The organism is Rhizobium chutanense (genome assembly GCF_002531935.1).
Taxonomy (GTDB): Bacteria; Pseudomonadota; Alphaproteobacteria; order Rhizobiales; family Rhizobiaceae; genus Rhizobium; species Rhizobium chutanense.
The window spans coordinates 1-55474 of record NZ_NWSV01000016.1 but is presented as its reverse complement, the minus strand read 5'-3'; the positions used below and the strand labels follow the sequence as shown (position 1 = coordinate 55474).

The following is a 55474-nucleotide window of genomic DNA, read 5'->3' as shown; positions in this document are numbered from 1 at the left end:
CGGTGCTCATTTTCCGGACTGGCTTGAATTTCGTCTTTTACGCACCCTCTGCCTGACAGGACGGCCAATGACATCGGCAATCGTCTTGGGTGGCCGAGGCGGAAACAAATGCTCGAATTCTGCTTCGGCTTCCAGGACAAAGGCGATCTTCACAAGAGCTTCGAGCGAAATCTTTCCTGTCTCCTCAAACAATCTCAGAGATCCATAGGAAACGCCGGCCCTCGCTGCCAGTTCCCTCTGGGTAAGGCTGGCATCGATGCGTCGACGCTTCATTCTCTCCGAAAGGCCACCGATCACCTCGGCAGGAGATGTCAGATTAAATGCGAACATAATGGCATTTACCTCAGATCCGCGAGATAATTGCTACTATATTGGCATTTATCTTTAATTTCAAATGACGCGATCCGATGCCGTAACCCCCGGCTCGCATGAGGGCGACGGAGTGGGGAACCTAGCCGGCCGCTACCGAGATCGGCAGGCACCACCCTCCCTCATTCCTGTGCTCGTCACAGGAATCCAGCCACGGCGCGTCGGCGCCGTGAATGAATCAACGAACATAAGGGAGTCTTCCGCGCCCAAGGACTTGGGCGCACTGGATTCCTGTGACAAGCACAGGAATGAGGAGGAGAGACTGTCGCGTGAAGTGCTTCAGAGCAAGCCTTCCGAGGCCACAAGCGCGGCGACGACAACAGCAAATGCCTGTCGCAGGTCAATAGCCTCAGAGAACGCCTTCCCAGGCCGCCAGTACGGCAACGACGCCCGGGAGGTCGTTCATGCGGGAGATTGCCGTTTCGGCGCCGGCATCGGTCAGCTTGTCGGCATGGGCGGGATAGCTGTGCGAGGCGCCGGTGAAGCCGATGACGCGCATGCCGGCGGCGCGGGCCGCATGCACGCCGTGCACGGAATCCTCGACCACGACAACCCTGTCGGGCGACACGCCCATCTGGCTTGCGCCATGCAGGAAGATGTCGGGCTTCGGCTTGGCGCGGTCGGGGCCGAGATCCTTGGCGGAGAAAATATTCGGCGCAAACAGCGGTTTCAGCCCCACCTTGGCGAGCATCATGTCGAGCCGCTTGCTGCTCGAATTCGAGCAGATGCAGCGCTTCATCGGCAGTCTGGAGACGGCGAATTCGACGCCGGCGATGGCCTGGACGTCCTGCGCCAGCCTGAGGTCGAGCATCTTCTCCGACTTATCGAGCAGCGAGGCCGACAGCGGGATGCTCGCCTCGCGCTCGATCTGCAGCAGGATGTTGCGCCATGTCATGCCGGCGAAACGCTCGCCCATTTCCTCGACGCTGATCGGATAGCCGGCCTCCGTCAGCAGCGCGGATTCGACTTCCGCGGCGATGATTTCGGAATCGACCAGAACGCCGTCGCAGTCGAAGATGATGAGGTCGAAGCCGTCCATATGTTCACGCCTTGCTGAAAATCTGGGCCGAAAGCCTGGGTCTTGTCCGGAAATGCTGCGGCTTTACACGATGCCCGGCCAAAGCTCAACCTGATCCCAAGCATGGCTGCGATGCGGCAGGCGAGCGGCTCCATGAACCCATGTGCACCCGGACGGCCGCTGGGCGCGTTCAGGCCGCGCCGAGCTGACCCGCCACCTCGTAGCGCGCCCGGCTCAGGCTGACCAGGCTTGCTATGGCAGCGCAGCCCCCTGCAATGACGACCGCAAAGGTGAGTGCCGTCGACAACGGCAAGGTTGCAAAAATGACCGACATCGAGATCCCGCCGAGCGTCTGGCCGAGCAGCCGTGCGGTGCCTTGCATGGCGCCCGCGGCACCACTTCTGGCTTTCGGTGCCGAGAGAAGGAGAATGCGATTGTTCGGCGTCTGGAACAGCCCGAAACCGAGGCCGGCGAGCACCGTGCCGACGAGAAATGCGATGCCTTTCGGGTCGGGTGGCGTCAGGCCGGCCACCAGAAGGCCGAGCGCCAGCAGCGCCCCGCCGATGGCGCAAAGCCATGCCGTCTTGACGCGGTTTGCCAGGCGCCCCGAGATCGGCGCGATGATCGCGGTCGCGGCCGGCCAGGCCATCATGTAGAGCCCGGCCTGAACCGGCGTCATGTGCAGCCTGTGTTGCAGGTAGAAGGGGAGCGCGATGGTGCCGAGCATCTGGCCGCAGAAGCAGGCGATCGAGGCGATCACCGCTACGCGGAATGCCGGTGTCGCCAGGAGATCGGTCGGGACGAGCGGGACGTCACTCTTCCGTTCGAGGCGCAGCAGGATGAAAAGGCAGGCGAGCGACGCCGCGATGAGGGCGGCACCGCCGACCGGCGCGGTGGCGATCCGGTCGGCGCCTGAGAAGAACAGGATGAACATCGCCGTATTGGCGAGCAGCGCCTTCACCTTCAGCTTGCGCTTTGCGCCCTCGACGTGCCCCAGCAGGCCGCCGCCGACGAGAACGACGATGCCGAGCGGTATATTGACCGCAAACAGCCAGGGCCAGCTCGTGACGGAAAGGATGGCGCCGGCAATGCCGGGGCCGGCCGCCGCAGAAATGGCGATGACCATGGCATTGATGCCGATGATCGGGCCCAGCATATGCTGCGGCAGCGCCTGGCGCAGGTTCATCATGCCCAATGCCATGATCGCGCCGGCGCCGAGCCCTTGCGCGAAACGCGCAAGGATCAGCAAGGGCAGGTCGCCCGCCAGAGCGCAGGCCGCCGACGCCGCGGTGAACAGCGCGACACCGATCAGGAAGACCCGCCGCGCGCCGTAGATTTCGCCGAGCGCCCCACATGGGAGAATGGCGACGAGCACGGCCAGCTGATAGGCCGAGACGACCCAGACGGTGCTGTCGGCTTGCGCCTGCAGCGAAAGCGCGATCGAGGGCAAGGCGACGTTGGCGATCGCGCCGTCGAGAACGACGAGAACGATGGTCAGAAGCAAGAGGGCAACGGCCAGATACCGTCGGGGCGAGGCCAGGCCGTCTTGGGCGATCGGTGCGGTGCAGGTGAGGGACATCAGAACTCCTCGGTGCTGGTGAGATGGCCGATTCATTAGCCCGCGTCGATCTCCTGCGCCAGACGCAACGGAAGCAATTGACCGTTGCGTATGGCGCCATGCCTGATTAGACTTGCGCCATGTCCGATCTCGATTTCAATCTCCTGGTGGCGCTCGATGTGTTGCTGCGCGAGCAGAGCGTATCGGCCGCCGCGCGCCGGCTCGGCCTCAGCACATCGGCCATGAGCCGGACATTGTCCCGCCTGAGGGCGGCGCTCGGCGATCCGATCCTCGTGCCGGCCGGGCGCGGTATGGTTGCCACGCCCCATGCCCTGGCGATTGCCGAAGAGGTGCAGGTGTTGAGAGACGCCGTGAAGGCGGTGCTGAGCCCGCCATCGACGGTGGAGATCCGGGAGGTGCGGCGCCACTTCACGATCCGTGCCAACGAGGCCTTCGTGCTTCTCTACGCCGCCGATCTCAGCGCCGCCGTGACCGACGCTGCGCCGGGGATCAGGCTTCGCTTTGCGCCGAGATCGGACAAGGACCTTCAGGCTCTGCGGGAGGCGGCGGTCGATCTCGATATCGGCGTCCTGCCGCGCGATGGCGGCGAGCTGCGCTGCCAGACCCTGTTCGAGGATCGGTTTGTCGGTGTCGCGAGGGCAGGCCATCCGATCTTCGATGCAGGGATAACGGCTGAACATTATGCCGCATTGGGCCATGTCGTCTTCTCGCCGCAGGCGGACTATGTCGGGCCCGTCGACAGGGCGCTCGCCGAACTCGGCCATGAGCGTGATGTCAGGCTGATCGTGCCGAGCTTTCCGGCGGTGATCGCCGTTGCGGCGGCATCCGATCTGATCGGCTCGGTGCCAAAATCCTATTGCAAGTCGGCGGCGATCAGGGAAATCAGGACCTTCGACCTGCCGGTCGCCGTGCCGGGTTTCAACATCGTCCAGGCCTGGCACCCCCGCATGGATGCAGATCCCGCGCATCGCTGGCTGAGGGCGCTGATTTTCGAGACGTTCCACTCAGTAAGTTGAGTGAGGCCAGCCAAAGCAAGCGCTGCGCCCGGTTTCGCTGGAATGAGCGATCCTGTCAGGGCGCAGCGCGTTTTTGAACGAAGCGGTCAGGCGGCCCACTGCGCGCGCGGCCGGCCGGCTGCCGATTGCGCCGAAGCCGTCGCCCGGAGCTTGAACCGGGACACGAGTTCCCGCAGCTTGGCGGCCTCCTGGGCAAGCTGGCTGGATGCGGCAGTCGATTGCTCGACCATCGCCGCGTTCTGCTGGGTCACCTGATCCATGGAATTGACGGCGGTATTGACTTCGGCAAGGCCGGTCGACTGCTCCCTCGCCGAGACGGCGATGGCATCCATGTGCTGGTTGATGCGGGCAATCTGTTCGCTGATCGCGCTCAGAACCTGGCTGGTGTCGAGAACCAGCTTGACGCCGCTTTCCACTTCCTCCGACGATTTTTCGATGTGGCCCTTGATTTCCTTCGCTGCTTTCGCCGATCGCTGGGCGAGTTCGCGGACTTCCTGGGCGACGACCGCAAAGCCCTTGCCGGCCTCGCCGGCGCGTGCCGCTTCGACGCCGGCGTTCAGCGCCAGCAGATTGGTCTGGAAGGCGATCTCGTCGATCACGCCGATAATGCTGGAGATCTGCTGCGACGACGCCTCGATGCGGCGCATCGCCTCTTCGGCATGCGACACGACCTCGGAGGACTTGGCGGCATTGCGGTTTGCATCGGTCGCCTCCGTGCGCGCCTCGTCGGTGCGCTTGCTCGAATTCGAGACATTGGCGGTGATCTGATCGAGCGCCGCGGCGGTTTCTTCGAGCGAGGCCGCCTGCTGTTCGGTCCGCTTCGACAGGTCGCCGGCCCCGGATGCGATTTCCCTTGTGCCTTCGTCGATTGCCGCAATGGCAGCCGCGATCGCGCCAAGCGTCTGGTCGAGCTGCCGGATCGACATGTTGAAATCATGCCGGAGGCTCTCGAAATCAGGGGCGAAGGGCTCTTCGATCTGGAAGGCGAGATCGCCTGCGGCAAGCCGCTTCAGGCCGGCGGCAAGGCCCGAAGTCGCCGCCCGCAGCCGTTCGGCGGCATCCTCGTCGGCCTGTTTGCGGGCCGTGACCCGCTCGGTTTCGCCCTGCAGGCGCGCTGCTTCGGCGTCCTTTTCGAGTTGCTTGTTGGCGATCGCCGCCTGGCGGAAAACTTCGACAGCCGATGCCATCGCGCCGATTTCATCGCTGCGGCCGATCGCGCTGCTTGATATGGCCGTGTCGCCGGCGGCGAGCTTCTGCATATCGTTGGAAAGGGCGAGAATGGGTTTGGTGACGCTCTTGCGGGTCAGGAAATAAAGGCCGATGGCGAAGAGTGCGGCCAAGGCCAGAAGTGCCTTCAGAACCATGCCCACCGAGGCCTTGACCTCAGCGCTGCGCTTCGAAATTTCGTCGGAGGTCGCGGTGATCTGGTCGCCGGTCTCTTCCATTCCCGTTTCCAGCGCGGAAAACTGCGCCATGAATTCGGGCAGGGCCTTCAATGCCGCCGCCGGATCCTGGCCGGCAAGATCGATGATCTTCGTGGCGCTGTCGACATAGGCAATGAGGGCAGGTTCGATGCCGGCAAGGATCGCTTTTGTCTTTTCGTCGGTGGCGAGCGCCCTGTTGGCGTCGATCATCTCCCGGAACGATGTCTTGTGCTCCGCCAGATCGGCCTTCACCGCGCCGGCGTCGATGCCGGCTGCCGGGTTGGACGCCAGCAGGGCCGCCAGCACGTCGGCGCGCAGCGCGTCATGCATCATGTCAGCCTGCATGTGGTTGCGCAGAATTTGTGCCGACTGGGCGACATCGGCGCTGTTTGCAGAAAGGGTGGAAGCAGACCAGATGCCAACGCTCGTGGCGCCGCCGGCCAAAGCGAAAATCGCGATGCTTGCAATGATGATCTTATGCTGGATCGACGCCATGATGGGGCTCTCACGTTAATGTAGAACCTGAGAGTATCGAAACATGCTTAATGATTTCTCAGCGAGGCGTCGCGAAGCCGCGTAAAAACAATAGGTTGCAGAGTTCGGCTCATTCGATGAGCGGTTGATTGCGCAGCGGGATCGGCCGGGAGAAGGAAGGGCCGGCTGCAATCGCGCCAAAACAGGGCTCACCTCTGTTTCGAGGCGAGCCCGTCAACTTATTGTTCCGGCAGGATGATCTTCTGCCTGGTGGTATTTTTGACCGGCTTCTCGCCAGGCACATGCGACATGGTGCGGGTCGTGCTTTCCAGGGCGCTGCCGTCGGTGCTGGTCTTGGTGCGGGACTTGCTGAATGTTCCCTGGTCGACGGCCTGGGCCTTGGTCTGGGCCTTGAGCTTGTCGCCATTATCGTTGATGTGCGTCTTGCTTTGCGCCTTTCCGTCGATGGTGGCCGCGCTTCCGCCCGATCCGATCGAGGATGTCGTGCCGCCATCGGTCCGGCAGGTGCCCGCCGTTCCCACGGAGCTTGCCGATGTGCCGCCGGCAGAAGCGCTCCCGCCCGTGCCGACAGTTCCTGCCGCGTTGCATTCCTCCGCAAGCACGGCCGAGCTCGACGCGAGCAGCGTGATGGCAGCGGCTGCGATAAGGTGGAGATGTTTCATCGTCTTCTCCTATTTCGTCGGTTTCGCTATCGAGCAGGTTCCGTCGGACCGTTTGGTAATGACGGTGCCGTCAGGCTTTGTGATGCTCGCCGTGGAAAAACTGTCGACGCTTCCCGATCCGGCCGAGGAGCCGGCGGTGGCGGATGAGGAGGAACCGGCCGAGCCGCTGCCGGTCGTGGTCGACGACGAAACATGGCCGTTGCCGGCCGTGACCGTGGTGGATGTATCGCCGGCCTGGGACTGGACGATGGTGCATGTCGTTCCGTCGTCGAGCTTGATTTCCTCGGCCATGACATGCCCGGCGGCCAGGACCAGCGACGTGGTTAGTGCGATTGTGGAAAGTTGGGTCATTGTCTTATCTCCAAGGGTTTGGCCGACGCCGCAACGGCGCCGGCCGACAGCGTCAGCAACCCTTGGTGCCGGCGGCGTCCTTCTTGACCTGGCCGGGTGCGCAGCCCTTCTTGCCCTTGCTGTCGTGCGAAGTTCCGGCTGCACTGCCTCCGGTGCCGACTGTGCTGCCCGTCTTGTCTCCGTCCGCAGACGAAGCGCCGGTTCCGACGCTCGAGGCCGCGTTGGCGTCGCCCGAACCTGCGGCAGAGCCACCGGTGCCGACGCTGCTGCTCGACGTGCCGCCGCCGGCCGACGAGCCGCCGGTGCCGAGCGTCGAAGCCGAGCCCGAGCCGGACCCCGAGCCCGCGGCAGAGCCGCCGGTGCCGACACTGCTGCTCGAAGTGCCGCCGCCAGCCGACGAGCCGCCGGTGCCGAGCGTCGAGGACGAGCCGGAATTGCAGTTGGTTGCGCCGGCAGGGCAAGTGCCTCCGGCAGAGCTGCCACCAGTACCGACCGTGCTGCTCGCAGTTCCGCCGCCAGCCGACGAACCGCCGGTGCCGACCGTGCTTGACGATTGAGCGAAGCCGGTCACCGCAGTGCCGGCGAGAAAGGCCGCTGCCAATGCCAGATGTGTTACCTTCATCATGGGGTATTCCTCCGTTTGTTTTCGTTCGCCGTCGCATCCTCTGTGGATGGACAGCTGCCTGACAAACTTCGGTTAAACCGCACTGTTCCTCTCCTAAGCCCTCAGTCGGATAGACGCCCGACTTTGGTCTGATCCCCCGTCGCGAGCGATGGGAAAGCCGGGATCTGGACCTTCAAACCGGGGTATGGATCGGCCGGCGGCGAGGAGATTTGCGCTCTTCTGCGACGGCGCGACACATTGCGGGTTCGCGGGCTCGATCGTAACATGGCCGGCAAGAGGAGAGGGGCCATGAGGCAGTCAGCTCTTGTTTCATCGGCGGCAGCCGCAGCGCTGCTATTTGCCTTCACATCCACCGACGTCATCGCAAAGGGCGGCAAGAACCACAGAAGCTGTGCGGAGCTGCAGGCGATGCTGGATCATGGTTTGACTGGCGGAAAACATGCCGGAGATGGGCCCGAAAAGAGGGCAAAGATCGAAAAGAAGATGAGGAAGAAGGGCTGCTCAGCGTGAGATGATCTCGTAGCCTCCTCTATATGATCGACCGAGGCCTGATTTGCTCACGCATCGACCGGAAACAGCCTCAAAAACTGCCGGTCGCCTTCCTGAGAAAACATGATCGAGCGGCTTTCCGCCGTGCGCCGCGCCCAGCCCTTGTCGAGGAAGCTTGAGAGAAGCGCCTTGCCGAGGCTGCCGGCGAGGTGCGCCCGCCTTTCGCTCCAGTCGAGGCAGGAGCGGCAGAGCGGCCGGCGCGACGATCTGAGATCGCCGACATCGATACCGATGCCTTTGAGATCGTTTTCGCCCTTTTGCGTCAGCGCCAGGCCGTCTCCGATCGCGTCGATCGCGCCTGAGGCAATCAGGCTGTCGAGCATGCGCACGCCGTAATCGCCGGCCAGATGATCGTAGCAGATGCGCGCCTTGCGCAGCGCCGGCTCCTTCGGCCCTGGCCGGTGGCGCAGATGCCCGCGCCCCGCGGCAAAACCCATCATGCTTTCGATCAGCCGGGCGGCGGCCTCGTCGGCGAGCGTGAAATAACGGTGGCGCCCCTGCTTGCGCTGGGCGAGCAGCCCGCCGGCTTCGAGCTTGGCGAGATGGGTGCTGGCCGTCTGGACGGTGATGCCGCCGACGCCGGCAAGCTCGGTCGCCGTCAGTGCCCGCCCGCCGGTCAGCGCCGCCAGCATGTTGGCCCGCGCCGGATCGCCGATCAGCGCACCGATCTGCGCAATATCTGGACCTTCCTTCATAGTTCGATCGTAACCGAAGCATCGCCGTCAGGCAATGTGCGAAAACAGGCGAGCATAAAGGAGAGACCGATGATCACCTGCTTCATCCGCTACGAAATCGACGCCTTCAAGAAAGACGCCTTCGCCGAATATGCCCGCAACTGGGGCCAGGCAATTCCGAAAAACGGCGCCGAGCTGATCGGCTATTTCGCCCCGCACGAGGGATCGGCAACGACGGCTTACGGCGTCTACAATATCGAGAGCCTCGCCGCCTACGAAGCCTATCGCGCCCGGCTGGCCGCCGACCCGCTCGGCCGCGACAATTACGAATTTTCCAGGCGCGAACGCTTCATCCTGAAGGAAGACCGCATCTTCCTGAAAAATGTCTCCGCCCCTCACGCCAAGCTGGTGCTGCCATGATCGCCGTCATTTTCGAAGTCGTGCCCTATATGGGCGAACGCCACAAATATCTCGATCTCGCCGGCGAATTGCGCTCGGAACTCGAAAAGATCGACGGTTTCCTCTCGATCGAGCGGTTCGAGAGCCTGACGAACCGCGGCAAGCTTTTGTCGCTTTCCTTCTTCCGCGACGAGGCGGCGGTGAAGGAATGGCGCAATCTCGAGGCGCACCGGGCCGCGCAGCAGGCCGGACGCGGCGGCATCTTCGCCGATTACCGCCTGCGGATCGCCAGTGTGGTGCGCGATTACGGCATGTTCGAACGCGACGAGGCGCCTGATGACAGCCGTAGGGTTCACGATGCGGCCTGATCCGAGTGGCGACAGCCGACGAACTCTTAATGGCATACGATTGTGCCGCCTCCCGAATTAACCTTCGCCCGAGATGCTGGGTGTTATTGACAAGGTGCCTTTCCGTGAAGGTATCTGCGCATCCGCGTAACGGATAGGGGGATGAAGGTTGGAGGAACCGGAGGATTTTTGGGCGCAGCTATCGAATGAAGGAACAGGATACTCAGTCATCATCGAAGATGACGGTGCGAAGGCCTATGCCTATCTCTTGGATTCCGCTGGGGTGATGGTCAGCGATGTGTGGTTGTACAATCGCGGTCCCGGTCCTGAGACGGTGGATTGGAACGACCCTTCAAAACTGCCTTTTTCAAATCCGGCAGAATTCGTAAGCAATCTCGATTTCAAACCGATAGCGAGCGCCTCCGAACTGAGTGTTCGGTGGAAGCAAACTGCCGATCGGCCGGTCGAGGCGCAGCTATGGGTGCGAGGACAACTATTCGCGATACTGCAACATGGGATCGCGCCCGGGAGGTCACGGCTCGCCGCCAAGGACGGCCCCTTGGCGAAGGTGTTGGAACTCTAGCTGGACGTCCGGGCACGCGCTAGCGAGAACGGAAATAAACTCATTCCACGGCCTGGCAGGTAGCCATGCGGCCCGCTGGCGCCCTGAAAGTTGCTTGTCTATGGCATCTTGGCAGTCACGCAGCTGACGCGCGCGTGACAGCAATTTATATCCATCGGTCGATGAAGAAAATGCTATCTACGGTCTTCATCTGAAACCTGACCGGAAACCGAACTGTGTGGACTTCAAGGATCATTAAATTTACTTGGACGGCTATATTTTCATTTATCTTCATTGTCTTGGCATTTTACATCTTTTCGACGATTGTCATGTTTATCCAAAATCCTGATCGTATTGGAGTTACATTCCCGGAGCGAGCAATCGCAGATGCTGCTGACTTAACCCACCGCAATCCAGGTGAAATAGACGGAGAATGCAGCGAAAAGGGTAGTTATTTTGAGAAGAAAGTTAGTTGTGAGATGAGGAGAATTAAAGATAATAAAATAACGGATACTATATCATTGGAATATGAGCTGATGTTTGACTCGATACTGAGCTTTTCTTATGTGAGGGAAAATCTGGAATAAAACATCACAGATGCCCTCGGTCCGATGGGCTACGGCGGCTACGCCGCAGCCCCATCGGCAAGATTATCATGATCGGGGCCGTTGAGGTTAAGGCGGGGAAGTACCCTGCGCGATGCCGCCTGCAGCGGATCGTCAACATCAGCCCCGAGAGCCTTCATGCTTTCATCCGGGACAACACCGCCGTCGGCAGCCCGCTCGTCACCGACGGCAACGCGGCCTACCGGCGCTTGGAGGATCGTGGGCACCAGACCCCACGGCGAAGTCTTTCGCACGGCAGAGGCTGTCGGGCTGCCCTTGACGAAGCGAGACGGAGCGAGAAGAGGTCGGAATATCGGCGGAGGACTCCGCGACGCTCTGCGTTGCCGCCGAGGCGGCCAAGTGAGGAGGGCAACATGAGGCGATACGTTCATCCACCGAGTCTGGCCCCGGAAGACATCGTTAGAGGCTACCTCCGCCATGTTCCTATCGGCTCGAAGCTGACGGGGGCTCGACGAAGGCTATCCAAACTGAGCTAGCGATGCGCCTAATCCTCCCAACTGTGGGATGTCCAGCATGCATTGCGGGCTGGCAAATTTTCGTCAAGTCTGCATTTTGCCGCTAAATGAATCGGTAGATAGTTCCAGAGGAAGCACTCCAGGGTTGTTATGATCAGAAACGGTTTCCGTATAGTCACAGCAGTGCTCGCCGTTGTCGGGTTTGGCACCGTTCTCTTGCTTCTTCTAGGTTTCGCGCTGGACGGGGGCAGTATGGGCGAAGCCGACGGCGCTACGTTCGTGACTTCTCCAAACGGAAGCTTCAAGGCAGTGTTAACGACATGGACAAGCGGCGGCGCAATCTCTCCATATTGCTACGATCGCCTTACGGTGGTTCCCGTTGGAGTGCCCACGGATAAGACGAGTGCGAGCGATATGGCCGTGTTTGAAGCCGAATGCGCCACCTTCGCGCTGCGAGATGGCATGATCGAGAATTCCCCCTCTATCACTTGGGAAGGCGATGAGAAGCTCAAAGTGAAATTCTCAATATCTGGCTCCGCCTTAGAACCCGCCACAGTGAAGCTACGCAAGCAGGATGCTTCAGGACGAATCGCGGTAGGGTTTGAAGTACAGCCATGAATGGTTGCACGGGTTGCTCATGATCTCCGACACAGAAGACGATATCCTACGGGCGTCTCTCTGGCTCGATAGTTTCAATGGGCCTTTGGCGAGGGCGGGCTGTCCACAAAACATCGTTGGACTAATCAACCATAGCTGCGGCCTCACGTGAAATAGCTTGCCGGATCTGACCTTGCTTCAAAGCTGTTGAGCTATCGTCCTTCCTGCGCGGGAAACTGTTTTTCGAGGGAATGGATACCGCTCCGTCCTCACAATACCATTAGAAGTAGATGCCTGTGCGAAGGGGATAAGCCATTAATTTTATGAAGAATCGCTCTTCTGACGGCAGAGTATGTCTCGCGGGGATTGAAGGACGTTCGGGCAATAGTGACCAACCGTTTTAGCGAGAGCGGGGAAGGCAAACCGCTTCAACCGCATGGCACGGCCATTCCCTAGCGGCCCGACTGCCGCCACAATAAATTCCCGAAATCGGCCACTGCTTCAGGCTTTGGTAACTAAGTTGGGTAACCATAACGGCGAGTTAAGCGTAGAGCGTATGAGTGAGTATCAGAATGGCATCAGTTTTTCCGCTTGCCGACCTCAAGGCTTCCGTCAAGGCGGATTCCCGGCCGCAGTCTTGGGTTGACACGATCATCAAGGGCGATTGCGTCAGCGCCCTCGAGGCTTTGCCCACCCACTCCGTCGATGTCATCTTTGCCGATCCGCCGTATAATCTGCAGCTCGGCGGATCGCTGCACCGTCCCGACCAGTCGCTGGTCGATGCCGTCGATGACGAATGGGATCAGTTCGCTTCCTTCGAGGCCTATGACGCCTTCACCCGCGCCTGGCTGCTCGCCTGCCGCCGCGTGCTGAAGCCCACGGGCTCGATCTGGGTGATCGGCTCCTACCACAATATCTTCCGCGTCGGCGCCACGCTGCAGGATCTGAATTTCTGGATCCTCAACGACATCATCTGGCGCAAGACCAATCCGATGCCGAATTTCAAGGGCCGCCGTTTCCAGAACGCCCATGAGACCATGATCTGGGCAAGCCCGAACGCCAAGGCCAAGGGCTATACCTTCAATTACGATGCGATGAAGGCGGCCAATGACGACGTGCAGATGCGCTCCGACTGGCTGTTCCCGATCTGCAATGGCGGCGAGCGGCTGAAGGGCGAGGACGGCAAGAAAGTGCATCCGACCCAGAAACCGGAAGCGTTGCTCGCCCGCGTCATCATGGCCTCGACCAAACCAGGCGATATCGTGCTCGATCCCTTCTTCGGCTCGGGAACGACGGGCGCCGTCGCCAAGCGCCTCGGCCGCCATTTCGTCGGCATCGAACGCGAGCAGGATTATATCGATGCGGCATCGGCCCGCATCGCCGCCGTCGAGCCGCTGGGGAAGGCGGAACTGACCGTCATGACCGGCAAGAAGGCCGAAGTGCGCGTCGCCTTCAACGTGCTCGTCGAAAGCGGCCTGATCAAGCCCGGCCAGGTGCTGACCGACGCCAGGCGCCGCTACAGCGCCATCGTGCGCGCCGACGGCACGGTCGCCTCCGGTGGCGAGGCCGGCTCCATTCATCGTCTCGGCGCCAAGGTGCAGGGTCTCGATGCATGCAACGGATGGACCTTCTGGCACTTCGAAGACGGGCAGTCCCTGCGCCCGATCGACGATCTCAGGTCCGTCATCCGCAGTGATCTGGCAAAGGTGGAGTGAGCACCATCTAAACCAGAGAGTTGGAGCATGATGTCGTCCGAAAACCGCTTACACTTTTCGGCATCATGCTCTGGCGGATCGAAAAACCTTCTTCCGGTTTCCTCCAGTTGCGGAAGAAGACCAAGGCGCCCGGGGCTTCAACCTCGGGCGTCTTCTATTTCCGAGGGGTTGTTTCAGAAATCCTTGTAGTCGGTGACCTCGACGCGCGTAATGCGGCCGTCTTCATTGAAGGTGATCGTCTCCTCACCCTCGCGCACCAGCGGCTCGCCGGTGCGGCTGTGGGTGGCGCGGAGCGACCAGACGGCGCGGCCGGAAAGCGGCGTCAGGCTTTCCACCAGCGAATTTTCCGCCGTCTGATCGGGATAATCGTCGAAATAGCGCCGGAAGGCGGCCATGATCTCAGGCCGGCCGGAAAGGCTGCCGACGCCGTTCGAGACATAGGTGGCGTCCTCGGCGAAATAGCCCTCGATCGTCGCAAAATCGAGAGCGTTGATGGCGGCGTGAAAACGTTCGATTTCCTCTGCCGGGTCGAAAGCCATGGGTCTCAGACCTTCACGCCGTAGGCGGCGAGATCGCTGCGCAGTTTCTCCGCGCCGGAAAACAGCACCGCATTCCAGCCGGCGGCCTTGGCGCCTTCGACATTGGCCGGCGCGTCGTCGATGAAGATCGTTGCCTTGGGGTCGAGGCCGAAGCTCTTCGTATGGGTTTCGTAGATGGCAAGATCCGGCTTGATCAGGCCGACATCGCCGGACACGGTGACGCCGCGCGGTTTCGTCAGGAACGGGAAACGTTGCTGCGCTTCGCGAAACGTGTCGGAGGCGAAATTGGTGAGCATGGTCACGTCGCGTCCCTCGGCGATCAGCCCTTCCATGATGGCGACGCTGTCCGCATAGGCGTGCGGCACCATCTCGTGCCAGTATTTGCGGAAGGCACGGATATGTTCTTCGCGGGCCGGGTGCTCAGCGATCAGCAGCGCTTCGGCCTCCGCCCATGTGCGGCCGCGGTCCTGCTCGATGTTCCAGTCATGGGTGCAGATATTGGCGAAGAACCAGTTGCGCTCGGTCTCATCGGGGATGAGGCGGCTGAAGGGAAGATGAGGATCGTAATGAATGAGGACTTTGCCGATGTCGAAAACAATATGCTTTATGTCGGTGGTCATGGTCATCCCTTGGATGTTTTGAACGTGAGAGGAATAGCCGCCGCGATCGCCTTTTTCATGATGGTCGGCAGGGCCTGGGCTTCAAGATTTGTAACCGGCTCCCACCATCCGTCATCCCGGGCGACCTGGCCGGCGATCGCCGCGCGCCAGATCGAAAGCCTGAGCTCGAAATGGGTGAAGACGTGGATGACGGTGCCGCAGGCCTGCCATGCCGCCTCGAAGGGGGCGGCCGAGACGGATGTTTCGCCGTCGAGGCGCGCCGTCCAGGCGGACGTCGGCACCTCGGTCATGCCGCCGAGCAGGCCGCTGTCCGCGCGCCGCCGGAGCAGGATCTCGCCCTCACCGGTCACCGCGATAAAGGCCGCGCCGTAGCGCACCGGTTTTTCCTTCTTCGCCGCCTTGACCGGAAAGAGCTCGGGATCGGAAAGCTTCAGCGCCTGACAAGCATCCCGGAACGGACAGAGCGAACAGGCCGGCCGCTTCGGCGTGCAGATCGTCGCCCCGAGATCCATCATCGCCTGGGCGAAATCGCCGGGGCGGGCGGCGGGTGTCAGCTGCGCCACTTTTTCCTTCATCAGCGGCTTGGCGGCCGGAAGCGGCGCGTCGATCGCATAGAGCCTGGAGATCACCCGCTCGACATTGCCGTCCATCACGGCCGCCGGCCGGTTGAAGGCGATGGCCGCGACGGCGGCGGCCGTATAATCGCCGATGCCGGGCAGCGACTTCAGCCCTTCTTCGGTATCGGGAAAGACTCCGCCATGTTCTGTCGCCACCGCTTCGGCGCATTTCTTCAGGTTGCGGGCGCGCGCATAATAGCCGAGCCCGGCCCATGCGGCCATCACAGCCTCGGTTTCGGCCGCGGCAAGATCGGTCACATCAGGCCAGCGCTGCAGAAACTTCTCGAAATAGGGTTTGACCGCCTGCACCGTCGTCTGCTGCAGCATCACCTCGGAAAGCCAGACGTGATAGGGATCGGGTTGGACGCCGCGGGCCGCCATGCCGGGCGAGATACGCCAGGGCAGGTCGCGGTGATGGCGGTCGTACCAGTCGAGCAGGGGCTTGGCGGATGGCGTGTCGAGTGTCTTGATCGTCATGATTTGCCGGGATCGGGGGAAGTGCCTATACTTGGCGAAGCAATGCCGCGCGATCAAGTCGCTCCCGCCAATTCCCGGTGCGATTGGCCGGCGCCCCCAAGGTTTTCGATGAGTTATCCACGCAAAGGTGCAAAGCAGATTTCCGAGCTGGCGAACGGGCTGATCGATCCCGTCCTTGCGCGCCGCGCCGGCATCAACACGGCGCTGCTCGGCTCCTGGAGCGAAATCGCCGGCGAGGATTTCGCCGATTGCACCCGGCCGGAAAAGATCGCCTGGGCCCGCGGCGGCGGCGATGACGGCGGCTTCCGCCCCGGTGTGCTGACGATTGCTTGCGAAGGTGCGCGCGCCCTGTTTCTCACCCATGCCCAGGGCGAACTCATCCAGCGCATCAACAGCTTCTTCGGCTTCGCCGCCGTCCACCAGATCCGCATCGTCCAGAAACCGGTCTCCCAGGCCATACGCCGCTCCCGCACCCCGCCGCCGCTGAAAGGCGAAGCCGCCCGCAAGCTCGAAGGCATGATGGAGGGCATCGAGAACGACAAGCTGCGCCAGGCGATCCAGCGGTTAGGGACGGCGGTGATGGGCAGGCCGGGAAAGCGACGCTGATACCAAGGACCGCCGCTAAACGACGCCCTTCTTCAAGATGAAATTGCCATAGGGCCGTATTTCCCCCGTCTGAACCACAGCAAAGCAGGATTCAGCCAGTGGATAATAGGCGAAGCGCTCGATGGGCCTGCTCGTGATGCTGCGCTTTTCCGCCGTCGAGCAGAGCAATTCGACATCCGCATGAACGGGCAGCATGATGCCGGTCTGCTCCGGATCCTCCATATGCATGAGCGGCTGTTCGACGAAGTGATCGAGCGGCATGACCGCCAGGATCGCCGCTATGGCGTCTGGGGCGCTGGCCGCGTTCATCGAGACGAGTTTGCCGCTGACGGTCTTTTTCGACACGCGGCACGCCGAGAAATTCTTGTCGACGATGGCGATCTCGTCGCCATGACCCATCGCGCTCAATATCCACAAAAGATCCGGGCAAAGAATCCCGGGAATGTTTTTCAGTGCCATGTTCGTTCCTCCATTTTCCCCATATATCATCATAAAACATCGAAGAAAACGCTTGCGCAAACGTTTCGATGGTCATATAGCGGTTTTCACCATTTCATTGGAGGATGAAATAGGCCGGTGACTGCCGAGGCTGGGGAGGCTTGTTCGGGGTCGTTTTAATCTTTCGATTTTGTTCGGGGCGCGCGTTGAAGCGGCGGCAGTCTGAGGCTGCGTGTCAGGCGTGATGGGGAGGTCTGCAATCATGGCGACAATCACTGACGTTGCACGCGCCGCGGGCGTCTCGGTTTCGACCGTGTCGCACGTCGTCAACGGCACCCGGCATGTGAACGAAGCGACGGCGGCGCTCGTCAGGGACGCGATCGAGCGTCTTGGATTCGTGCCGAACGCTGTAGCCCGGTCTCTTGTGCGATCCTCGACCGACGCGGTGGGTATCGCGATCTCGATCAGCACCAACTATTATTTCAACGATATCGTATCCTCCATCGAGCGAGCCTGCGCCGCCATCGGCCAGCTCGTTTTTCTCTGCGACACGCAGAACGATCCGGAAACTGAACTGCGGCTAGTCCGCGAACTCGTCCAGCGGCGGGTGGACGGGGTGATTCTGGCTCCGTCCTGCGATCCGGAAAACCGCGCTATCGACTATCTCAAATCGGCTCGCATGCCCTTCGTGCTCGTCGACCGCCTGACGGTCGAGGATGCGGATGGGGTTTGCCTGGACAACGAGGCAGCGATGGAGACGCTGATCGACCATCTGGTGGGCCACGGCCACCGCCGCATCGGCCTCATCGCCGGCGAGCCGGGGCTGCTTTCCACGATCGAACGTGTGCGTGGATATGTCGGCGCCATGCGCAAGCATGGGCTGGAGATCGATCGCAGTTTGATGAGCGAAGGCAATGCGAACAGTGCGGATGCCTGCCAATCGGCGCTTGAGATCTTGGGTCGGGCGGACCGACCGACGGCGATCGCCTCCGGCAACAATCTGGCCACCATCGGCGTCATGCGCGCGGTGCGCGACCTTGGATTGCGCATCGCAGAGGATCTGGCGCTGATCGGCTTCGACGATTTCGATTGGGCCGATTGCTTCGAGCCGCGGCTGACCGTCATGGCGCAGCCGAGCGAAACGATCGGCATGCAGGCTGCGGAAATGCTGGCCAGGCGGATCAAATCGAGCACCGAAAGCGTGCGGCAGGTCCGCCTGCCGGCAAAACTGGTAATTCGCCGCTCCTGCGGCTGCGGAGGGCACTGAAATGACGTCGGCACTGGCTCTTGCTGGGATCACCAAATCCTTTCCGGGCGTGCGCGCCTTGAAGGGCGTGTCGTTTTCCCTGGAGCCCGGGGAAATCAGGGCGTTGGTGGGTGAGAACGGCGCCGGAAAATCAACGTTGATGAAGATCCTCTCCGGCGCCTATTCGGCCGACGAGGGGCGCATCGAGCTTTTTGGCGAAGCGGTGCTCGATCCGACGCCGGCCGGGATGATCGCGCGCGGCGTTGCGGTCATCTATCAGGAATTGGCGCAGGCGCCGCACCTGACCGTCGCCGAAAACGTTCTGATGGGGCGGCTGCCGTGCAAGGGCGCCCTGATCGATTGGGGCGAGGCGAAACGCCGGACGATGGAGGTCGTTGACCGGCTCGGTTTCGATGTCGATCCGACCGCTCGGATCGGAACACTCTCCGTTGCCAAGCGCCAGATGGTGGAGATTGCCAAGGCGCTGGCGCGCGATGCGAAGATCATCGTTCTCGACGAGCCGTCGGCGGTGCTGGCGCAGGCGGAGATCGACCAGCTGTTCCGGGTTGTCCGGCAACTGGCTCGTGAGAGCGGCGTTGCCTTCGTCTATATCTCGCATCGCCTGCGCGAGGTGTTCGAACTGAGCGACACGGTGACTATTCTGCGCGACGGCACCGTCATCCACAACGGACCCTCCAACGGCCTGACGACGGACGATCTCATTCGCAGCATGGTCGGCCGGGAGGTGGGCGACGTCTTTCCAAAGCGCACGCCCAGGATCGGCGAGGAAGCGCTGTCCGCCAAGGGCATCTCGACGCCGGCGTTGCTCAAAAACGTCAGCATTCATGTTCGAAAGGGCGAAATCGTCGGTCTCTTCGGGCTGGCGGGCGCTGGCCGCACCGAGCTTCTGCGCGCCATCTACGGCGCCGACCCGCGTGGTGCCGGCGAGGTCAGCATCAACGGCGCGATGGCGAGCATCGGTTCGCCGCGCGCCGGCATCACCAAGGGGCTGGGTCTCGTGCCGGAAGACCGCAAGACCGAGGGCCTCTTCCTGATACAGAGTGTCGGCTTCAACATCATGTCGGCCAGCCTCGCGCAGATCGTCCGTTTCGGGCTTCTGTCGCTTGGCCGCGAGCGCAAGATCGTCAACGGTCTGATCGAGCGGCTGCGGATCAGGACGCCGAACGCCGCAGCGGCGACGCAGAACCTTTCGGGCGGCAATCAGCAGAAATGCGTGCTGGCGCGGCTCGTCAGCGCCGGATGCGAGATCCTGCTGGCCGATGAGCCGACCCGCGGCGTCGATGTCGGGGCCAAGCGCGAGATCTACGACCTGCTGGTCGAACTGGCGGAAGCCCGCGGACTGGCAATCGTCATCGCCTCTTCCGAACTGCCGGAAATCCTCGGCCTGTGCGACCGGCTCTACGTTCTGAGAGAGGGCGAAGTGACGGCTGAGCTCGACGCGCGCACCGCAACTGAAGAAGACGTCATGCACTTCGCGGCACTACATTAATGAGGGGACTACCATGAAAAATCTTCCGCGCGGAACGGGTCTTGCCGGTGCACTGATCGTACTGATCATCGCCGCCTCGCTGATCTCTCCTCATTTTCTCAATCCCATCAATATCCTGAACGTCTTGAGGCAGGTCGCGCTCTATGGGATCCTCGGCATCGGCATGACATTCGTGATCCTGACCAAAGGGATCGATCTTTCGGTGGGCTCGATTGTCGCGCTGGTCGGCGTCACCGGCGCGGTCCTGATGGAACAGGGCATGTCCATCCCGCTGATGGTGCTGATCTGTCTCTCCATTGGCGCGCTCGTCGGTTGCGTCAACGGCTTCGGCGTTTCCTATTTCCGTATTCCGGCCTTCATCATGACGCTCGGCTGCATGGTGATGGTGCGCGGATTCGCACTGATGATCGCCGATGGCGGCACCGTCAATCCCGGCAAGCTCGCCGAAAGCTTCTTCGTGCTCGGCGGCGGCTACATGCTGGGCGTGCCGACACCGATCTACGTCTTCGCGATCGTCTGCATCGTCGCGGCCGTCGTGCTCAGCTTCACGCCGTTCGGCCGCGCCATCTATGCGGTCGGCAGCAATGAGGAGGCGGCGAGGCTCTCCGGCATCAATGTGCCGCTCGTCATCTTCAGCGTCTACATCATCTGCGGCGTGCTGGCAGCACTCTCCGGCCTGATTTTCCTGTCCCGCCTTTCCGTCGGCGACCCGAATTCCGGCCTCGGCCTCGAACTGGAAGCGATCACCATTGCGGTGATCGGCGGCACCTCGCTGTTCGGCGGCGAGGGCACGGTTCTCGGCACGATGGGGGGCGCCATGGTGCTGGCCATCATCGCAAACATTCTCAATCTCGCAGGTGTTTCACCATTCTCACAACAGGTGGTGAAGGGCGCGATCATCGTTCTTGCCGTGCTGCTCGAAGCCGGAAGAAAGCCACGCAAGTAGCGTGTTCACTAAAAGGGAGGACTTGAAATGCTCAGTATCACCAGACGTATGCTCATTATCTCCGCCGGGCTCGCCACCGTCCTGACGGCGGCGCCCGCCTTCAGTGCGGACAAGATCGTCATCGGCTTCTCGCAGGCGAGTTCGAACTCGGCGCATCGCAACACGATGACCAAACGCAACCAAGCCTATGCCGCGGAGCACTTCAAGGATGTCGATCTGATCGTCACCAACGCGGAAGGCAAGTCAGCAAAGCAGATTTCGGATGTCGAAAGCCTGATGGTACAAGGCATGAAGGTTCTGATGATCTCGGCTCAGGATGGCGCCGCGATCGCTCCGACCATCAAGCAGGTGCTGGCCGCCGGCATTCCGGTCATCACCCTCGAGCGCAGCCTCGATATTCCGGTTACGCTGCATGTCGGCCCGCACAACAAGCCCATCGGCACGCTGGCCGGCAAGTACATTGCTGAAGCGCTGAAGGGCAAGGGCAATGTCGTCGAGATCAAGGGCGACCCGGCTGTCGCTCCCGCGGTCGAGCGCCATGAAGGTTTTGCCGAAGCCATCGCCGGCACCGATATCAAGGTGATCGCCGAAACCCACGCCGACTGGGATCAGGAAAAAGCGTTGAAGTTCATGGAAGACACGCTTCAGCGTTTCCCGGCCGGGCAGATCCAGGCCGTCTACGCCCATAACGACAATATGGCGTTTGGTGCGCTGCGGGCGATCCAGGCTGCCGGCCGTGACAAGGAAGGCATCCTCATCATCGGCATCGATGGCGAGAATGCCGCCATTCGCGCCGTTGCCAAGGGCGATCTGACCGCGACCTTCACCTATTCCACCGTCGCGCCTGAAGGCGTCATTGCCGCACATGCGCTTGCCACCAACGACACGGCAGCGCTGGAAAAGCTCGGAACCTTGACGAAGAAGGACGACGGCTCGATGGAAATCGAGATCGCGTCGAAGATGATCACCAAGGAAAATGCCGCCGAGTTCTTCTGCAAGGGCTTCGGCGACGATCCCGAATGCAAATGATCCGGTAGACTGCGAAGTCCGGCGCGACAACAGACGCGCCGGACTTTGGTTCGAGATTCGAGGATCAAGCCGCCCGGTCGGCGGCGGGTCGCGCAGCCGGACGTCGCCGATGTTGTCTTCGAGCGGCTCGACCGTCTGCATGTCGAGCGGATGAAGGCTGAGGGCGGTAGCGCTTAGCCCTGTCGACAAATCAAGATTATGATTTCCGATATTCCCCGGCAATTGGCGGGCTTCCCCACGGGCCGATATCTTCCCCTGTATCCAGAATATCGAGTTGCCGCTGTACGACCTGTTCGAGCTCATATTGCAAAGCCTGGCGCCTCGAAGAGCTTCGTCGGAGCGAGAGCGATACGGTGCCGCTGGGCGAATTGATGGCGCGCTATAGCGCGGAAGATTGAGTTTCATGTCGAGCAGCCGAACGCCAGCTTGAAAAGCTTGGGTGAAGTCTGACTTGAACTCTGACACCGCTGTATTACACTGTAATCACTTGATAGGAGTGAACAGGAATGCGCAGCAGCAAACCTATTACGGTTACGCTCGGCAGTCAGCAGAAAAGCCTGGAAGGACGGCTGCAATCGGGCGCCTATAGTTCGGCGAGCGAGGTCATTCGCGCCGCGTTGCGTGCGCTCGACCGAGAAGAGGATGCGATCAACGAAATCATGCGTCTGAAAATCCGCGAGGCGATCGATGATCCGGGTTCGGATATCGATGCCGATATGGTCTTCGAGCGGCTCGAACGTCTGCATGCCGAGCGGATGAAGGCTGAGGATGGTGGCGCTTAAGGTCGTATTTCGTCCGAGAGCGGAGAAGGACCTGCTCGATATCTACGCATTCATCGCTGCGGAGAATTCTCTGGCGGCGATGGAATTCATCCGCCGGCTGAGGCAAGTCTGTCATGGTCTGGACGATATGCCGGAAAGGGGAGCGCCGCGCGAGGATTTTGCCCCGGGTGTTCGAATTCTGGTTTTCGAGCGGCGTGTGACGATCGCTTATCGGGTCGTGAAGGATCGGGTGCAGGTATTGAGGTTGTTCTATGCCGGCCGAAATACGCCTTTGGCCTTCCGCGAAAACTGAGAACCGCCGATTTTGGACGCAACGTGCGCTTTTGGTCCCATCACGGTCACAATTCTTTGAAGGAAGTTGGTGAACCGTGGCTTGTGGGCGGCTGTCAGCCGTTATATCGCACAGTCATGCCGTCAATCTCATTAGTTATGGGGAACCCATGCAGATGTCCGAAATGCAACTGACGAAACGCCGCCTTCTGGGTGGGATCGCCATCGCCGCAGCTGCCGCAGCGCTTGCCGCCTGCAACGACAGCAAGGACGCTGCCGATGCTTCGTCCTCCGGTAAGACCATGGCCGACGGCACCAATGTCGATACCATGCAGACGGCAGCCACTTCGGCGACCGAAATGCCGCAGTCCGACGGCGATGTCGACATGGCCGAAGTGCTGAAGCCCGGCGTGCTGCCGGAGATGGCGCTTGGCAAGGCCGACGCCCCGGTCAAGATCGTCGAATATATGTCGATGACCTGCCCGCATTGCGCCCATTTCCACAACACCACCTTCGATGCCATCAAGCAGAAATATGTCGACAGCGGCAAGGTGCAGTTCATCATCCGCGAATTCCCCTTCGACCCGCGCGCTGCCGCCGCCTTCATGCTCGCCCGCTGCAGCGCCTCCAATCCGGAGCAGCTGAGCACGCCGGAACAGTATTTCCCGATGGTCTCGATGCTGTTCAAGCAGCAGCAGGTCTGGGCCGCCGCCGATGATGGCCGCGCCGCGCTGCTGCAGATGTCGAAGCTCGCCGGATTTACTGAGGATAGCTTCACGAAATGCTTGACGAACCAGAAGCTTCTGGATGAAGTGAACGCCACGCGGGAAAGAGGTTCCAAGGATTTTGGCGTCAACGCCACGCCGACTTTCCTTATCAATGGCAAGCGCTACTCTGGAGACATGCCGGTTGACACCCTGTCGGCGCTCATCGACAGCCTGCTCTGAACCGGATCGTTTCGAAACGACGGGCGCCGGTGAAAGCCGTGCGCCCGTTTTTCGTTTTCAGCGCGGTTTGCGGATGAGGGGGCTTCCTGGCGTGGATATTTCCGCATGAAGTTCAATAAGCTGCGCCTGGTCGGCTTCAAATCCTTCGTCGAGCCGACGGAATTCATCATCGAGCGGGGGCTGACCGGCGTCGTCGGGCCGAACGGCTGCGGCAAGTCGAACCTCGTCGAGGCGCTGCGCTGGGTGATGGGCGAGAATTCCTACAAGAACATGCGCGCCTCCGGCATGGACGACGTAATCTTTTCCGGTTCCGGCAACCGCCCGGCGCGCAACACCGCCGAAGTGGCGCTCTATCTCGACAATGGCGAGCGCACCGCGCCTGCCGCCTTCAACGACAGCGACGAGATCCAGGTCACCCGCCGCATCGAGCGTGAGCAGGGTTCGCTCTATCGCATCAACGGCAAGGAAAGCCGCGCCAAGGACGTGCAGCTGCTGTTTGCCGACGCCTCCACCGGCGCCCGCTCGCCGTCGATGGTCGGCCAGGGCCGCATCGGCGAGCTGATCCAGGCCAAGCCGCAGGCCCGCCGCCAGCTCTTGGAAGAGGCGGCCGGCATTTCGGGCCTGCATTCGCGCCGCCATGAGGCCGAACTGCGGCTGCGCGCCGCCGAAGGCAATCTCGAACGTCTCGACGACGTCACCTCGCAGCTCGAAAGCCAGATCGAGAGCCTGAAGCGCCAGGCCCGCCAGGCCAACCGCTTCAAGACGCTGTCGGCCGATATCCGCGCCCGCGAGGCGATGCTGCTGCATATCCGCTGGGTGCAGGCCAAGGAGGCCGAGGCCGAGGCCGACAGCGCCCTCAACCAGGCGACATCGGTCGTCGCCGAGAAGGCGCAGAACCAGATGGAGGCGGCCAAGCACCAGGCCGTTGCCAGCCTGAAGCTGCCGGAATTGCGCGAGGGCGAGGCCCGCGCCGCCGCCGCCCTGCAGCGCCTGCAGATCGCCAGAAGCCAGCTGGAGGAGGATGCCGGCCGCATCCTGCGCCGTCGCGACGAACTGACCCGCCGCCTGACCCAGCTGGCCGAGGATATCCGCCGCGAGGAGCGGCTGGTCGCCGACAATGCCGTCATTCTGGCGCGGCTCGATGCCGAAGAGGCCGAGATTGCAGAGGTGCTGGCCGATTCCGGCCGTTACGCCGAGGAAACCCGCGAAGCCTTCGAGGGCGCGGCGGCAAAACTGGCCGACAGCGAGCGCATCTTCACCCAGCTGACCGCCGAGCGCGCCGAGGCGGCTGCCGGCCGCAACCAGCTGGAACGCGCCATCCGCGATCTTGCCGATCGCCGCATGCGCCTCGAACGCCAGATGGACGAGGCAAACCACGAATTGTCGGCGATCGGCGAGAAGATATCGGGCCTGCCCGATCCGGACGAAAAACGCGCCATCGTCGAGGCTGGCGAGATCGCCCTTGCCGATGCCGAAGCCGCCGTTCAGGTGGTCGAACAGGCGCTGGCCTCGGCCCGCCAGACAGAGGCGCTGTCGCGCGCCCCGGTCGATCAGGCCCGCTCGGCGCTGAATGCGCTGGAAACCGAGGCCCGCACCATTTCCCGCATGCTCGCCGCCGGTGCCGCCGCCGGCAAATTTCCGCCGGTGGCCGAGGAGCTGAAGGTCGATCGCGGTTTCGAGACGGCGCTCGGTGCGGCGCTGGGCGACGATCTGGAATCGCCGCTCGATGCCGAGGCGCCGGCCCATTGGTCGGAGAATGGCGATGGCGCCGCCGACCCGGGGCTTCCCTCCGGCGTCACGCCGCTGCTGGCCCATATCAGCGCGCCCGCCGCCCTGACCCGCCGTCTGCGCCAGATCGGCCTTGTCGCGGAAGGGGAGGCGCAGTCGTTGATGACGGCGCTGAAGCCCGGCCAGCGGCTGGTGACCAAAGACGGCGCCGTCTATCGCTGGGACGGCCATGTCACCGGCGCCGACGCCCCGAGTGCCGCGGCGCTGCGCCTTGCCCAGAAGAACCGGCTGGCCGAACTCGAAGGTGAGGCGGCGCTTGCCCGCGACGTGCTTGCCGAAGCCGAGGAACGGCAGGCCGAAGCTGCCGAGGCGATCCGCGGGCAGGAGGCGAGGCTTGCCGAGGCGCGCGACATGAGCCGCCTGTCGGCCCGCCATCTCACGGAAGCCCGCGAGGCGCTGGCTGCCGCCGAGCGTGCCTCCGGTGACCTGATCCGCCGCCGCGATGTCGTCAGCGAGGCTGTCAGCCAGCTGCAGTCGCAGCTGGAGGAAATTGCCGTCCAGGAAGAAAATGCCCGCATCGAGCTGGAGGATGCGCCGGATCTGACTGCGATCGACGAACGGCTGCGCTTCCAGCAGGCGGAAGTGGCGACCGATCGCGGCGCGCTTGCCGAAAGCCGCGCCCGCCACGAAAGCCTGGCGCGGGAAAACGAGGCCCGCCAGCGCCGCATCATGGCGATCGGCCAGGAGCGCGAAACCTGGCGCCAGCGGGCGGCAAGCGGCGAAGACCATGTCGCCACGCTGCGCGAGCGCGAGGAAGAGGCGCGCGAGGAGGCCGCCGAGCTCGAACTGGCGCCGGATGAATTCGACGACAAGCGCCGCGCCCTGCTCACCGAATTGCAGAAGGCCGAGGAGGCGCGCCGCAATGCCGGCGACCTGCTGGCCGAGGCCGAACGCATCCAGCGCGAAGCCGACCACAAGGCGACGACGGCGCTGTCGGAGCTTGCCGAATGCCGTGAACGCCGCGGCCGCGCCGAGGAGCGCCTGGTCTCGGCCCGCGAAAAGCGGCAGGAAAGCGAAGGCCGCATCCGCGAGACCTTGAACGTCGCCCCGCACGAGGCGCTGCAGCTGACCGGCCGCCCGACCATGCAGGCGCTTCCCGATCCGCGCGAAGTCGAGCGCGAGCTCGAGCGGCTCAGGATCGAGCGCGAGCGGCTCGGCGCCGTCAACCTGCGCGCCGACGAGGAGCAGAAGGAACTGAGCGAAAAGCTCGAAGCGCTGATCAAGGAGCGCGACGATGTCATCGATGCGATCCGCAAGCTGCGCGGCGCCATCCAGAGCCTCAACCGCGAGGGTCGCGAACGGCTGATCGCCGCCTTCGACATCGTCAACGCCCAGTTCCAGCGGCTGTTCACCCATCTGTTCGGCGGCGGCACGGCCGAGCTGCAGCTGATCGAATCCGACGATCCGCTCGAAGCCGGCCTGGAAATCCTGGCGCGGCCGCCCGGCAAGAAGCCGCAGACCATGACGCTGCTCTCAGGCGGCGAACAGGCGCTGACGGCGATGGCGCTGATCTTCGCCGTCTTCCTCACCAACCCGGCGCCGATCTGCGTGCTCGACGAGGTGGACGCGCCGCTCGACGACCACAATGTCGAGCGCTACTGCAACCTGATGGACGAAATGGCGGCCTCCACCGAAACCCGCTTCGTCATCATCACCCACAATCCGATCACCATGGCCCGCATGAACCGCCTCTTCGGCGTCACCATGGCCGAACAGGGCGTCTCGACCCTCGTCTCCGTCGACCTGCAGACGGCCGAGCGTTTGCGCGAGATTGCCTGAGCACATCTCGATCTAGGCGTTGGCGAGACCAGCCCCTCGTCCGCCGTCACCGTCCTTCGGCCTCCCGCTTACGGGGCAAAGACCCCGCCCCAAACCCCTCCCCACAAGGGGGAGGGGCTTAACCTGCCGCACCGCATCTCCTAAAACTCCAGATCGGCAGGCGACGAGATGATCGCGGGCAAAGCGGTGATGCTGGGTTAGTCCCTCCCCCTTGTGGGGAGGGGTTGGGGAGGGGGCTTGAAGCGCAAATCGCACAGCAGTGAGCTTGACCCGAGACACCAAGCCCGGACGCAATTTCAGCAAATGTCCGAGCGGTTTTGCGCCCGGAAATTGCGTAAAATCAAACGCCAAGCATTAAACACCAAAAAAGGTCGGCTCTCCGGCGGTTCGTACCCCATTTGGGTGATGCTCTTTTCGCTGACTTGCATTAGAAGTTGTTTCAACGCAACCTGACTGCCTTGCTTGAAAGCAGGGGATCAAGACGCGGGATTTTCGAATTGCGTGCGGTTTTCCGGGCAGAGGGCAAGAGCCGGAAAGCTGAGGCAGTTTCAGCAGGGTGCCGGCGATTTTCCTTTCGAAACGCGTGCGGCAGCTCTTGCCGGAATTGCACGAAAACAATGCGATAGGGTGTTTCCCCAAAGAGATGAAGGTGGGAAATGCGCTGGGTTGAGGGACCCCCCGTCCGGTTTTCCTGGCCGGACGGAAACAAGGCTTTGCGGGACATGTTGCAGTCCCGCAAAGCTTTTTTTATGCCTTCTCTTCTGCCGGACAATGTTTCAATCGTTTCATCAGCCGCGCCACCCAAGAATTATTGTGCGGCGCAACATTTTGCCGCATTTGTCGATTTTCATTTCAACACCAACGGATTAAGCTGATTACTCAGGCGTTGACGCTGCTGGCCGTATTCTCTTTGGTCATTCGAGGAGAGCAAGCCATGTCGACAAGCTGGGGGATCAAGCTGATCCTTTCGTGGTGTTGGGGGGAAGATGACCAAGTGGGTCTATACGTTCGGCGACGGGCAGGCTGAGGGCCGGGCGCGCGATCAGGAGATTCTGGGCGGCAAGGGCGCCAATCTCGCGGAAATGTGCGCGCTCGGGCTGCCCGTTCCGCCGGGACTGACGATTATCGGCGAAGCCTGCAACACCTATTACAAGAACGGCCGCCATATCGAGGATGGGCTGAAGGCGCAGGTGCGCGCCGGCATAGCGGGGATCGAGGCGATCACCGGCCGCCATTTCGGCGCCGGCAGCCAGCCGCTGCTGCTGTCGGTGCGCTCCGGTGCCCGCGTCTCGATGCCCGGCATGATGGACACCGTGCTCAATCTCGGCCTCAACGACGAGACGGTGCAGGCGCTCGGCCATGATGCCGGCGACGCGCGTTTTGCCTGGGACAGCTACCGCCGCTTCATCCAGATGTATGCCGATGTCGTCATGGGCCTCGGCAACGACGCCTTCGAGGAAATCCTGGAAGACGAGAAGGCGAGGCTCGGCCATGAATTCGATACCGAGCTCAGCGCCACCGAATGGCAGCACATTGTTTCGCTCTACAAGCGGCTGATCGAGGAGGAACTGGCGAAGGAGTTTCCGCAGGATCCCGAAGTCCAGCTCTGGGGCGCGGTCGGTGCGGTCTTTTCCAGCTGGATGAGCGCGCGCGCCGTCACCTACCGCCATCTTCACAATATTCCGGAAGGATGGGGCACGGCGGTCAACATCCAGGCGATGGTCTTCGGCAATCACGGCAATGCGTCGGCGACAGGCGTCGCCTTCACCCGCAATCCCTCGACCGGCGAAAAGGCGCTTTACGGCGAATTCCTCGTCAATGCCCAGGGCGAGGATGTCGTGGCCGGCATCCGCACGCCGCAAAGCATCACCGAGGAGGGGCGGCTTTCCTCCGGCTCCGACAAGCCCTCGATGGAAAAGCTGATGCCGGAGGCCTTCCGCGAACTTTCCCGCATCTGCACCGAACTCGAGATCCATTACCGCGACATGCAGGATATCGAATTCACCATCGAGCGCGGCAAGCTGTGGATGCTGCAGACCCGTTCGGGCAAACGCTCGACCCGGGCGGCGATGAAGATCGCTGTCGACATGGTCGATGAGAAGGTGATCACCGAGGAGGAGGCGGTGCTGCGCATCGAACCCTCCAGCCTCGACCAGCTGCTGCACCCGACGATCGATCCGCGTGTTTCCCGCCAGGTGATCGGCACCGGGCTGCCGGCCTCGCCGGGGGCTGCGACCGGGGCCATCGTCTTCACCGCCGAAGAGGCGGTCGAGGCGGAAGCCGAGGGCCGCAAGGTCATCCTGCTCCGGGTCGAGACCAGCCCTGAGGATATTCACGGCATGCATGCCGCCGAGGGCATCCTGACGACGCGCGGCGGCATGACCAGCCATGCGGCGGTGGTTGCCCGCGGCATGGGCATCCCCTGCGTCGTCGGCGCCGGCACCATGCGCATCGATCAACGCAACGAGCGGCTGCTCGGCATCGGCGTGACGCTGAAGAAGGGCGATATCATCACCATCGACGGCTCGGCCGGCCAGGTGCTGAAGGGCGAGGTGCCGATGATCCAGCCGGAGCTTTCGGGCGATTTCGGCCGCATCATGGGCTGGGCCGATCGCGCCCGGCGCATGACGGTGCGCACCAATGCCGACACCCCGGCCGATGCGCGCGCCGCCCGCTCCTTCGGCGCCGAAGGCATCGGCCTTTGCCGCACCGAGCATATGTTCTTCGAGGGCGAGCGCATCCATGTGATGCGCGAGATGATTCTCGCCGAAAACGAGACGGGCAGGCGGCTGGCGCTCGATAAGCTGTTGCCGATGCAGCGGCTGGATTTCACCGGCCTCTTCACCGTCATGCACGGACTGCCGGTGACGATCCGCCTGCTCGATCCGCCGCTGCACGAATTCCTGCCGAAGACCGACGACGAGGTCGCCGAGGTCGCTTTTGCCATGGGCATGGAGCCCTTAGCGCTGCGCCAGCGCGTCGATGCGCTGCACGAGTTCAACCCGATGCTCGGCCATCGCGGCTGCCGGCTGGCGATCTCCTATCCCGAGATCGTCGAGATGCAGGCCCGCGCCATCTTCGAGGCGGCGGTGGCCGCAGCCCAGGAGACCGGCGCGGCGGTCGTGCCGGAGATCATGGTGCCGCTGGTCGGCCTGCGCTCCGAACTCGATTACGTCAAGGCCTGCATCGACGCCATCGCCGGCAATGTCATGCGCGAAGCCGGCATGAAGATCGATTATCTCGTCGGCACGATGATCGAGCTGCCGCGCGCAGCGCTTCGCGCCCATGTGATCGCCGAAGCCGCGGAATTCTTCTCCTTCGGCACCAACGACCTGACGCAGACCACCTTCGGCATCTCGCGCGACGACGCCTCGGCCTTCATCCCCACCTATCAGCGCAAGGGCATCATCGAGCACGATCCCTTCATCTCGCTCGATTTCGACGGGGTGGGCGAATTGATCAGCATCGCCGCCGAACGCGGCCGGCGCACCCGCAACGACATGAAGCTCGGCATTTGCGGCGAACATGGCGGCGACCCGGCCTCGATCCGCTTCTGCGAGACGATCGGCCTCGACTATGTCTCCTGCTCGCCGTTCCGCGTGCCGATCGCCAGATTGGCGGCGGCCCAGGCGGTGATTTCAGCGAAGTAACCGGGCAGCCCTGCGGGCGCCCGGGTCGTTAGTGATGATACCGCCAGCGATCGCGGTAGATATAGGGCCCGTTCAGATCCCAGGCCATGCTCTGCATCATCTCCGCACTCTGCGCCCGCGACTCGGCGCGCCGGTCGAGATCGATGCGCTGCAGGCAGGTGGCGAAAGCATCGGTGCCGCGGCGGAAACCATAGCTCAGGCACCGCTGCTCATCCGCCGCCCGCCGCTCCTCCGGCGTCATCGTCTGGCAGGCGGAGAGGCCAGCCGTCACGGCAAGCAGGGTGATGAGAAGGGGGAGGCGCATTGGTGTGTTCCTTGCTTTTCGCTGAGGAAATGCCATTCGGGTGAGGTCGTCAAGCGAGGAGATGGTGAGGCCGGCCCCTCATCCGCCTGCCGGCACCGACCGGGGTCGAGCCACGGGTCTCGACCCGTCCTTCGGACCCCCGCTAACGGGGCGAAGGGACCATGCCGCGGCCTCTCGGTTCCCCGTCCAAGAAAGACCCCTCCCCAACCCCTCCCCACAAGGGGGAGGGACTAACCCGGAGCGCTCGCCTCGTTCCACTCGAAACGTCGCAGATAGGGAAAACGCGTGCGGCAGGTTAAGCCCCTCCCCCTTGTGGGGAGGGGTTGGGGAGGGGTCTTAACCACGGCACCCCCTCGCTCTCATCAGACTTCAAGCCGCCCCGGCCGGATCGCCGATCGGCAGCAGCGCCGGATCGAGCGGCGGGTCTTGCGGGTTTTTCGTATCGGCCGGGTCCTGCGCCGGCGTCAGCGGTGGGTTTTCCCGAGTGCGGTCGGGGACGCCGGGGCTCGGCGTCGGGCCGCGCGGGGTATCGGCATTCGGTATCGGCTCTCTGTTCGGCATGATCGCCTCCTTTTGAAAAAAGGAACGGCAGCCCCGGCCGATGGTTCCACTTTCGCCGGCCACCTTCCTATGCACACGGGCGATTCCTCTGTATGAGGAGGCTTGCAAATATTGGAACGAGCATGGCCATTCGCGACCGATTTTCGAAGAAACTGAACTGCCCGCAATGCGGCAATGAGGGCTTTGCCGAGGCCTCCGAGATCGACGATGCCAAGCGCAAGCACCCGGATTTCCAGGTCGATCAGCTGCCGCGCGGTTTTGGCGTGCAGCGGCCTTCCAATTACCAGGAATCTTTCATGATCAAGTGCGAATGCGGCCGCAAGTTTCCCTTCCGCAGCCTGACGGAAGCAGCGGCCGAACGGCGCTGAGATCAAGCCCCGGGCTCAGATCCGCTCCAGCACTTCGACGAAGGCTTCGGCAAAACGCATCAGATGCGCGGTGTCCTCATCCGGCGCCTGCATGCGGATTTCCGTGCCGCTGTGATCGAGCAGCGCCAGCACGACGCGCATCTCGCTGCCATCGGGAATGCGCAGCACCGCGATGCGTCGGCAATCCTCGATAAGGCCTCCGGCCGGCAGGTCGAACAGCAGCTCGCCGCCCGAACGGTTCGCCGCCCGGCGCACCGCCTCGCAGAAGCCGGCATCGCCGCCGGCATAACCTTCGAGCGAAAGTTCGAGTTCGAGCAGTTCCATCGGCAGCACCGGCTCGGTGTGGTCGATCCCGCCAAGCGCAGACGCCTGCGGCCTTGCTGCCGTCTCGGTTGAAATCATCCCGTCTCTCCTTGCCTTTAAAAATCGGAGATGAAACCGCGGCAGAATGACGCTTTTTTGCCATATCAGCAAGGGCTCATGAAGGAGGCGCGCCGTCGTCCGCGAATTCCATCGGATATTCCGAGACAACAGTTTCAATTCAGCCGAATCTTGCCCAGATCCGGATGATTTTAGGCCGGGCTGGCCTAAAATCTGAATCCGGATCTAAATCAAAGAAATAGAGCATGATGTCGTCCGAAAACCGCTTCACACTTTTCGGCATCATGCTCTAAACAGGGTAATGGCGATTTGCGTGGTTGAGTGCGCGGCGCTGACGAGCAACCGGTAAGTTTGATGGCCATCCGTTTCGACCGTCCCGTTTCCAGCGCCGCCCGCTTTTCGCGGCTGCTCGGGGCGTTTTCGCTGGTTCTGGCGCTGGCGGTGCTGATCGCCCATCGCTTCGGCGGTCTCGCCACCCCCTATCTCGTGCTGCTGTTGATCGCCGCCGCCGGCTGTGGGCTGCTGGCCGCCATGCTGGCCGCGCTTGGTCTGCGCAGCCTTTGGGTCTCCGGCGCCGAAGGCGGGCTGGCGGCGCTCGCCGCCCTGATCTATGCCGCCTTTCCGCTTGGCCTCGGCGCCCTTGCCACCGAGCGTTATATGACGCTGCCGGATATTTACGACGTCTCCACCGATCCGGCCGCCGCGCCCGACTGGCTGTCGCCGCCGCACGCCGATCAGATCTGGCTGAAGCGCAATCCGGTGACGCCGGAGGATCGCGAACAGCAGATGGCGGCCTATCCCGAGCTGACCGGCCGGCGCTACGAGGGTGCGCTCGACCGCGTGCTGGAAGCGGTGCGCAAGGTCGCCAAGCAGAGCGGCTTCACCATCGTCAAAACGTCAGGCACCAGCGAGCCGGACCGCGAGCCCGAGGACGAGCCGGCAAAGCCGGGAGCGGGCGACGACGCCGTTGCCGATGCGCCCGGCATCATTCCGGTGCCGACGCCGCGCCCCTATGACGACGATGTCGCCAAGCTGATCCGCGGCGCCAACGGCGTGACGCTGCAGGCCACCAACCGCACGCTGATCCTCGGCCTGCGCTTCGATATCCTGATCCGTCTGCGCGAAGAGGCCGAAACCACCTTCGTCGACATCCGCGTCGCCTCCCGCTACGGCCAACACGACCTCGGCTTCAGCGCCGCCATCGCCGGCGATTATCTGAAGGCGCTCGACGCCGAACTCTTGGGAATTGCGGGTGGGTGAGCCGCGGTGGCGCCGGAGGCGGCAGCAATCGATCCAGTGAATCGATTGCAGCGGCGAACGCCCTGAGCCCAAGCGAAGGGCCGGGATAGGGTGCGGCGGGCTCGACACGCTCACACAACACACCACCGAAAATATGAGCGAAGGCCGCCACCCCAACCTCCCTCATTCCTGTGGCCTCAGGGCCTTGCCCCGAGGGATGTCACAGGAATCCAGTGCGCCCAGGTCCCTGGGCGCGGGAGACTCTTTGACGTTGCATGAGTCATTCACCGCGCAGAAGCGCGGTGGCTGGATTCCTGTGACGAGCACAGGAATGAGGGAGGAGAGGTGGGGCGAACGCCCTTCGCACCACCCCCTCACTCCACCACCAACCACCCCGTATACCGCACCACCAGCCCCGTCAGCCGCCCGCCGATCTCGACGTGAAAGTGAAACCGCCCGTCGCGCTCCTCCTCATAGGTGTCGCCGCCGGGTGCCAGGAACAGCGGCAGGGGAATGCCGCAAAAGCGCCAGCCGCGAACGATGAGGCTGAGCTTCTGCCCCTCCGGCACCAGCGCCAGCAGCACCCGGAACGGCCCGAACACCTCGGCGAGCAGGGGCTGGCCGCCGCCCTTATCCGCGGCCTGCCAGCTGCGGAACGTCTTAGCCCCAAAACTGCGCGTCCAGATCTCCCTGTCGCCCTCGGCGACAAAGCGCACCGCGACAGGCAAATCCTCGCCGGCGGCGGGAAAGCCGATGATGCCGGCGATCAGCCGGGCGAGCAGCCCGCCGCCGCGCTCGATCCGCGCCCGGCCGGAGGCAAGCCGGGTGCCGCCGCCATGGATTGCGGCCAGCGCCGGCGGCAGGCCCTGCCAGGCGTCGCCGAGAATGCGCCGGTAGAGCGGCTGGGCTTCATCCTCATAGTCCAGCCGGATGCCCGAGGTGATCGAAAACCGCCGGAAGGCCGCTTCGAAATCGGCGAGCCGCAATTCGCCTGCCGCCGGCCGGGCGCCGCTTTGCGGCCGCCGGCCTTCGAGCAGCCGGCGCACCAGCGCCTCGACGCCGAGAACCGGGATGAACGGTCCGTCATCGCCTTCGGCAATCAGCGACCAGTCGGCGGTCAGCCGCCGCCCGTCGCGATCGCGCCCGCCGGCCCGCACGAACATGCCGCCGCGATGGGCGCCGAGCGCGAAGCGGTGGCTGGCCGCCTGCAGCAGTCGGGAGAACGGCTGGAGCGAGGGCAGCAGCCGCAGATGCACCAGCCGGGCGGCAAGGCTGAGCAGCCGCTGCAGCGCCTGCGGCTCGGTGCCGACGCCGGTGAAGGTGGATTGCAGGCCGCCAAGGTGGCGCGGCAGCAGCGCCAGGTCGGGCGCATCGACCAGCAGGAAGGTGCGGCTGGCGAGCGGCGCCACGCCGGGCGGCGCGATCGTCACCCGCATCCGGTCGATCAGCCCGCGCCCCTCGGCCGGCTGCCCCGCGCGCAGCACCGCCACCGGCTTGCCGGCATAACTGGCGATGGCTTTGACGACATTGAGGCCGATCTTGACATGCGCCGACGGGGCAATGCCGGCCGCCACATTTTCGATGCGGGAAAACTGCGGCGCCATCGCCTGCAGCGCCGCAAAGGAGAGGGCGGGCAGGCTGCTGAGCCCCGATAAAGCGAAGGTGCCCTTGGCCTTGGCTGCCGCATCGAGCCCACTGACGCCGGCCACGAAGCCGGTGCTGTCGGCGAGATCGGCATAATCGATGCCGAGCTCGATGCAGGCCTGCACCACCTTATAAGCATGGTCGGTGAAGCTCTGGAACGGCCCGGAGGCATCGACGACGAGATCGGGCCTGAGCCGCCGCAGCTGTTCCTGGAGATCGCCATTGCGATCGAAGGCCACCGCCTGCAGCCACGCCCCGAGATCGTTGCTGCCCAGCCGTCCGGCGCCGCCTTTCGACGAGCGGAGATCGGCAACGAAATCATCGGCCTTTTTGAGCGAGCGCCCGCCAATCAGCAGCCGGATGCGCGGTTCCTCGCCGAGCAGTCGGGCGAGCCGGCCGCCGAAGGTGCCGTAACCGCCGATGATCAGCAGGGAAAGGCGCTCGGGGCTCATGCGATGAAGCGGCCGCGCTGCTCCGGCGTCGGCACCATGCAGCTCTGCCGGCCGGCAATCTTCAGCCGGTTGCGGGCGATGAATTCATAGAGCGTATCGGCCACCCGCCGCGGCAGCAGCCGGAAGATCCTGACCAGCGAATAGGGAAAGCCGAGCCCGGCCACCATGCGGATCGAGCCGTCGGACTTGAAGAAGGCGCGGCCGCCTTCGATGAGGATATTGGTTTCGTAATCGCGGCAATCGAGCCCGTAATGGGTATAGAGCGCTTGCCCGAGCGGCGACTGCGCCGCCAGGAACCGGTAGCGTTGCCGCCTGTCGTGCTTCAGCGCGAATTTCACCCAGCCGGAGCAGAACACGCATTCGCCATCGAAGACGATCAGCGGCCGGTCGTCGGCAAAGGCGGGCACAGTGGGATCGGTGCGATAGCTGTAATCGGCGCGGCCCATGCAGATCTCCCCTCCGCCTTTCATTACCCCGGCCGGTAGCGCGCGGCAAGCGAAGGCGGCCCATCCGCCGCAACCTCGCCGCGCTCCACCAGATCTTCGATATGGGCGAGCACGGAAAGGGCGGCCGCTCCATAGAGCTTCGGATCGGTATCGTGATAGATCGCCTTCACCATCTCGGCAATGCTGCTGTCGCCGGCCGCGACCCGCGCCAGCACCGCCCGCTCGCGCCCGAGCCGATGCGCCTTCAGCGCCGGCAGGAACGTCTTCGGCTCGCGCACCGGCCCGCCATGGCCGGGCAGCAGCAGGGCATCCTCGCGCGTGATCAGCTTGTCGAGCGAAGCCATATAATTCGCCATCGAACCATCCGGGGGTGCGACGATCGAGGTCGACCAGGCCATGACATGATCGCCTGACAATAGTATCTCGCGGCCTTCGAGCGCGAAGGCGGCATGATTGGCCGTATGCCCCGGCGTCAGCACCGCTCTGAGCGACCAGCCATCCCCCGCAATCCTCTCGCCATCGCCGAGCGCCAGATCCGGCACGAAATCCACATCCGAGCTTTCGGCAAAGGGATTGACCTCGCCGTCGCGCAGCCGCCGCGCCGGCCGGTGCGGCCCTTGCCCCGCCGTCACCGCCCCCGTTGCCGCCTGCAGCCGGCGGGCGAGCGGCGAGTGATCGCGATGGGTATGGCTGACGAAGATATGCGTCACATCACGCCCGCCGATCGCCGCCATCAGCGCCTGATAATGCGCCTCATCCTCCGGCCCGGGGTCGATGATCGCAAGCGAGGAAGTGCCGACGAGATAGCTGTTGGTGCCGAAAAAGGTGAAAGGCCCGGGATTTTCCGCCGTGACCCGCGCGATACCGGAAACAACCGGCACGGCCCGCCCATAGGCCGGCTCGAAAGCAAGGTCGAAAACGGGACTTTCCATGCGGAACGATGATCTCGAGGGCGACAATAACACCTCATGCTAGCACGCCGCCCGCCACTTCGCGCGCATAAATCTGCCTGAGGTTTAAACTTAGTCATTGTGACAGGCAAAGAGCTTTGCTAATCAGGCGCGATCCGAGCAGCGGTTCGCCGCTCAAGCTCTGGTGGGGCGTAGCCAAGCGGTAAGGCAGCGGTTTTTGGTACCGCCATCCCCTGGTTCGAATCCAGGCGCCCCAGCCACGCTAATTCCCACGCTTTTATTCCTGATCTTTGCGCCCTCGCTAAGCGACACCGGCGTCTCCTATGCCGTTATAAAGATAACTATAGGATCGTATCGATATCTTTACAAAGGTATAGATACGATTATGATGATAAAGATATCTATATGATGGGGCCACTATGGCGCGACCAAACCCAGAAAGCGCTTTGCGCTTCCCGCTTTCAACAATTTTTGGGAACGAAGCCAATGTGCGGGTGATGCGGGAATTATCGCTTCACGGCGGTCAATTGAGTGTTGGCAATCTCGTCAACAGAACCAAGATATCCCGCCCTCCCATACTTGCCGCGTTGGCAACCCTCACAAGTCTTCGAATCGTTACGGAAATTGGAACCGGCTATGCCCGGCTTTTCAGTCTCAACCGAGGCTCGCCGTTCGCTACCCCGGTGCAAGCCCTGTTCGAGACGGAGGAAAGGCGCTTTGCCGATATCCTTGCCGCCGTGAAAGAATGCGCCTCCCTCTTCGGGGACAAAGTTGTGGCGGCATGGATATTCGGCAGCGTCGCGAGGGGAGAAGACAACGCCACAAGCGATCTGGACGTGGCGCTCATCGCTGATGCGCCGGACATCGAAACGATACAAAACGAAAGCATCGATTTTCTCACAGCCAAAGGAGAAGAGCTATCCTTTTCGCCGTCGATCAGCACCCTGTCGATCGCCGACCTGAAACGATTGCGCCAAAGCGACGATCCCTTATGGCAAGCGTTTCTCAACGAAGGATTGGTAGTGTTTGGGCTTCGCCCGGAATCAATAACGATGTGAAAGAGATAGCGTTGACCAGAAGTGGCCCTTCGAAACCCTCCGACGCTCGCCATGGTGCAAATCGCCTGATCATCGCCAGAGGATTTCTGGAATCGGCGAAACTGCAAATCAGCAGTGCTCAGGCGGGAACACTCGGAAATCCGATTGCGGCGACTGTGGTCAACGCGGCAATCGCCTATACGGACGCACTCACGGCAACCTTCGCGAACAAGATCAATCAAAACGATCACGCAGCGGTCATCAAGACTTTGCGAGACGCATTGGAAATCGACTGCCAAAATCTCAAGAGACCAGGCTAACTCGCATTCTGGGGAATAAAGACTTAGCCCAATATGGCGGCCGTTTCATGCTGCTATCCGACGCGGAATCTCTGTTCGAGCAGTTGAAGGAATATGCGGAGTGGGTGGAAAGCGAGATGGCCCGCCGCTGACCTGGACTGTAGGGCAGTTGTTGCGTCCGCCTTTCTGCGTGGCCTAGCCAACCGGTAAAGCAGCGGTTCTTGGGGCCGCCATCCCCTGGTTCGAATCCAGGCGCCCCAGCCACTGTTTCATTTACTCGTACCTCTCAGATTCGCCGCTCGCCGCCGAATAGGCTATTTATTGATGAGCATCAGAACACACTTCGCATAGCCCTTAATCATGTTGTCACTGCGAATTTGTGCGCCGTCCGCGGCTGTGTTGACTACATCAAGCTCGACGGGAAGCTGAATATCAGTGCCACTGTTGTTCTGATTGAATGCGAACATGAGTCTTTTTGTCTTTAGCGCGTCAAGCACAATGCTAATGGTCGGCTCTGCTTTAAAGATGGAAAATAACCCACCAGGCTGGTCTGATGCACTTGCCGCTACAAGGCTGTCGAGTGTTGTCGCATAGTTCGCACCTATTAGATACGCGCGGGATGGCGGCGACGGGATCGGCCTGCCAGAAGGATCGAGTGCTGTTACGACGAGTTTCACCGTTGTTCCGATCGTTTGCTGGGTGATCATCAATCCCACGCCCCCCGAAACTGCTATGAAAGCTCCTTGCCTATATGTGTAGTCTCGAATGACGGCATCAAAGGTGAGCTGGCATCCCGTAAGTTTGCCATCGGTCATTACGGGCGTATTGGCAACGTAAAGAGTTCCACCGTTGGGGTCTAAGTTTTGCGCAGCGGCAGTCTCAAAAATGCTTAGCGCTGCGGCAAACACCAAGCTGCACACCATTTTCGGCATCAGACACATGTAAGTCCTCCCCAGACTTGCCCACCGTCGGTTTGCTCACCCCGCTGCGGTCTCGTTCAATCCTCTGATCACTTCGACGAGCTTCTTGGTCTTCTCGAAGTCGAAGACTTGCTGCGGTCCTTCCGGCGCAACGTCGATGAACGGGCTCTCGTAGAGAAGGGCTGGGTCCATGACGCCCCTTTCAGTCAGGTGTTCGATGACCATCTCGATGAATTCGATCTGGTCCGCCGTTGCGCCGCTGTCTGAGATGAAATCGGAGAAGGCCTCAGCGACCGACGCGCGGTCGAGGCCGACCAGCGAGCGAACGAAGGCCCCGAAACCGTGCGCCACCTCTGTTGCTTTCTCCAGGTGCTTGGCGTCGCCGATGCCGGCCGAAAGCAGCATAGACTGTAGTTCCTCGACGTCGGTCGGCGTCAGCGGTCTGCCATGCCGCAGCTTGGCGATGGCGATATGGTCTTCGTGCTCGCGCAGGAAGTGCCGGGCTTTCCGCTTGAAGCGGGCAAAATCCACTTCGCCGACCTCCGGCAGATCGATATCGGCACCAAGGCCCAATTCGTCCTGGAAATTGGTGTAGACGATCTTGCGCTTGCCCTTCTCGATGTGCTGCACAAGGCCGCGAAGCCTGAGCCGCACCAGTTCGAGCTGCGGCACGGTGATCCCTTCCCACCAGGGATCGGATAGAATTTCGAGGATCAGCGGATGCTGGGCGGCAATGATCGGGATGGCAGTCTGCTCCTCGAGCGCCGAGGCGATCTCGATCAGCTGTTTCTTCAGCCGGTCGAAGCTTTTCGACCCCTTGAGCAGTGCCAGCTCCAGGCCGAAGATCAGCAGGTCGAAGCGTTTCGCCTCTTCCGGCTCGCCCTTCACTTCGCTCGGCAGCGGCGCGACCTCGTCGAGCAGCTCCTCGCGCACGGCATCGGTGAGCTCGTTCCAGGCGTCGGCGGCTTTGTATTTTTCGACAGCGCGTCGTTTTCCGCGCACGATGAAGTTGTCGAGATTCATGCCGGCCACGTAGGTCCGCAGCGCATCGAGAGCATCATTGCGGATCGTCACCTCGTCGACCGGCTTGCCGACGCCGGCATCGTAACCCTCCTGTCGGGGTTCGGCCACGCCAGGGACATCGAGCCTGTGCTTCTCGTCGAGCGCACGGACGATGTCGAAGCGGGCGGCAAACAGACGCTCGTTCAGGCTCTTGCCGTTGCGGCCGTCGTCCGGCTGCGGGTTCTGGCGGAAGAATTCGAGGTTCTGGCAATAATCGAAGACACGGAAGAACTCCTTGTCATCGCCGGGGCCGAAGAGATCCGGGCAAAGACGCGTGCCGCGCCCGATGATCTGCCAGAACTTGGTCTTCGAGCGGATCAGCTTGAACAGCACCAAGTTGACCACTTCAGGCACGTCGATGCCGGTGTCGAGCATGTCCACGGAGATGGCGATATGCGGATTGCCGTCCTTCTTCGAAAAGTCGTCGATCAGGCTTTGGGCGTATTCCGTCTTGAAGGTAATGACGCGGGCGAAGTGGCCGGCGAGATGCGGATAGGCGCGGTTGAACCGTTCCTCGATGAATTCTGCATGGTCCTGGTTCTTGGCGAAGATGATGGTCTTGCCGAGCCTATCGCCGCCGGCGACTTTCAGGCCCTCGGTCATCACATGCGCCAGCACCTTGTCGACGGTGTCGGCGTTGAACAGCCATTTGTTGACCGCCTGGCTATCGACGCTATCGGGCGGGTCGCCATCCTCTTCGTCCCATTCCAGCATGTCCCACTGCTCTTTCTCGCTCTCCGAAAGATCGTCGTAGCGGATGCCCTCGCGCTGGAATTTCAGCGGTACCGAGACCGAATGAGGTGGCACGAGATATTCGTCCTCCACCGCCTTATCGAGCGAATAGGCGTCTGTGGGAACGCCGTCCTCAAGGTCGAACAGACCGTAGGTGTTATGGTCGATTTCATCCTTCGGCGTTGCGGTGAGGCCGACCAGTAGGCTGTCGAAATAGTCGAAAATAGCGCCGTAACGCTGATAGACTGACCGATGCGCCTCGTCGATGATGACGAGATCGAAATGGCCGGGGCCGAAACGGGCCTGCCCGGCTTGCCGTTCGTCGATCAGGTTCATCATCGTCGGATAGGTGGAGAGGAAGACGCGGCCCTCGGCATTTTTCTCAGTCACCAGATTGACCGGTGAGGTCTCCGGCAGTTGCCGCTTGAATTCGCGCACCGCCTGGTTCACCAACGCCACACGGTCGGCGAGGAACAGCACCCGTTTCACCCAGCCGGCGCGCATCAGCAGATCGACCAGCGCGATCACCGTGCGCGTCTTGCCGGAGCCGGTTGCCATGACCAGCAGGCTCTTGCGCTGCTTGTGGGCCTCGAAAGCCTCGGCCACGCGCGAGATGGCGCGGGTCTGGTAATAGCGGCCGGCGATCTGCTTATTGACGGCCAGTCCCGCAATCGGCTTGCGGCTCACTCGCCGCTGGATCATCAGCGCCAGCTCGTCTTTCTTATAGAAGCCGGAGACGGCACGCTGCGGATAGGCGGTATCGTCCCAGATCCAGTGCTCGTAACCATTGGAGGTGAAAATGACCGGCCGCTGGCCGGACTGCCTTTCCAGGCAATCGGCATAGAGCTTGGCCTGCTGCTGGCCGACGCGCGGATCGCGCTTGGTGCGCTTGGCCTCGATCAGCGCCAATGGCTTGCCGTCGTCGCCCCAGAGCACATAGTCGACGAAACCCTTGCCCTCATTGTTCGGCATGCCCTCAACCGGGAACTCGCGGTCATGCGGCTGGTCCAGCTTCCAGCCGGCCTCTTTCAGCAGCAGGTCGATATAGAGGTCGCGAGTCTCGGCCTCCGAATAGTCATGATTGTCCGGCCGAGCCTCGTTCTGATGGCGGGCGGCGGCCACTTCGGCGCGCAGCCGCTTCAGCTCGGCGTCGAGATCGGCCTTGTCGCGCAGCATGGTCTCGAAGGCCTTGTCCTTCGCCTCCATCTCGCCCTTCATGCGGGTAAGCTCGGCAAAGGCGCGTTTCACCACGTCTTGCTTGCGGCTCAGATGTGCGGGGTCGAAGGCGAGGGTGTCGGCGGGGCGCTCCCCGCGCGCATAGGTGCGAGCCAGCCAGAAGCAGAGATGGAACAGTTCGCGCACGGCGTTGGCGGTTTCCGCCGGTTTGGTCTCGCGGCTTTCATGAACGGCCTGATTGCCGATCTTGATGACGACGCGAGCCTTGGAAAACACCGCCTGACCGGCGAGCTTCTGGAAGCTCGGCTCATGGATCAGCGCCGAGATATTGCTCTGATAGGGAAATTTGAGGGAGGGATCATGCTTGTAGGCCCATTGCACGGCCAGTTCCACCGTCCGCCGCGCATAAAACGCCGCCGCTCGCGGATCGCCGTCCGCCAAAGCCTCCGCCCGCTTCGCGCTGTCGAAGATCTCTGGGAATTCGGCGGCGAGGAAGGCGAAGTTGGACATGAAGCCTCAGAGTTGTCCGGAGAACGCGCGGTGTTGGAGGGAGGAGAATACTTCATCCATTCCCAAAGTCATGACCTCAATCCCGCCTAGGCTGCGTTTTATTGTTGCTACTCGTTTGGAGAACTGTTGTTGAATTTCGATTGGCGGAACTCTGAATGCAAACGATCGGCAGGCTGGGAGTGGCAGATGCTTCACGGTCGAGCCTGATGAGCCTTGCCTAAACTGCTCTGACAAGAATTTTGATTGAAATGAATGAAGCATGTATTCAGAGGTGATTTTTTTCAGGTCGGGTCGATAAAGCATTAGTCTCTGACCAAGGAAGAAATTACCGGGTACGTCTAGTATGCCGACTTCGCCTACTGGTGCCTCGCGTGTCAAAATCACGTCGCCGAATTGAGGCGTGGCCCTTCTGTTCCATTTGGCAAATATTTCCTCATCAACGTAGCGGACCTCTGAGAGCAAAAGGCGTCCCTTCTTGACGTTCGTCGTCCGAATCATTTTGAAATCGGTGGGACGCTCCGCCAGAGGCGCAGTGCGATTGACACAATCAACGATGAGCTCGCAAAAGTCTTCGACGGTTTGCGTTTCCCAGCCCATCGGATTGCTCACCAGATCGCCGAACAAATCCTGAAAGATCGACTGGGAGAGGCTGTCGAGCAGCGCAAGGGCTTGGCGGCGCTTCTGGCGCAGCTGATCGGCCTTATCCAGGATCGCCGCTATCCGCTTCTGCTCATCGACGGGCGGGAGAGGGATCTCCAGGCGTCGCAGGAGATCAGCGGGGACGCGCTTTTGGCCGGCGCTGCCTGTCATTCCCTTTTCGCCGATCGTCCTAAACCGATCACTCCAGAGCAAGTAAAAGGCATACTTAGGATCGAGATGATGTGACGGGCGCAGAACGTGAAACTCGGTTGAGCCGAACCCGAGCTTATTCTGAATTGTTGCCGTCGATGCCGCTTTTCCGTTTTCAAAGCAGGGCGTGATCTTCGCAATAAGGACATCGCCTCGTTCGAAGTAGGTGTATCCCTTCTTAACTTCACCATACGTACGTGCTTCTTCAAAGGCGACGTATCCACCCTCAGAAACCGCGCTCATCGGAAGGAACGACACGGGAGTTTCGTCGTTGAGGTTCTTCGGCGCCCTCGGATTGATCTCGCAGACGTCTTCAAGCAAAGCCGTACGGACGCTCACAACATCGCCTCCAGCTCTTTCAGCCCCGCAGAAATCTCGTCCTCGAGCTTCAGGAGTTCCGCAATCAGCTCCTTTGGTGGCCGATGTTCCGCCGTCTCGTGCACCACTTCTTTGTAGCGATTTAGCGACAGGTCATAGTCGAAGCCAACGATATCCTCGCGGCTCACCGTAAAGCTCTGTCCGGTTCGCCGGTTTTCGCGTTCGGCGCGATTGCGCTCAGCCCAGCGAGCGATAACATCCGGCAGGTTGTTCTTCGCGTGATCGTCTGCAGTGAGTTTTTCCTTCGGCACCGGGCCAAATTTTTCCTCGGCCACCAGCATCTGGCGCTTGTCGTCCAGGCTCATGCCGTCCGCCTGCACGTCGTAGAACCAGACGTGATCCGTGCCGCCGGAATTGGTCTTCGTGAAGAAGACAATCGCCGTAGAGACGCCGGCATAGGGCCGGAACACGCCGGATGGCAGCTTGACGATCGCATCGAGTTTGTGATCGTCCACCAGCATCTTGCGGATCGCCTTGTGCGCCGTCGACGAGCCGAACAGCACGCCGTCCGGCACGATAACCGCCGCCCGTCCGCCGGGTTTGAGCAGTTTCAGGAATAGCGCCATGAACAGAAGCTCGGTCTTCTTCGTCTTGACGATGGCGAGCAGGTCGTTGGCGGTCGTCTCGTAATCCAGTGAGCCGGCAAAGGGCGGGTTGGCGAGAACAAGCGAATATTTGTCGGCATCGTCGCCATGGCTGGAGGAAAGCGAATCCCGGTAGCGGATATCGGCGCCCTCGACGCCGTGCAACTGCATATTCATCGAGCCGATGCGCAGCATGGTTTGGTCGAAATCGTAGCCGTGGAACATGCCCTCGTGGAAATGCCGGTTGAGCGCGGTGTCGCGGAACAGGCCCTTGTGGTGCTCGCGCAGATATTCGCCCGCCGCCACCAGAAAGCCGCAGGTGCCGCTGGCCGGATCGCAGATTACGTCTTGCGGTGTCGGCTTCAATAACTCCACCATCAGCTTGATGATGTGGCGCGGCGTGCGGAACTGGCCGTTCTGGCCGGCCGAGGCGATCTTGCCGAGCATATATTCGTAAAGGTCGCCCTTGGTATCGCGATCCTCCAACGGAATTTCCGCCAGCATGTCGACCACCTTGGCGAGCAAACCGGGTGTCGGAATGGTGAAGCGCGCTCCCTTCATGTGTTCGGAATGGGCTGTGCCTTTTTCTGCCATCTCGCGCAGGAATGGGAAGACATTCTCAGAGACGATGAAGAACATCCGTGCTGGATCATCATTCTTGAAGCGCGACCACCGCAGCATGGCGTAAGTGATCTCTTCCTCGACCTCGCCGGTCTCCTCGTTACGCACGGTACGATAGACGCCTTCCGGGAAGATCACGCGCCTCAGCGGTCGGTTCAGAAGGTTAGCCTCATTTTCCGCTCGGGTTTGCGCTTCGTCCAGGCCGCGCATGAAGAGCAGATAGGTGATCTGCTCGATCACTTCGAGCGGATTGGCGATGCCGCCGGCCCAGAAGGCGTTCCAGACCTGATCGACCTTCGAGCGAATTTCACCTGTGAGCATGCGTGGTCCTTATCATCTCGCGAATCGGATTTGACACTACGGCATCACGCTGTGCTACTGAAGATGCATCAGGAAGTTGAATGGCCGCAATATGAGAGCATTCCGTCAAAAGCTATTGGCCGGCAGGCCTGCGAGTGTGGCCTAATGTTTCGTGTTGATAGAAACCAAAATAGAATCGCGCGGTTGGCGCAAAGGCGCTTCGGCGAGCTTGCATTGCGCGAGCGGGATCATCTGCAGGAATGGCTTGTGCATCAGCCAGATGCGCTTGGCGAAGATCTACTTATCGTCCAGAAAGAGTTTGACGGCTTCGACGAAACGCGTGAGCGGCTGGACCTTCTTGCGCTCGATAAGGCGGGGAACCTCGTCATCATCGAGAACAAGCTCGACGACTCCGGCCGCGACGTGACGTGGCAGGCGCTGAAATACACTGCCTACGTTTCGGGCCTCAACAAGCTGCAGATTGTCGAGATTTACCAGCAGTATCTCGACCGTTATTGCGGCGGTGGCTCGGCAGTCGAACGCATCTGCGAATTCATGGAGGTGGAGGAGCTTCAAGAGACGGTGCTGAATCCCGGCAACGGCCAGCGAATGATGTTCATAGCTGCCAATTTCCGCCGCGAGGTGACCGCGACAGTATTGTGGCTGCTTAGTCGAGGCATTCGTGCGCAGTGCTTTCGCGTTGTTCCCTACAGCTTCGGCGATGAGCTGTTCATTGACCTGCAGCAGATCATCCCAACTCCAGAGGCTGCAGACTACATGATCGGCATCTCTTCAAAGGAGGTAGAGGAAACAAGCGCACAGGGCGTCCAAGCGCGTCGACATCAGGTCCGGCTTCAGTTCTGGGCTCGCGCGTTGGAGAAGTTGCGTGCGGATGGTATCACCCTCTTTGCCAATGTTAATCCTAGTCGTGATCATTGGCTCAATGCAGGCTCTGGCGTCGGAGGTTGTCCTTTTACGATAGTTTTTGCACGCGACGAAGTTCGCGTCGAAGTGAACCTCGCGCGCGCTGACCGCGATCAGAACAAGTGGCTGTTCGATCGGCTCGAAGCTGACAGGTCTGCAATCGAGGCTAGATTCGGTACGGAGATGAGCTGGTCACGGCTCGATGAGAGGAAACAGAGCCGGATTTCCTATTCCCATCCGTTCGATGGCTTCGATGCGGACAACTGGCCGGAGATGATCACTTGGTTGTCAGAGCACATACGCAAGTTGGAAGCGGCTTTCCGGCAGCCGCTAGCGCAATATGCGCGTTCAATTCCCAGTGTTGATGAAACGACAGAATCAGTGGCACCAGTAGACTATTGATCAACCGCTACAAACGCGGCACTGCCACAGTCACGTGACTGCAGAAGAGACATTGGCATTCAACATGACTTCAACGGCCTTCAGCTCGACACACTAAACATCAAGAAAACCGAGAGCCTGCGCCTTCGAAAGTGCCGAACTGTCATCCGCCGGCAGCCACCAGCTCTTGTCCGTCGGAGACCAACGTGCCCCGATGCCCTTGGCTTCGTCCTTGCGCGCGTATGGGACCAAAAGAAGAACTCGTGCCGCCTCCGGCGGTGGATCTGCGCGCGCGGCTTTGCCCCCTTCTTTGCCACGTCTTCGATCGAGGGCCGCCAGTGCTATGTCGATTGCGGGATCATCGAGCGGTCGCAATCTCGCCTGCTCCGCCCATAGTGGCGCTTCAATTCTTCGCCACGTCTTGTAGGTGCCAGGAACTGGAAGCAGCGCAAGACCTTCCCTTAGACCTCCATCAAGATCAAAGACATCCATGAGGACCGGCGGATTGCCGAAGTAAGGAGGGGGTTTGGTAAATATCCCCACACGAACGATGCGCGCAAGGGTTCCGCCCCAGGTGATCCGACGTACCCAGAACCCTGGACCACCGTTGGCAACGAGCATTTCAAAGACATTCTCGCCGTCGCTATCCCTCCAATCATCTTTCTGCATGCCTTAGCCCCTCTTCGAAATCCGGAAATTTCAGCCCGTTGTTACCCGCCGCCGCATGCGTGCAATGAGGCGGCTGACCAGTCGTCAGATAGAATTGATAATCCGCTCGACTTGCGCCTCACCCACCCTGTGGGAACAACCGCACCCCCGTCAACCCCGCCAGCTTCTCCACCAGCGCCTCCTGAAACCCAACATCAACCACCACCTCCGCCGCCTCCCGCTGCTGCCGATGATACCAATACCCGCCGCTCACCTTCGCGGCTTCGTCCTCGCTCGCCGCCAGCCATGTCTGCGTCAGATGCCCCATCTCCAGATCATCCGGCGCGCCGGCGCCGCCCATCTTTGTCGGCACCCAGCCGGGGTCGACGGCGTTGCTGAGGACGTCGGGCCAATGGCGGGCGATGGCGGCGGCGAGGGTGGCGATGTAGAGCTTGCTTTCCGAATAGGCCTGGCTCGCGTTCCACGGTCGCTTCTTCCAGTCGATATCGTCAAGCGTGCTGCTGCCGCTGTGGTGCATGCCGCTGCTGAGATAGATCAGGCGGTCGGGTCGCGTGATCCAGGCGGTGAGGAGATAGGGGGCGAGCGTGTTGACCGCCAGCGTCTTGGCGTGGCCTTCGGGCGTTTCGCCGCGGCTCTTCTCGAGGTAGATGCCGGCATTGTGGATGATGGCGTCCATGCGGCCGATGGCGTTGAGCTGGTCGGCGATCGAGCGGGTTTCCGCGGCGCTGGCGAGATCGCCGATGACGAGGCCGAGGGCGGCGGCGGAGGTCTCGGCGATGGCCGCGGCGCGCTCGCGGGAGCGGGCGTGGAGGACGACCTCGTGGCCTTCGCGGATGAGGGTGCGGGCGGCGGCGAGGCCGAGTCCATCGGTGGAACCGGTGATGAAGATGCGGCTCATGGGGGTTCCTTTCGCGTGCGGCGTGGGGTGGGGGAGTGAAGCAGGTTTTGGTTGGGGGCTCAATGCGGGAGTTGGGGTGTGGGTTCCCGGCGCGTGATCTCACGAAGTAACGTTTTGGGGTTGTCCGTTGTGCGGATGCTTGCCCCTCACCCTAACCCTCTCCCCGTAAAAACGGGGCGAGGGGACGTGCCCAGCGAGACGTCAGAGAGAGACGGAGAGGGCGCGGCATATCTCCTTCTCCCCGCGCGCGGGGAGAAGGTGCCGGCAGGCGGATGAGGGGCATTTTTCGAGGTGGTTTCAATGACTTGACGCCAGCGTTCGTCGGCCGGTGTGGATCCTCGGGTCAAGCCCGAGGATGACGGAGAGTGGGGTGGGGCTCGGCGAAAACGGCGGCGTCAGCCTGCGCCACCCCAGCCTCGCCACTCCACCCCAACACCACCTCACATCCCCTGCCGCCGCCTTTCCGCCCCCGCCGCAATCGTCTGCACCAGCTCATCCACCTCCAGCGCCAGCCGCTCCAGCGGCAGGCCGACGAAGCGGCCTTCGAGGCTGATGCTCACCACCCCATGCACCGCCCCGAACAGGGTGCGGGCGCGGATGGCGCGGTCTTCGGGGGGCATGTCGGGCTGCAGTTCGGCCAGCGGCTCGGCGATCACGTCCATCAGGAAGAGGTGTTCGTCGAGGTGCCATTGCGGCGTCGGGCTGGTGTCCGGGGGCGCGTGCTCGAACAGCGCCTTCCAGAGATTGCGGTGTTCGACGGCGAAGGCGAGGTAGCCCTGGGCGAGGTTGCGCAGCCGATCGGTCGGGCTTTTCTCCTTGGCCTCATCAAGTGTCAGGCGCGCCTCCAGCGCCTTCAGCGTGGCGGAATTGACGTGGATGGTGAGCTCGGCGAGGTCCGAGAAGACGGTATAGAGGCCGCCGAGCGCGCAGCCGGCATCCTGGGTGATGTCGCGGGCTCTGAGGTTGGAGAGCCCGTCGCGGGCGATGCGCTCGCGCGCCGCCTCGATCAGCCGGGCCTTCAGATCCTCACGTTTTTCTTCCCGTCGACCGGCCATTAACCATTCCCTTCCGAATTTTTGAACATCGTTCAAAATTATTCTTGAACACCGTTCACGATTCTGTCATAACTCATCCCGTGAACAACGTTCATAAACCGGAGGAAGGAAATGTTCAAACTGATTTCCATTTTATTGCGGGGCAGGGCGCATGATGCCGAACAGGCCTTTGCCGATCGCAACGCCGTGCCGCTGCTTGCCCAGCAGATCCGCGATGCGGCGCAGGCGATCCAGTCGGCGCGGCGCAGTGTGGCGGTCGCCATCGCCCAGAACGAACAGGAGAAGGGCCAGCACGCGACGATCCTCGCCCGCATCGCCGATCTCGAAAGCCGCGCCACCGCAGCCCTTGCCAAGGGCAATGAGGCGCTCGCCCGTGAAGCGGCCGAGGCGATCGCCTTTCTCGAAGCCGAGCGCGATGCGTCGGAGCAGGCGCAGGCCCAGTTCGCGGTGGCGATCGACAAGCTGAAATCAATCGTGCGCGCCTCCGAAGCCCGGCTGCAGGCGCTGCAGCGCGGCGAGCGGCTGGCCCGCGCTACCGAAGAGGCGCAGAAGCTCGATGTATCAGTCGCCGGCCCCGGCTTTGCCACGCTCGACGATGCCGAGGAGACGCTCGCCCGTCTTCGCCTGCGCCAGAGCCAGAACGAGCTGACATCAGCCGCGCTGAAGGAGATGGAAGGCGCGATCCGCCCGGCCGGCATCATCGAGAAGCTTGCCAATGCCGGCTTCGGCCCGCCGCTGCACAGCTCGGCCGATGATGTGCTTGCCCGGCTGAAGAGCCGGGTCAGCCCGGCCGCCTGAACCGCATCCAGTCCCCATCCCGATCCATCGAACATCAAGGATTAAGACAATGAACGACAGTTTCCAGAAACATTCCGCCAGCTGGGTCAGCTTCTCCTATATCTCCTTCGGCTCGGCCGCCTTCATGCTGGCGCTCGGCCTCTACATGATGCCGCTCGATCTCTGGGGCAAAGGCTATCTCGCCATGGGCATATTGATGCTGGTGCAGACGACGGTGAACATCACCAAGACGCTGCGCGACAATGCCGAGTCCGAGAAGCTGATCCGCAAGGTCGAGGATGCCCGCACCGAAAAGCTGCTGGTCAAATTCAATCGTAGCGATGAAGATTGATCTTCCTTAACCACATCGCAGAGTTGTTATCGCATTCAACTTTTGCGTAACAACTCTGTGGCCTTCTCTGCCAATCGAAAGAGGGTCCCGCCGTGCAACACAAGCTGATGACATCGAGGAAATTCGCGCCGCTGTTCTGGACGCAGTTCCTGACCGCCTTCAACGACAATTTCCTGAAGAATACGCTCGTCTTCCTCATCCTCTACAAGATGTCGGCAAGCGAGGGCGCGGCCCTGGTGACGCTCGCCGGCGTCATCCTCATCGTGCCCTTCCTGCTGCTGTCCGCACTCGGCGGCGAAATCGCCGACAAGCACGACAAGGCCAAGGTGGCAGAACTGCTGAAACGCTGCGAGATCGCGGTCGCCGCCCTTGCGGTGATCGGTCTCGCCTTCTCCTCGATCTTTGTGCTGATGGCGGCCCTCTTCGGCTTCGGCATCGTCTCGGCGCTGTTCGGGCCGATCAAATACGGCATCCTGCCCGATCATCTCGAACGCCGCGACCTGCCGAAGGCCAATGCCTGGATCGAGGGCGGCACCTTCATCGCCATTCTCGGCGGCACGATCATCGCTGCGCTGGCTTTTTCCAGCGGCGACAATGTCGTCCTCTTCGGCTCGATGATGATGGGGCTGTCGGTGCTCTGCTGGCTGTCGGCCCGGATGATCCCGGCGACCGGCTCCAAGGCGCCGGATCTTGAGATCGACCGCAACGTCATCCGTTCCAGCTACACGCTGGTCATGGAAATCCATAGGGATAAGCGGCTGTGGCGCTCGGCGCTGATGAACTGCTGGTTCTGGCTGGTCGGCGCCTTCATTCTCTCCATCCTGCCGACCATGGTGACCGAGCTGCTCGGCGGCTCCGAGCTCGTCGTGCCCGCCTATCTCACCGTCTTTGCCATTGCCGTCGCCGTGGGCTCGGGCATCGCCGCCTGGATGTCGTCCGGCCGCATCGTGCTCTTGCCGGCCCCGGTCGGCACCGCGCTGCTCGGCCTCTTCAGCCTCGATCTCGCCTGGAACCTCTGGGGTCTGCAATCCACGTCCCATGCGACGACGATCCTCGATTTCTTCGCCGGGCAAAATACCATCCGCGTCGCCATCGATCTCGCCGGCCTGGCGATCTCGGGCGCCTTCATCGCCGTGCCGACCTTTGCCGGCCTGCAGAGCTGGGCGCATGAGGATCGCCGCGCCCGCGTCATCGGTGCGGCCAACGTGCTCTCGGCGCTGTTCATCACCGTCGGTCTCGGCCTCGTCGCCGTCATCCAGGCGTTCGGCGCCTCCATCCCTCAGATCCTGATCGGCCTCGGCATCGTCAATTTCGCGGTCGCCTGGCTGATGCTGAAGATGCTGCCGACCAATGCCTTCCGCGACTTCATCTCCATCCTGTTCCGCGCCTTCATGCGGCTCGAAGTCGAGGGGCTGGAGAACATCAAGAAGGCCGGCCCGGCGCCGATCATTGCGCTGAACCACGTCAGCCTGCTCGACGGCGCGCTCGCGCTCGCCATCACCGAGGAGGAGCCGGTCTTTGCCGTCGATTACAAGATCGCCCAGGCCTGGTGGGTGCGCCCCTTCCTGAAAATGTGCAAGTTCCTGCCTCTCGACCCCACAAAGCCGATGGCGACGCGCTCACTGATCAAGGTGGCGCAGGACGGCAACCCGATCGGCATCTTCCCCGAAGGCCGCCTGACCGTCACAGGCACGCTGATGAAGGTCTATGATGGTGCCGCCATGGTCGCCGACAAGACCGGCTCGATGGTGGTGCCGGTCAAGATCGACGGGCTGGAGAAGACCTATTTCTCCTATCTCGACAACGGCAAGATCCGCCGCCGGCTGTTTCCCAAGGTCAAGGTCACCATTCTCGAGCCGGTGAAGCTCGAAGTGCCGGGCGAGCTGAAAGGCCGCAAGCGCCGCACGGCGGCGGGTGCCGCGCTCTACCAGGTGATGTCGAACCTGTTGTTCCGCACCGCCGATACCTCGTCGACCGTGCTCGAGCGCGTCATCCAGGCCGGCCACGAATTCGGCATGAAAAAGCCCGCCGTCGAAGACCCGGTCACCGGCCGGCTGACCTACGGCAAGCTCTTGACCGGGGCCGCCGTGCTCGGCGCCAAGTTCCGCGCCCGTTTCCCCGAGCCGAACCTCGGCGTCATGCTGCCGAATGCCAATGGCGCCGCCGCCACCATTCTCGGCGTCATGAGCGCCGGCAAGGTGCCGGCGATGCTGAACTTCACCGCGGGTGCTGCCAATATCCTCTCTGCCTGCAAGGCGGCGGAGGTGAAACATGTCCTGACCTCGCGCGCCTTCGTCACCCAGGCCAAGCTCGGCCCTGTGATCGAGGAGCTGGAAAAGCAGCTGACGATCGTCTGGCTCGATGATCTCAGAGCCGAAATCGGCTTCAAGGACAAGCTCCTCGGGCTTCTGCGCAAGGCGCGGCCGCTCGTCAAACGCCAGGCCGACGATCCGGCCGTCATCCTCTTCACCTCGGGCTCGGAAGGCACGCCGAAGGGCGTGGTGCTGACCCACCGCAACGTGCTGTCGAACGCCGCCCAGGCCGCCGCCCGCATCGATTTCCACAGCGGCGACAAGGTGTTCAACATCCTGCCGGTTTTCCATTCCTTCGGGCTGACGGCCGGCACCGTGCTGCCGCTGATCTCGGGCGTGCCGGTCTATTTCTATCCCTCGCCGCTGCATTACCGCATCGTGCCGGAGCTGATCTATGTCTCCAACGCCACGATCATTTTCGGCACCGACACCTTCCTCAACGGTTATGCCAGGACGGCGCACCCTTATGATTTCCGCTCGATCCGCTATATCTTCGCCGGCGCCGAGCCGGTGAAGGCCGCAACCCGCCACACCTATATGGAAAAATTCGGCCTGCGCATCCTCGAAGGTTACGGCGTCACCGAGACGGCGCCGGTGATTTCGATCAACACGCCGATGTACAACCGCTCCGGCACCGTCGGCAAAATCCTGCCGGGCATGGAATGGAAGCTCGAGCCGGTGCCCGGCATCGACGAGGGCGGCCGCCTGCATGTGCGCGGCGCCAATGTCATGGCCGGTTACCTCCGCGCCGAAAAGCCCGGCGTGCTCGAACCGCTCGCCGATGGCTGGCACGACACCGGCGACATCGTCACCATCGACGAGGACGGCTTCGTCAAGATCCGCGGCCGCGCCAAGCGCTTCGCCAAGATCGGCGGCGAGATGGTGTCGCTGGCGGCGATCGAGGCGCTCGCCGCCGAACTCTGGCCGGGCGCCCTCTCGGTCGTCTCCTCGCTGCCCGACCCCAAGAAGGGCGAGCGCCTGGTGCTCCTGACCGACGCCCCGACAGCCACCCGCGCCGAATTCCTCGCCTTCGCCAAATCCAAGGGCGCGATGGACATGATGGTCCCGGCCGAGGTCACCATCGGCAAGGTGCCGGTGCTGGGCTCCGGCAAGGTCGATTTCGTCGCGGCGCGCAAGCTGGCGGAGGGTGCGGTGCAGGAGGAGGCGGCGTAGGCTTGTTGCCGGCGCGTTGCAAGACCCCGCCCCAACCCCTCCCCACAAGGGGGAGGGGCTTAACATGCGGCTCTCGTCGTGCGCCCTATTGAACGTCGACTGTGCGGCTGGTCTATCTGTTTGTGAGGCGGGTGCCACAGCTTAGCCCCTCCCCCTTGTGGGGAGGGGTTGGGGAGGGGTCTTCTCCCGCGGTGATAATTCCCGGAGAAAACCGACATGGCCGACATCGATGTCTTCGACGGGCACAATGACGCGGTTCAATTCATCGCGGAGTACACATCCTCCGGCCGGGATTTTCTCGCCCGCTCGGAAAGCGGCCATCTCGATCTGCCGAGGGCGCGCGAGGGCGGCATGGCCGGCGGGTTGTTTGCGCTGCATGCGGGCCCCGAGCGCCAGCCGGAAAACGATCTGATCATCACCGAGAACGGCTATGAGGTGATCTATGCCGAGACCATCGATCCGGCCTATGCCCGCCGGAAGATCGATGCCCAGCGTCTGGCGCTCGAGACCTTGATCCGCCGCTCCGGCGGCCGGATGCGCCTGGCGGTTGATGTCGATGAGATCGCGGCCGCCAGAGCCGAAGGCGCCTTTGCCGTCGTGCTGCATATGGAAGGCGCCGAAGCGGTGGATGGCGAATTCGACTATCTCCATCGGCTGCATGCGGCGGGCCTGCGCTCGCTGGGACCGGTCTGGAGCCGCCCGAATATATTCGGCTCCGGTGTTCCCTTCGCCTATCCCAGGTCGCCGGATACCGGTCCCGGTCTGACCGAGATCGGCAAGGAGCTGGTCAGGACCTGCAATCGGCTCGGCATCATGATCGATCTCTCGCATCTGAACGAAAAGGGATTCTGGGATGTGGCGGCATTGAGCCACGCCCCTCTCGTCGTCACCCATGCCTGCGCCCACGCCATCTGCCCGTCGACCCGCAATCTCACCGACAGGCAGCTCGACGCTATCCGCGATAGCGACGGCGTGATTGGCTTCAACCTGTCGGTCAACGACATCCGAGCCGATGGCCACCTGAACGACGACACCCCGCTCGAGGCCGTCGCCCGCCATATCGACTATCTCGTCAACCGCGTCGGCGAAGACAGGGTGGCGCTGGGATCGGATTTCGACGGCGCGGTGATCCCGCGCGCCATCAAGGACGCCAGCGGCTTGCCGCATCTGTTCGAAGCGATGCGCCATAGCGGCTTCGACAGAGAGAGCCTGGCGAAATTCGCTTTCGACAACTGGCTGCGCGTGTTTGGGCTTACCTGGAAGAGTGGGCCGTGAGCGTGAAGCTCGTGAGGCGCCGCTTTTGCCGCAGCTCCATCGCCGATTCTAAGCCGATATCGCCCGGGCACCACCTCTCCTCCGTCATCCCAGGGCTTGATGTAAAGCCCGGATACATACCTGACAGATGTTCGGAGACATGCCTGACAGTCATTCCTGGCTTTTGAGGTCGATTTT

General features: G+C 62.2%; 54 protein-coding genes and 1 tRNA gene. 30 read left to right on the top strand and 25 right to left on the bottom strand.

Annotated features, from left to right (window positions below; translation table 11 throughout):
- Positions 1 to 6 precede the first annotated feature (6 nt).
- From CO666_RS21600 to CO666_RS21590, 3 genes are all read right to left on the bottom strand, one after another.
- Positions 7 to 330 (bottom strand): helix-turn-helix domain-containing protein, encoded by a 324-nt coding sequence (locus CO666_RS21600; RefSeq protein ID WP_245436833.1) that lies wholly within the window; start codon positions 328 to 330, stop codon positions 7 to 9.
- A 388-nt stretch (positions 331 to 718) separates the two neighbouring features.
- The gene (locus tag CO666_RS21595) at positions 719 to 1408 is read right to left on the bottom strand and encodes an HAD family hydrolase (protein ID WP_097614238.1); all 690 of its coding nucleotides are present in this window, start codon (positions 1406 to 1408) and stop codon (positions 719 to 721) included.
- Between the two features lie 169 nt (positions 1409 to 1577).
- Complete coding sequence (locus tag CO666_RS21590; RefSeq protein ID WP_179869740.1) at positions 1578 to 2966, bottom strand: MFS transporter; 1389 nt, start codon at positions 2964 to 2966, stop codon at positions 1578 to 1580.
- Positions 2967 to 3085: 119 nt separating this feature from the next.
- Here CO666_RS21590 and CO666_RS21585 point away from each other — a divergent pair, with 119 nt between their 5' ends.
- Entirely contained in the window at positions 3086 to 3982 is an 897-nt protein-coding gene (locus CO666_RS21585; RefSeq protein WP_097614237.1) for a LysR family transcriptional regulator, read from the top strand.
- Positions 3983 to 4068: 86 nt separating this feature from the next.
- On the opposite strand, the gene CO666_RS21580 is transcribed toward CO666_RS21585, so the two are convergent.
- From CO666_RS21580 to CO666_RS21565, 4 genes are all read right to left on the bottom strand, one after another.
- Positions 4069 to 5901, bottom strand: coding sequence for a methyl-accepting chemotaxis protein (locus CO666_RS21580; protein WP_097614236.1), 1833 nt, complete (start codon positions 5899 to 5901; stop codon positions 4069 to 4071).
- 218 nt (positions 5902 to 6119) lie between these two features.
- Entirely contained in the window at positions 6120 to 6563 is a 444-nt protein-coding gene (locus CO666_RS21575; protein ID WP_097614235.1) for a hypothetical protein, read from the bottom strand.
- A 9-nt stretch (positions 6564 to 6572) separates the two neighbouring features.
- The gene (locus CO666_RS21570) at positions 6573 to 6914 is read right to left on the bottom strand and encodes a hypothetical protein (RefSeq protein WP_097614234.1); all 342 of its coding nucleotides are present in this window, start codon (positions 6912 to 6914) and stop codon (positions 6573 to 6575) included.
- A 52-nt stretch (positions 6915 to 6966) separates the two neighbouring features.
- The gene (locus CO666_RS21565; protein ID WP_097614233.1) at positions 6967 to 7539 is read right to left on the bottom strand and encodes a hypothetical protein; all 573 of its coding nucleotides are present in this window, start codon (positions 7537 to 7539) and stop codon (positions 6967 to 6969) included.
- 288 nt (positions 7540 to 7827) lie between these two features.
- Here CO666_RS21565 and CO666_RS21560 point away from each other — a divergent pair, with 288 nt between their 5' ends.
- A complete protein-coding gene (locus CO666_RS21560; RefSeq protein WP_097614232.1) occupies positions 7828 to 8049 on the top strand; it encodes a hypothetical protein in 222 nt (73 codons plus the stop codon).
- A gap of 47 nt (positions 8050 to 8096) precedes the next feature.
- Here the strand turns inward: CO666_RS21560 and CO666_RS21555 are convergent, their stop codons facing one another.
- Entirely contained in the window at positions 8097 to 8783 is a 687-nt protein-coding gene (locus CO666_RS21555) for an ArsR/SmtB family transcription factor (RefSeq protein ID WP_097614231.1), read from the bottom strand.
- A 69-nt stretch (positions 8784 to 8852) separates the two neighbouring features.
- On the opposite strand from CO666_RS21555, the gene CO666_RS21550 reads away from it, so the two are divergent.
- From CO666_RS21550 to CO666_RS21520, 7 genes are all read left to right on the top strand, one after another.
- Complete coding sequence (locus CO666_RS21550) at positions 8853 to 9182, top strand: NIPSNAP family protein (protein WP_097614230.1); 330 nt, start codon at positions 8853 to 8855, stop codon at positions 9180 to 9182.
- Entirely contained in the window at positions 9179 to 9529 is a 351-nt protein-coding gene (locus tag CO666_RS21545; protein WP_097614229.1) for an antibiotic biosynthesis monooxygenase family protein, read from the top strand. Before CO666_RS21550 ends, CO666_RS21545 begins: the two co-directional genes overlap by 4 nt.
- Positions 9530 to 9677: 148 nt before the next feature.
- A complete protein-coding gene (locus CO666_RS21540) occupies positions 9678 to 10091 on the top strand; it encodes a hypothetical protein (protein WP_097614228.1) in 414 nt (137 codons plus the stop codon).
- Positions 10092 to 10399: 308 nt separating this feature from the next.
- On the top strand, positions 10400 to 10657 hold the full coding sequence (locus CO666_RS21535) for a hypothetical protein (protein WP_245436832.1): 258 nt from the start codon (positions 10400 to 10402) through the stop codon (positions 10655 to 10657).
- Between the two features lie 68 nt (positions 10658 to 10725).
- Positions 10726 to 11172, top strand: coding sequence for a transposase (locus CO666_RS35155; RefSeq protein ID WP_097614226.1), 447 nt, complete (start codon positions 10726 to 10728; stop codon positions 11170 to 11172).
- 231 nt (positions 11173 to 11403) lie between these two features.
- Positions 11404 to 11769 (top strand): hypothetical protein, encoded by a 366-nt coding sequence (locus CO666_RS21525; RefSeq protein ID WP_143540344.1) that lies wholly within the window; start codon positions 11404 to 11406, stop codon positions 11767 to 11769.
- A gap of 551 nt (positions 11770 to 12320) precedes the next feature.
- On the top strand, positions 12321 to 13463 hold the full coding sequence (locus CO666_RS21520) for a site-specific DNA-methyltransferase (RefSeq protein WP_097614224.1): 1143 nt from the start codon (positions 12321 to 12323) through the stop codon (positions 13461 to 13463).
- A gap of 173 nt (positions 13464 to 13636) precedes the next feature.
- Here CO666_RS21520 and CO666_RS21515 read toward each other — a convergent pair whose 3' ends face one another.
- The 3 genes from CO666_RS21515 to mutY are packed head-to-tail and all read right to left on the bottom strand — an operon-like array spanning position 13637 to position 15716.
- Positions 13637 to 14002, bottom strand: coding sequence for a nuclear transport factor 2 family protein (locus tag CO666_RS21515; RefSeq protein ID WP_097614223.1), 366 nt, complete (start codon positions 14000 to 14002; stop codon positions 13637 to 13639).
- Between the two features lie 5 nt (positions 14003 to 14007).
- Complete coding sequence (locus CO666_RS21510; RefSeq protein ID WP_097614297.1) at positions 14008 to 14622, bottom strand: HAD family hydrolase; 615 nt, start codon at positions 14620 to 14622, stop codon at positions 14008 to 14010.
- A gap of 2 nt (positions 14623 to 14624) precedes the next feature.
- A complete protein-coding gene (gene mutY, locus CO666_RS21505) occupies positions 14625 to 15716 on the bottom strand; it encodes an A/G-specific adenine glycosylase (protein WP_097614222.1) in 1092 nt (363 codons plus the stop codon).
- 108 nt (positions 15717 to 15824) lie between these two features.
- Here mutY and CO666_RS21500 point away from each other — a divergent pair, with 108 nt between their 5' ends.
- The gene (locus tag CO666_RS21500) at positions 15825 to 16322 is read left to right on the top strand and encodes a DUF721 domain-containing protein (protein ID WP_097614221.1); all 498 of its coding nucleotides are present in this window, start codon (positions 15825 to 15827) and stop codon (positions 16320 to 16322) included.
- Between the two features lie 15 nt (positions 16323 to 16337).
- On the opposite strand, the gene CO666_RS21495 is transcribed toward CO666_RS21500, so the two are convergent.
- Complete coding sequence (locus tag CO666_RS21495; RefSeq protein ID WP_097614220.1) at positions 16338 to 16781, bottom strand: RbsD/FucU family protein; 444 nt, start codon at positions 16779 to 16781, stop codon at positions 16338 to 16340.
- 241 nt (positions 16782 to 17022) lie between these two features.
- On the opposite strand from CO666_RS21495, the gene CO666_RS21490 reads away from it, so the two are divergent.
- From CO666_RS21490 to ppdK, 10 genes are all read left to right on the top strand, one after another.
- Positions 17023 to 18027 (top strand): LacI family DNA-binding transcriptional regulator, encoded by a 1005-nt coding sequence (locus CO666_RS21490; protein ID WP_097614219.1) that lies wholly within the window; start codon positions 17023 to 17025, stop codon positions 18025 to 18027.
- A 1-nt stretch (position 18028) separates the two neighbouring features.
- Positions 18029 to 19516 (top strand): sugar ABC transporter ATP-binding protein, encoded by a 1488-nt coding sequence (locus CO666_RS21485; RefSeq protein WP_097614218.1) that lies wholly within the window; start codon positions 18029 to 18031, stop codon positions 19514 to 19516.
- 13 nt (positions 19517 to 19529) lie between these two features.
- Positions 19530 to 20462 carry an ABC transporter permease gene (locus tag CO666_RS21480; protein ID WP_097614217.1) on the top strand — a complete coding sequence of 311 codons (933 nt, stop codon included), beginning with the start codon at positions 19530 to 19532 and terminating at the stop codon, positions 20460 to 20462.
- A gap of 27 nt (positions 20463 to 20489) precedes the next feature.
- A complete protein-coding gene (locus CO666_RS21475) occupies positions 20490 to 21491 on the top strand; it encodes a substrate-binding domain-containing protein (RefSeq protein WP_097614216.1) in 1002 nt (333 codons plus the stop codon).
- 506 nt (positions 21492 to 21997) lie between these two features.
- Complete coding sequence (locus CO666_RS21470) at positions 21998 to 22273, top strand: type II toxin-antitoxin system ParD family antitoxin (RefSeq protein WP_097614215.1); 276 nt, start codon at positions 21998 to 22000, stop codon at positions 22271 to 22273.
- Positions 22260 to 22565: a type II toxin-antitoxin system RelE/ParE family toxin gene (locus CO666_RS21465; protein ID WP_179869739.1), complete on the top strand. Its 306-nt coding sequence runs from the start codon at positions 22260 to 22262 to the stop codon at positions 22563 to 22565. Before CO666_RS21470 ends, CO666_RS21465 begins: the two co-directional genes overlap by 14 nt.
- Before the next feature lie 154 nt (positions 22566 to 22719).
- Entirely contained in the window at positions 22720 to 23490 is a 771-nt protein-coding gene (locus CO666_RS21460; RefSeq protein WP_425352429.1) for a DsbA family protein, read from the top strand.
- 105 nt (positions 23491 to 23595) lie between these two features.
- The gene (locus tag CO666_RS21455) at positions 23596 to 27057 is read left to right on the top strand and encodes a chromosome segregation SMC family protein (protein ID WP_097614213.1); all 3462 of its coding nucleotides are present in this window, start codon (positions 23596 to 23598) and stop codon (positions 27055 to 27057) included.
- Positions 27058 to 27713: 656 nt separating this feature from the next.
- Positions 27714 to 27932: a hypothetical protein gene (locus CO666_RS33730; protein WP_143540342.1), complete on the top strand. Its 219-nt coding sequence runs from the start codon at positions 27714 to 27716 to the stop codon at positions 27930 to 27932.
- A gap of 111 nt (positions 27933 to 28043) precedes the next feature.
- A complete protein-coding gene (ppdK, locus tag CO666_RS21450; RefSeq protein WP_097614212.1) occupies positions 28044 to 30707 on the top strand; it encodes a pyruvate, phosphate dikinase in 2664 nt (887 codons plus the stop codon).
- A gap of 28 nt (positions 30708 to 30735) precedes the next feature.
- Here the strand turns inward: ppdK and CO666_RS21445 are convergent, their stop codons facing one another.
- On the bottom strand, positions 30736 to 31011 hold the full coding sequence (locus CO666_RS21445) for a hypothetical protein (protein ID WP_097614211.1): 276 nt from the start codon (positions 31009 to 31011) through the stop codon (positions 30736 to 30738).
- Between the two features lie 369 nt (positions 31012 to 31380).
- Entirely contained in the window at positions 31381 to 31572 is a 192-nt protein-coding gene (locus CO666_RS21435; RefSeq protein ID WP_097614295.1) for a hypothetical protein, read from the bottom strand.
- Positions 31573 to 31694: 122 nt separating this feature from the next.
- Between CO666_RS21435 and CO666_RS21430 the strand changes: the two genes are divergently transcribed.
- Positions 31695 to 31940, top strand: a complete 246-nt coding sequence (locus CO666_RS21430) for a hypothetical protein (RefSeq protein WP_097614209.1) — start codon at positions 31695 to 31697, stop codon at positions 31938 to 31940.
- Positions 31941 to 31955: 15 nt separating this feature from the next.
- Here CO666_RS21430 and CO666_RS21425 read toward each other — a convergent pair whose 3' ends face one another.
- On the bottom strand, positions 31956 to 32342 hold the full coding sequence (locus CO666_RS21425; protein ID WP_097614208.1) for a hypothetical protein: 387 nt from the start codon (positions 32340 to 32342) through the stop codon (positions 31956 to 31958).
- A 333-nt stretch (positions 32343 to 32675) separates the two neighbouring features.
- On the opposite strand from CO666_RS21425, the gene CO666_RS21420 reads away from it, so the two are divergent.
- On the top strand, positions 32676 to 33581 hold the full coding sequence (locus CO666_RS21420) for a DUF1499 domain-containing protein (RefSeq protein WP_097614207.1): 906 nt from the start codon (positions 32676 to 32678) through the stop codon (positions 33579 to 33581).
- Between the two features lie 353 nt (positions 33582 to 33934).
- On the opposite strand, the gene CO666_RS21415 is transcribed toward CO666_RS21420, so the two are convergent.
- The 3 genes from CO666_RS21415 to CO666_RS21405 are packed head-to-tail and all read right to left on the bottom strand — an operon-like array spanning position 33935 to position 37034.
- On the bottom strand, positions 33935 to 35656 hold the full coding sequence (locus tag CO666_RS21415) for a saccharopine dehydrogenase family protein (RefSeq protein WP_097614206.1): 1722 nt from the start codon (positions 35654 to 35656) through the stop codon (positions 33935 to 33937).
- The gene (locus tag CO666_RS21410) at positions 35653 to 36102 is read right to left on the bottom strand and encodes a thiol-disulfide oxidoreductase DCC family protein (protein ID WP_097614205.1); all 450 of its coding nucleotides are present in this window, start codon (positions 36100 to 36102) and stop codon (positions 35653 to 35655) included. The genes CO666_RS21415 and CO666_RS21410 overlap by 4 nt, the downstream gene beginning before the upstream one ends.
- A gap of 23 nt (positions 36103 to 36125) precedes the next feature.
- On the bottom strand, positions 36126 to 37034 hold the full coding sequence (locus CO666_RS21405) for an MBL fold metallo-hydrolase (protein WP_097614204.1): 909 nt from the start codon (positions 37032 to 37034) through the stop codon (positions 36126 to 36128).
- Between the two features lie 164 nt (positions 37035 to 37198).
- Here CO666_RS21405 and CO666_RS21400 point away from each other — a divergent pair.
- The 3 genes from CO666_RS21400 (at position 37199) to CO666_RS34595 (ending at position 38370) form a co-directional block, all read left to right on the top strand.
- Positions 37199 to 37273 (top strand) — tRNA-Gln (locus tag CO666_RS21400).
- Positions 37274 to 37432: 159 nt separating this feature from the next.
- Positions 37433 to 38071: a nucleotidyltransferase domain-containing protein gene (locus tag CO666_RS34600; RefSeq protein WP_245436830.1), complete on the top strand. Its 639-nt coding sequence runs from the start codon at positions 37433 to 37435 to the stop codon at positions 38069 to 38071.
- An 11-nt stretch (positions 38072 to 38082) separates the two neighbouring features.
- On the top strand, positions 38083 to 38370 hold the full coding sequence (locus CO666_RS34595; RefSeq protein WP_245436829.1) for a hypothetical protein: 288 nt from the start codon (positions 38083 to 38085) through the stop codon (positions 38368 to 38370).
- A 293-nt stretch (positions 38371 to 38663) separates the two neighbouring features.
- Here the strand turns inward: CO666_RS34595 and CO666_RS21380 are convergent, their stop codons facing one another.
- The 4 genes from CO666_RS21380 to CO666_RS21365 are packed head-to-tail and all read right to left on the bottom strand — an operon-like array spanning position 38664 to position 45502.
- Entirely contained in the window at positions 38664 to 39290 is a 627-nt protein-coding gene (locus CO666_RS21380) for a hypothetical protein (RefSeq protein ID WP_097614203.1), read from the bottom strand.
- 36 nt (positions 39291 to 39326) lie between these two features.
- The gene (locus CO666_RS21375; RefSeq protein WP_097614202.1) at positions 39327 to 42749 is read right to left on the bottom strand and encodes a DEAD/DEAH box helicase family protein; all 3423 of its coding nucleotides are present in this window, start codon (positions 42747 to 42749) and stop codon (positions 39327 to 39329) included.
- Between the two features lie 6 nt (positions 42750 to 42755).
- A complete protein-coding gene (locus CO666_RS21370) occupies positions 42756 to 43937 on the bottom strand; it encodes a restriction endonuclease subunit S (RefSeq protein WP_097614201.1) in 1182 nt (393 codons plus the stop codon).
- Positions 43934 to 45502, bottom strand: coding sequence for a type I restriction-modification system subunit M (locus tag CO666_RS21365; RefSeq protein ID WP_097614200.1), 1569 nt, complete (start codon positions 45500 to 45502; stop codon positions 43934 to 43936). Before CO666_RS21365 ends, CO666_RS21370 begins: the two co-directional genes overlap by 4 nt.
- Before the next feature lie 63 nt (positions 45503 to 45565).
- On the opposite strand from CO666_RS21365, the gene CO666_RS21360 reads away from it, so the two are divergent.
- Positions 45566 to 46807: a DUF4268 domain-containing protein gene (locus CO666_RS21360; RefSeq protein ID WP_245436828.1), complete on the top strand. Its 1242-nt coding sequence runs from the start codon at positions 45566 to 45568 to the stop codon at positions 46805 to 46807.
- Positions 46808 to 46900: 93 nt separating this feature from the next.
- On the opposite strand, the gene CO666_RS21355 is transcribed toward CO666_RS21360, so the two are convergent.
- From CO666_RS21355 to CO666_RS21345, 3 genes are all read right to left on the bottom strand, one after another.
- The gene (locus tag CO666_RS21355; protein ID WP_097614198.1) at positions 46901 to 47455 is read right to left on the bottom strand and encodes a DUF5710 domain-containing protein; all 555 of its coding nucleotides are present in this window, start codon (positions 47453 to 47455) and stop codon (positions 46901 to 46903) included.
- A 118-nt stretch (positions 47456 to 47573) separates the two neighbouring features.
- Entirely contained in the window at positions 47574 to 48353 is a 780-nt protein-coding gene (locus CO666_RS21350) for an SDR family NAD(P)-dependent oxidoreductase (RefSeq protein WP_097614197.1), read from the bottom strand.
- A gap of 440 nt (positions 48354 to 48793) precedes the next feature.
- Entirely contained in the window at positions 48794 to 49408 is a 615-nt protein-coding gene (locus tag CO666_RS21345) for a TetR/AcrR family transcriptional regulator (RefSeq protein WP_097614196.1), read from the bottom strand.
- Between the two features lie 111 nt (positions 49409 to 49519).
- On the opposite strand from CO666_RS21345, the gene CO666_RS21340 reads away from it, so the two are divergent.
- The 4 genes from CO666_RS21340 (at position 49520) to CO666_RS21325 (ending at position 55297) form a co-directional block, all read left to right on the top strand.
- Positions 49520 to 50206, top strand: a complete 687-nt coding sequence (locus CO666_RS21340; RefSeq protein WP_097614195.1) for a PspA/IM30 family protein — start codon at positions 49520 to 49522, stop codon at positions 50204 to 50206.
- 49 nt (positions 50207 to 50255) lie between these two features.
- A complete protein-coding gene (locus CO666_RS21335) occupies positions 50256 to 50537 on the top strand; it encodes a YiaA/YiaB family inner membrane protein (RefSeq protein WP_003569708.1) in 282 nt (93 codons plus the stop codon).
- A 92-nt stretch (positions 50538 to 50629) separates the two neighbouring features.
- Positions 50630 to 54022 carry an acyl-[ACP]--phospholipid O-acyltransferase gene (locus CO666_RS21330; RefSeq protein ID WP_097614194.1) on the top strand — a complete coding sequence of 1131 codons (3393 nt, stop codon included), beginning with the start codon at positions 50630 to 50632 and terminating at the stop codon, positions 54020 to 54022.
- A gap of 216 nt (positions 54023 to 54238) precedes the next feature.
- Complete coding sequence (locus tag CO666_RS21325) at positions 54239 to 55297, top strand: dipeptidase (RefSeq protein ID WP_097614193.1); 1059 nt, start codon at positions 54239 to 54241, stop codon at positions 55295 to 55297.
- Positions 55298 to 55474 lie beyond the last annotated feature (177 nt).

Excerpts from the sequence above, each read along its gene's own strand:
- CO666_RS21480 (WP_097614217.1), top strand. The coding sequence starts at position 19,530 with ATGAAAAATCTTCCGCGCGGAACGGGTCTTGCCGGTGCACTGATCGTA.
- CO666_RS21335 (WP_003569708.1), top strand. The coding sequence starts at position 50,256 with ATGAACGACAGTTTCCAGAAACATTCCGCCAGCTGGGTCAGCTTCTCC.
- CO666_RS21460 (WP_425352429.1), top strand. The coding sequence starts at position 22,720 with ATGTCCGAAATGCAACTGACGAAACGCCGCCTTCTGGGTGGGATCGCC.
- CO666_RS21485 (WP_097614218.1), top strand. The coding sequence starts at position 18,029 with ATGACGTCGGCACTGGCTCTTGCTGGGATCACCAAATCCTTTCCGGGC.
- CO666_RS21470 (WP_097614215.1), top strand. The coding sequence starts at position 21,998 with ATGCGCAGCAGCAAACCTATTACGGTTACGCTCGGCAGTCAGCAGAAA.
- ppdK (WP_097614212.1), top strand. The coding sequence starts at position 28,044 with ATGACCAAGTGGGTCTATACGTTCGGCGACGGGCAGGCTGAGGGCCGG.
- CO666_RS21380 (WP_097614203.1), bottom strand. The coding sequence starts at position 39,290 with ATGTGTCTGATGCCGAAAATGGTGTGCAGCTTGGTGTTTGCCGCAGCG.
- CO666_RS34600 (WP_245436830.1), top strand. The coding sequence starts at position 37,433 with ATGGCGCGACCAAACCCAGAAAGCGCTTTGCGCTTCCCGCTTTCAACA.
- CO666_RS21350 (WP_097614197.1), bottom strand. The coding sequence starts at position 48,353 with ATGAGCCGCATCTTCATCACCGGTTCCACCGATGGACTCGGCCTCGCC.
- CO666_RS21355 (WP_097614198.1), bottom strand. The coding sequence starts at position 47,455 with ATGCAGAAAGATGATTGGAGGGATAGCGACGGCGAGAATGTCTTTGAA.
- CO666_RS35155 (WP_097614226.1), top strand. The coding sequence starts at position 10,726 with ATGATCGGGGCCGTTGAGGTTAAGGCGGGGAAGTACCCTGCGCGATGC.
- CO666_RS21570 (WP_097614234.1), bottom strand. The coding sequence starts at position 6,914 with ATGACCCAACTTTCCACAATCGCACTAACCACGTCGCTGGTCCTGGCC.
- CO666_RS21405 (WP_097614204.1), bottom strand. The coding sequence starts at position 37,034 with ATGGAAAGTCCCGTTTTCGACCTTGCTTTCGAGCCGGCCTATGGGCGG.
- CO666_RS21600 (WP_245436833.1), bottom strand. The coding sequence starts at position 330 with ATGTTCGCATTTAATCTGACATCTCCTGCCGAGGTGATCGGTGGCCTT.
- CO666_RS21325 (WP_097614193.1), top strand. The coding sequence starts at position 54,239 with ATGGCCGACATCGATGTCTTCGACGGGCACAATGACGCGGTTCAATTC.
- CO666_RS21520 (WP_097614224.1), top strand. The coding sequence starts at position 12,321 with ATGGCATCAGTTTTTCCGCTTGCCGACCTCAAGGCTTCCGTCAAGGCG.
- CO666_RS21360 (WP_245436828.1), top strand. The coding sequence starts at position 45,566 with ATGCATCAGGAAGTTGAATGGCCGCAATATGAGAGCATTCCGTCAAAA.
- CO666_RS21545 (WP_097614229.1), top strand. The coding sequence starts at position 9,179 with ATGATCGCCGTCATTTTCGAAGTCGTGCCCTATATGGGCGAACGCCAC.
- CO666_RS21425 (WP_097614208.1), bottom strand. The coding sequence starts at position 32,342 with ATGATTTCAACCGAGACGGCAGCAAGGCCGCAGGCGTCTGCGCTTGGC.
- CO666_RS21375 (WP_097614202.1), bottom strand. The coding sequence starts at position 42,749 with ATGTCCAACTTCGCCTTCCTCGCCGCCGAATTCCCAGAGATCTTCGAC.
- CO666_RS21455 (WP_097614213.1), top strand. The coding sequence starts at position 23,596 with ATGAAGTTCAATAAGCTGCGCCTGGTCGGCTTCAAATCCTTCGTCGAG.
- CO666_RS21465 (WP_179869739.1), top strand. The coding sequence starts at position 22,260 with ATGGTGGCGCTTAAGGTCGTATTTCGTCCGAGAGCGGAGAAGGACCTG.
- CO666_RS21345 (WP_097614196.1), bottom strand. The coding sequence starts at position 49,408 with ATGGCCGGTCGACGGGAAGAAAAACGTGAGGATCTGAAGGCCCGGCTG.
- CO666_RS21595 (WP_097614238.1), bottom strand. The coding sequence starts at position 1,408 with ATGGACGGCTTCGACCTCATCATCTTCGACTGCGACGGCGTTCTGGTC.
- CO666_RS21535 (WP_245436832.1), top strand. The coding sequence starts at position 10,400 with ATGTTTATCCAAAATCCTGATCGTATTGGAGTTACATTCCCGGAGCGA.
- CO666_RS21420 (WP_097614207.1), top strand. The coding sequence starts at position 32,676 with ATGGCCATCCGTTTCGACCGTCCCGTTTCCAGCGCCGCCCGCTTTTCG.
- CO666_RS21560 (WP_097614232.1), top strand. The coding sequence starts at position 7,828 with ATGAGGCAGTCAGCTCTTGTTTCATCGGCGGCAGCCGCAGCGCTGCTA.
- CO666_RS21565 (WP_097614233.1), bottom strand. The coding sequence starts at position 7,539 with ATGATGAAGGTAACACATCTGGCATTGGCAGCGGCCTTTCTCGCCGGC.
- CO666_RS21435 (WP_097614295.1), bottom strand. The coding sequence starts at position 31,572 with ATGCCGAACAGAGAGCCGATACCGAATGCCGATACCCCGCGCGGCCCG.
- CO666_RS21590 (WP_179869740.1), bottom strand. The coding sequence starts at position 2,966 with ATGTCCCTCACCTGCACCGCACCGATCGCCCAAGACGGCCTGGCCTCG.
- CO666_RS21430 (WP_097614209.1), top strand. The coding sequence starts at position 31,695 with ATGGCCATTCGCGACCGATTTTCGAAGAAACTGAACTGCCCGCAATGC.
- CO666_RS21525 (WP_143540344.1), top strand. The coding sequence starts at position 11,404 with ATGGGCGAAGCCGACGGCGCTACGTTCGTGACTTCTCCAAACGGAAGC.
- CO666_RS33730 (WP_143540342.1), top strand. The coding sequence starts at position 27,714 with ATGCGCTGGGTTGAGGGACCCCCCGTCCGGTTTTCCTGGCCGGACGGA.
- CO666_RS21445 (WP_097614211.1), bottom strand. The coding sequence starts at position 31,011 with ATGCGCCTCCCCCTTCTCATCACCCTGCTTGCCGTGACGGCTGGCCTC.
- CO666_RS21575 (WP_097614235.1), bottom strand. The coding sequence starts at position 6,563 with ATGAAACATCTCCACCTTATCGCAGCCGCTGCCATCACGCTGCTCGCG.
- CO666_RS21555 (WP_097614231.1), bottom strand. The coding sequence starts at position 8,783 with ATGAAGGAAGGTCCAGATATTGCGCAGATCGGTGCGCTGATCGGCGAT.
- CO666_RS21585 (WP_097614237.1), top strand. The coding sequence starts at position 3,086 with ATGTCCGATCTCGATTTCAATCTCCTGGTGGCGCTCGATGTGTTGCTG.
- mutY (WP_097614222.1), bottom strand. The coding sequence starts at position 15,716 with ATGACGATCAAGACACTCGACACGCCATCCGCCAAGCCCCTGCTCGAC.
- CO666_RS21410 (WP_097614205.1), bottom strand. The coding sequence starts at position 36,102 with ATGGGCCGCGCCGATTACAGCTATCGCACCGATCCCACTGTGCCCGCC.
- CO666_RS21415 (WP_097614206.1), bottom strand. The coding sequence starts at position 35,656 with ATGAGCCCCGAGCGCCTTTCCCTGCTGATCATCGGCGGTTACGGCACC.
- CO666_RS21550 (WP_097614230.1), top strand. The coding sequence starts at position 8,853 with ATGATCACCTGCTTCATCCGCTACGAAATCGACGCCTTCAAGAAAGAC.
- CO666_RS21580 (WP_097614236.1), bottom strand. The coding sequence starts at position 5,901 with ATGGCGTCGATCCAGCATAAGATCATCATTGCAAGCATCGCGATTTTC.
- CO666_RS21495 (WP_097614220.1), bottom strand. The coding sequence starts at position 16,781 with ATGGCACTGAAAAACATTCCCGGGATTCTTTGCCCGGATCTTTTGTGG.
- CO666_RS21340 (WP_097614195.1), top strand. The coding sequence starts at position 49,520 with ATGTTCAAACTGATTTCCATTTTATTGCGGGGCAGGGCGCATGATGCC.
- CO666_RS21365 (WP_097614200.1), bottom strand. The coding sequence starts at position 45,502 with ATGCTCACAGGTGAAATTCGCTCGAAGGTCGATCAGGTCTGGAACGCC.
- CO666_RS21510 (WP_097614297.1), bottom strand. The coding sequence starts at position 14,622 with ATGACCACCGACATAAAGCATATTGTTTTCGACATCGGCAAAGTCCTC.
- CO666_RS21490 (WP_097614219.1), top strand. The coding sequence starts at position 17,023 with ATGGCGACAATCACTGACGTTGCACGCGCCGCGGGCGTCTCGGTTTCG.
- CO666_RS21500 (WP_097614221.1), top strand. The coding sequence starts at position 15,825 with ATGAGTTATCCACGCAAAGGTGCAAAGCAGATTTCCGAGCTGGCGAAC.
- CO666_RS21475 (WP_097614216.1), top strand. The coding sequence starts at position 20,490 with ATGCTCAGTATCACCAGACGTATGCTCATTATCTCCGCCGGGCTCGCC.
- CO666_RS21515 (WP_097614223.1), bottom strand. The coding sequence starts at position 14,002 with ATGGCTTTCGACCCGGCAGAGGAAATCGAACGTTTTCACGCCGCCATC.